Below are 53,770 nucleotides of genomic sequence, written 5' to 3'. Positions count from 1 at the left end.
CAGCGACAACATCCTCCACACGCTCACCCGCGAGCACCCGCTCGATCACACCAACCCGCTCAACCAACCCCACATGCCGCACAACACCCTCCAAAAGAACATGTTGCACTCACCACCTGAAACCGCCCGCTCTGAAGCACGCATTCTCGCAAACTCAATGCGCCATGCGTACAGATGTGCAATCTCAATGCGTCATGCGAACAGACGCGCAGTCACGGTCCGCAATGGGTTCAGAAGTGCAGTGTCAATTCACAATGTGCGCGCATGCGAGCACATGAGCAATCTCAACGCGCGAAACGCACCCGCGCACACAATCTCAACGCGCAGAACACCCGCACACAATCGCAATCTCGGCAGCTACCGCGCCCGCTCCTCGTCACGCCGAGAGAAGCCAGGCAGACCCACTCGCCCAGTCAGCTCTTGCCGATCAACGAGTTGATCTGGAACATCGGCAGGTACAGCGCGATGACCATGCCGCCGATCACCACGCCCATGACCACGATCAGCACAGGTTCCATGGCCTGGGTCAGACGCTCTGTCGCTGACTTGACCTCTTGGTCGTAATAGCCGGCGACGCGCTTGAGCATGTCATCGAGCGCGCCTGAAGTCTCGCCCGCCGCAACCATCTGCACCGCGGTCGGCGGAAAGACCTTCTCGCGCCCCATCGCCGACGACAGCGCCTCGCCCTCACGCACAGATGCCCCGATTCGCAAGACAGCGTCTTCGACGACCACATTGCCGGCGGTCTGCCCGACCGTGTCGAGTGCCTGGGTCAGCGGCACGCCAGCGCCTGTCAGCAGTGCCAGGTTGCGCACGAAACGCCCGACGGCGACCTTGCCCACCAGCGTGCCGATCACGGGAATGCGCAGCACGAACGGGTCGATCACATGCCGCAGACGCTTGTTGTCACGGTTGAGCCGGTAGGCGATGACCAACGCGAGCACTCCGGCGATCAGCACCGGCCCGAGCCAGGGCATCACATGACTCATCGACACGAGAATCTGCGTGGGCAGCGGCAGCTGACCGCCCAATTGCGAGAACATCTGCTGAAAGATCGGCACGATGAACCAGGTGATGCCGATGACGGCGAGAAAGGCGATGATCAGCACGATCACCGGGTAGGTCGAGGCCCCCCTGATGTCATCGTGCAGCTTGACCTCGTTCTCATAGGTCTCTGCGATGCCGTTGAGCGCCACGTCGAGCGAACCCGAGACCTCACCGGCTCGCACCAGGCTCACGAAGAGCTGAGGAAACACCTCTTTCTGCTGCTCCAGTGCATATGAGAGCCCGACGCCCTGTTCCACCTGCATGCGCACGGTGTCGAGGGCAGCGACGAGCGTCTTGTCGTCGAGCTGCTGACGCGTCGTGCTGAGCGCTGTGACCAGAGGCAGGCCCGCGCCCACGAGCGTCGCCATCTGCCGGGCGAACATCGCCAGCTCTTTGAGCTTGGGACGCGATTTCAGGCCCGGGATGTGCAGCTCGCGATTCAGCCCCTCAGCACTGACCTCGTCGATCTGGGTCGGCACGGCCCCGAGCGTCGCGATCTTGTGGGCAGCCGCACGCTGATTGGGCGCCGAGATGCGCCCGGTGACCCTCTTGCCGGTCTTCTGGTCGACGCCTTGATAGCGGTAGGTGGTGTCTTCTGCCATGTCTGCTCTGCCTGCTCGTGCCCTCAGCGGGCGGTGAACCCGCCGAAGTCGGTGAATCTGTTCTCAAGCGCTTTGAAGGCCGCAGGGTCGCGCGACAGCGACAGCGCGTCGTCACGCTGCACCTCGCCTCGACCCACCAGCTGGGCGAGATGCTGGTCGAGTGTGCGCATTCCCTGCTCACGACCGGCCTGCACGGCAGAGTAGAGCATGTGCGTCTTGCCCTCGCGAATCATGTTCGAGATGGCCGGAGTCTCGATCAGAATCTCGCTCGCGGCGACACGACCGCCGCCGACGCGGCGCATCAGCGTCTGCGAGACGACAGCCTTGAGCGTGCCGGCAAGCTGGGTGCGAATCTGAGCCTGCTGATCCGAGGCGAACACATCGATGATGCGGTCAACGGTCTGCACCGAGTCTTGGGTGTGCAGTGTCGAGAGCACGAGGTGCCCGGTCTCTGCCGCGGTCAGTGCGACCTGAATGGTCTCGTGGTCACGCAGCTCGCCGACCAGAATCACATCGGGGTCCTGACGCAGGGCCCGTCGCAGCGCCTGGCTGAACGACCTTGTGTCACGACCGACCTCACGCTGGTTCACCACCGACTCGATGTCGTGATGCACGAACTCGATCGGGTCTTCGACGGTGAGAATGTGACAGCGCCTGGTGCGGTTGACCCGGTCGAGCAGCGCGGCGAGAGTCGTCGACTTGCCCGAACCGGTCGGCCCGGTCACCAGCACGAGCCCACGCTGCAGCTGTGCAAGGCGCTCGACAGAATCGGGCATGCCCAGCTGGCTCAACGTGCGGATCTCGTTGGGAATCAGCCGGAAAGCGGCTGCAGCCCCGTGCCGGTCGAAGTACAGATTGACGCGGAACCGATAATCATCGCTCATGTCGATGGACAGATCGAGTTCGAGCTCGTCGTTGAAGCGCTCCCACTCGGCTTCAGTGATGATCGAGCGCACGGCAGAGCCGACTTTGGCCGCCGACCATGGCTCGTCGAAGTCTGGCATGTGCTGCAGGTCGCCATCGACGCGAATCGACGGTCGCTTCCCCGCTCCGATGTGCAGGTCTGACGCATCGCACTGCACCACGGTCTCGAGACAGCTCGACAGGTGAATGTCCATGGTGTGAAACAGCAGGGCGCGCACGCGTTCGTCGTCATGGCGACGGGGCAGCTCGCTCACCGGGCGTTCGACCGCCGACTGGTGCCGAACTTCTGGCCCGTCGCTCAGCTCGGAATGCCCGGTCACGGCACTCGCATGCGTCTTCAGGTCTTGGCTCACACCGTTCGAATCGCTGGAGCGACCAGCGGGCGTCATCACCGGATCTGTCGCCCGACGGGCGCGACGGCTTTCGTCAGGCAACGACACGGAGCACCTCTTCAATCGTCGTGCGCCCCTCACGCACTTTCTGCCAGCCGTCATCACGCATGAGCACGGTGCCCTGCTGCACCGCTGCGGCAGCGATCTCGTCGCTCTGCGCACCGTGCAGGGCGAGGCGCGCCAGCTCGGGAGTCATGCGCATGACTTCGCGCAGGCCGACGCGCGACTTGTAGCCGGTGTGCTGGCACTGGCTGCAGCCGACAGGCTCGTAGACCACGACGTCGTCAGCGGCGGCGGGCCCGGCCAATCCGAGCTTCTGCGCCTGTGTCACCGGAATCACATGCTCACGACGGCAGGTCGGGCACAGCTGACGTGCCAGCCGCTGCCCCACCACCGCGCTCAGAGCCGACGTGATCAGATATGGTTCGACGCCCATCTCCGAGAGTCGAGTGATCGCACTTGCGGCGTCGTTGGTGTGCAGCGTGGCCAGCACCAGGTGGCCGGTCAGCGACGCTTCGATGGCGATGCGCGCGGTCTCTTCATCACGAATCTCGCCGATCAGCACGATGTCGGGGTCGGCGCGCAGAATGGCGCGCAGCACTCGTGCGAAGGTGAGACCCGCCCGCGGGTTCACCTGAATCTGGTTGATGCCGGCATAGCGAAACTCGACCGGGTCTTCGACCGTGATCACATTGACCGCGTCGCTGGCCACGTCGCGCAGGGCGGCATACAGCGTCGTCGACTTGCCCGACCCGGTGGGCCCAGTCGCGAGCACCAGCCCGTGCGGGCTGTGAATGGCCGAGCGAAACTGCTGCAGCTGGTCGGGTTCGAAGCCGAGATCGTCGAGACGTTGGGGCGCGGCCTTGGCGTCGAGCAGTCGCATCACCACGGTCTCGCCCCAGACAGTGGGCAGGGTGGCGACGCGCAGATCGACCCGCCGCTCGCCGGTGGATGCTGTGAAGCGCCCGTCTTGCGGCACCCGTTTCTCGGCGATGTCCATGCCGGCCATGATCTTCAAGCGGGAGACGAGCCCGGAGTGGATCTCAGACGACGCGCGCTGCACCTCGCGCAGCACACCGTCGACGCGGTAGCGCACGACTGACTCTTTCTCACCTGGATCGATGTGGATGTCGCTCGCATGGTCGTGAATCGCCTGGCTGATCAGCAGATTCACGAGCCGAACGATCGGCGCGCTGTCATCGTCTTCATCGGCAGTCTGGGTCAGGTCAAGCTGACGCTGCTGAATCTCTTCACTGATTGCGGTGGTGAGGTCGCTGAGCTCTTTGTCAGAGCGGTGGTACTTGTTGATCGCCGCGCTCAGGTCGGCATCGGCGACGATGACCGGGGTGACCATGCGCCCTGATGACAGCTGAGCGTCGTCAATGGCCAGCACGTTCGAGGGATCGAGCATCGCGAGTCTGAGCGAGCCGTCGGGGCCGAAGCCGATCGGCAGCACCTCGTCACGACGGCAGACGTGCGCCGGCACCAGTTTGACGGCCTCAGGGTCGATGGCCTGATCGGCCAGAGACACGTATTCCAGATGCTCGTGCTCTGCAAGCTGTTTGGCCAGCACCGTGCCGTTGACCTTCGTGTGCTCGAGCAGCCAAGACGCCTCGCGCGAAGTGCCGAGCACCTCGGGCGGCACAGACTGCGCCTCTGTCGCAGACAGTGCGCCGTGCACGACGAGCGCGGGCACCAGAGATGCCATGGCCATTTGCCCCTTTCGCGCGGCTGAAGCAGCTCGTGCTGCTGACGCGGCTGGACTCGCCGCACCGTTCAGTTTAGTCGAGCCTGGTGCTGTCGAGCTCGAGCATGCCCGGCGCAGCGCTGTCACCGGTTTCCTCTTGCGCCTCGCAGCGGGCGCAGATGCGCGCTCCCCCACTCACGCGCGCACGCACTCACCCGCCCAAGCCGCTCCACCTGAGCGCGCCGTTTCGCCAGAGCGCACACCGTTTCGCTGAAATTCCTGCATTCGTGACGGAACGGTGCTCGGCACAGCGAAACGGTGCTCGGTGCAGCGAAACGATGCCCGCCTCCCACCCGCTACCCTCAGACCATGTGCGGACGCATCGTTCAGGCCAAGACCTCAGACTACGTCGCCCTGTTCGACGTCGAACAGGATGACACCGCCGGCTTCACCCCCACTTGGAATCTCAAGCCGACCCAGAGCGCACTGGTCGTCGCAGACGGAGACAAAGACGGCATCCGCCGGCTCACGCCGGCACGCTGGTCGTTGGTGCCGCCCTGGTCGAAGGAGCTCAAGCTCAGGTTTCCGACGTTCAACGCGCGCATCGAGACCGCCGTGCAGAAGCCGACCTTTCGTGCATCGATGAAGCGCCGCCGGTGCATCTTCCCAGTCGACGGGTACTACGAATGGGAGACCGTCGGCAGGGCGAAGAGACCGTATTTCGTGCATGCCGAGTCTGAGTCGACGCCGCTCGTACTGGCCGGGCTCTACAGCTGGTGGCGCGATCCGAGCGCCGGCGAGCTCTGCGCGTCCGTGGCAAGCGGTGCGCCAGATGCGGCGACGGATGCTGCAGTCGAACCCGGTGCACACGGTGACGGCTGGGTGCTCACCGCGACGGTGCTCACACAACCTGCTGCTCCTGGTCTCGCCTGGCTGCACGATCGCATGCCCGTCATGCTGGATTCCAGCGCGGGAGGCCGAGGGCTGCTCGACGCTTGGCTCGCCCCCGACATCGATGGCAGTTCACTCGCGCACGAGGTCGCGACCGCGAGCGCTGCCACCGCCGAGTCGCTCTCGTGGCACGAGGTCGCTGCGCTGCGCGGTGATGGCCCTGAGCTGACTGAGCCTGTCTGACCGGAGAGAAGCCCTGCACCCCAGCGCAGGAAGGCACCGCGCTGCCACCTGGAGCGCACTGCCGTGGCGAAACCCGACATTGGATCTCCGGTATTTGTGGTTATCGCCGACGTAAACCACGAAAAGTGCTCACCGGACTGGCGCGACGGTGCGCTGCGCGACCGACATGACAGCAGAGTGAGACTGCCCCCGCAAAACCCGCAACGCAACCCGCGGCGATTGCCTCTCAGCCCGCAAGTTCCGTGTATAGCGGCGTTCTCGCGCGGGTGCGTTAGATAGCTTCTGATTGAACCACCGGCTGAACTCGCTGCTCAGTGCACCGCCCCTTTGCCCTGTGCAGGAGTTCGGCCGGCGTTCAAATCACCCGAATCGCACCTGAATTCCACCGGCTATGGCATACCGGTACCGGCTGGCTCACTTCTCACACGCGATGCCGTCGCGATCACGATCGAGCTTGTACGAGTAACCGGGCTGCCCCTGGTACAGTGACGCCTCGCCTGCTCGGCGGGCCGCAGCGCCAGCTCAGCGCAGCAGGCCGCGTTCTGCAGCAACAGCAAGCAGCTCTTTCCTGTTGTGCACGTCAAGCGCTCGGTAGAGCCGTTGAATATTGCTTTTGACCGTGTTCGTCGACACGTGCAGCTCATTCGCGATCTCGCTGTTTGACCTCCCCTGAGAAATGAGCTGCACGAGATGCAGCAGAGTCGGAGGCAGCTTTGGCCGAGGGAGCACATCTGGCACCAGAGAGTGCGGAGCGGCAATCTCACACGCTGCATAGAGCGGTGCCATCAAATTGCCGGGAACGACTGCCAGCGAGCGTCGTCCGCCCTGGAGATCTGCGATAGCGGCAGCCTCCCGCAGCATAGACTGCGCCTCAGCGCTGCGCCCGGTGTGCCATGCGGCGCATGCGGCGAGCGTCATCGCTTCAGCTCGGGCGAGCGGGCCGAGCGAGTCGAATGACAATGCCTTCCCCGACAGATCAGAAGCTCCCAGAAAGTCTCCGGCATACAACGCCAGACGGGCGCGCGTCGGCAGCGCGATCGGAGTTGCCAGTGTAGAGAGACGGCCAGCCAGCGTGTGCGCCGCGCCCAGATGACGAGCAGAGATCATCGTCTCAACCTGACAGATCGTCACGATCTGTGCCGGCATCTCGTCTGCGGCCGGCACCATGGGGCGAATCTCTTCGAGAATCGCCGTCAGGAGGCTCGGCACACCGAGCACCTGTACCGCACGACGATAGGCCAACAGCAGAAAAGGCCAGAGCTCGTCATGCCAGTAGGCTGCAGCCTGAGTGAGGCCGATCAGCCGTTCGGCTTCGGCTCGGTCCAGGCGCTCAGCGGCGATGAAGAGCGCCGCCGTATATTCACCGCAGCACACCATCTCGCGAATGCGCCCGGTCGGCTTGGGCAGCGTGCGAAGATGACGCAGATGTCGGTCTGCAGCCACGATGTCTCCCATGAGCACACGCGTGACTGCGAGTTTGCTCTCGGCATCGCGGCACAGCATTCGGTCACCGTCGCGGGTGGCGATCTGCAGCGTCGCCTCGAAATCTCTGGCGGCCGTCGCGTAGCGCCCGGCGAGCAGGGCAGACAGACCGGTATGCAGCCGCGATACCGCGATCGTGCTGGTTCGCAGGGGTTCGGCGGCCCGGTCGCTCTCGGCGTAGCTTTGCCGCAGGCGCAGAATCAGGATGCTGCTGAGCAGACGAAGTTCGCGTGACGGCGAGCGAGTGCATTCTTCGAGTTCGAGTGCCCCGACCTTCGTTGAGTCCGTGACGGGCACTTTCGCCTGTGCAGCGAGAAATGCTCGACAGAACATCAGATCGGGGTGAGAGGTCTGCACCTCTGGCGGCAGTGCACGGAGGGCACGGTGCATCAGGTGGGGAACTTCGCTGGTCAGGGAATAGAGGTTCGGCCGCAGCACCTCGATCATGCTGGTGACGTCCTGGTCTTCGAAGGCCTGCTGCAGCCGTGCTGCGGGCGGCTGCTCCGTCTTCTTCATCGCCTCGCGAACGCGCTGCATGTTCTGTCTGTATGTGTCCGGGCGCCGTCGTCGGCACTCTTGTCGGACGACTCTTCGCAACGCCTCAGGCACCCGGCCGATTACAGTGACGTCGTCGTCAGCACGCGAGATCAGCCCGTTGGCCATCATGCCGTCGAGCAGATCAGAAAAATCACTGTCGGGCCAGAGTTCGACGGCGAGGCTGTGCGTTAACGCCACAGGCAGAGCCATGGCCGAGAAGAAGTCGACTTCGCGCTCAGAGAGATGCAGATTCGTGAGCACGCCGAGAGCCGCATCATCAACGTTACCGACAGCACGACCGCGGCCGAGCATGACATCGACGACCGGTTGCAGACGACCCGCCTCATGCGTCACACGCTTGGCGAGATCAGCGTCATTGTCCACAAGGGCCAGCAGCTCTGCAGCATCAATCAGGGGTGCTCTCGTGGAATCAGTGCTCGCCGAACTCGTCACGCAACCACCCATCCACATCACCTCAGGCCGAAGCAAATGCTCCGCGTCCTGACATCGTCGCCCGAGAACGACAAGCTCTGGCCGTACACACCATACTAACTGCCCGACAGGCACGGCCCAACGACGCACCCCCCTTCTCTGGTGGCGCACATTGATTCCAGGATTCGCGCGTGGTGACCGACCACCTCGACTGCGCGAAGCGAGTCGTGTGCCTGGTGGTCAAGCACACGACTCGCTTCGTGCGACGCCAGAGGCCGAAACCGCTGACGTCTGCCGCCTCAAGGGGCTGAAGAGGCTGGCTATTCAGTTGTCATCTTTCATTCAGCCCGCTGACGACGGCGTGTCATCAGCAGTGCTGCTCCGGCGGAGACGAGCGCTGCACCCGCAGCGATGCCACCCACCGTGAGACCAGTTCGAGCGAGGTCACCGCTGTTCGTCACCGGCGGCACAGGATCGGCAGCATTGGTGATCGCCCCGAGATCGATCGAGACGTGCTCGGCGTCGATCGTCACGGGGTGCGCGGTAGCGTCGAGCTGATACCCCTGCGGCGCCTTCGACTCGGTCAGCGTGTACTCACCCCAGGCGAGGCCGCTGACTTTGAGCGCGCCGATTTCGGGATCTTCATCGCCCGCGCCGTTGTCGACCACAGTCGTGGCCTTGCCGTCGGGGCCGACCAGAGACCATTCACTGCCCGCGAGCGCGTCGCCCGTGGTCGCATCGGTCTTCTGCCAGGTCAGCGAACCGGGGATGCGCTGGTTGGTGATCGCGTTGAGCGTCACGTTCACCGCGTTCTGGCCGATCGAGACCTTGAGGTTCTGCGTCGTGGGTAGGTAGCAGGTCGGGGCCTTGGTCTCGGTCAGTGCGTAGTCGCCCCAGGCCAGACCGCTGACTTTGAGCGCACCGATTTCGGGATCTTCATCGCCCGCGCCGTTGTCGACCACAGTCGTGACCTTGCCGTCGGGGCCGACCAGAGACCATTCGCTGCCCGCGAGCTTGGCGCCCGACGTCGCGTCGGTCTTCTGCCAGGTCACGGTGCCCGGGTCATGGTCGAGTGTGTTCGTGAAGGTGACCGCGACATTGGCGTTCTCTCCAACTGTGACCTCTTGGTCATCGGGAGTCTGCCAGGTCGCGCTGCCGACCCCTTGCGGGGCGGTCTCGTGCACAGTCACCACAGCACGCGCGGGTACCTGCGGCGACGTCCAGGTGGCGCTGGCCTTGACCGACCACTCCCCCTGGCCGGCGGCATAGACCCCTTCTTTGGCCGGGTACGACCACGTGCCGATGTAATCACGGTCTGCGTCGGCCAGCTCGGTGCCGGTGCCGTCCAGCTTCTTACTGACGCTGAAGGTGCCCTTGCGCAGACTCACGGTGTTCGTGACGGTGGCGTGGTCTGCGGCATCACCAGTGGCGGGCTTCAGCCTGCCGTCAGCCGTGATGGTGTACACATCGCCTGCAGAGGCAGGCGCGAACACGGGGTCTGCCCAGGTGATGTTCGCGGTGTCGCTCGGCTTCGCCTCTGAGAGCGTCACCGTCGCGCCGACGGGGATGTCATTCTCCGAATTGCCCGCGGTACCAGCAGGGTCGACGGTGATGTCGCCCCTGCCGCTCTTCTGGTAGCCCAGGGCGTCGGCGCCGTACGTGTACTCGTAGTGCACGCTGTAGTTGGCAGGCAGGCCGAGAGCTCCATCGGCGTTCGCCAGAGCCTTCGCAACCGAGAAGCCTGTGGTCGGCTTGAGATCAGCGACATTCTTGATCGTCAGATCGCTGAGACTCCCGATCGCGGCATGCCCCGATCCCGTCTGCCCGTCGATGTCGAAGGAGTAGGGCAGGTCGATCGGCGTGCTCTCATCGTCGCCGAGAAAGAGCTTCGGCGTGCCCCAGCCGATCGCGTCGGTGCCCGATGGAATGACTTCGTCGATGGTGACTCGTTCGCCCTGTTCGAAGTAGGGCGATGCGGTCTGGCTGCCGTCGGCATAGACCTTGAACGACCCTTTTCTGCCTTCGCTGAGATCAACGTTGCGCACCGAATAGTCAATCGTGTAAGCAAGGTCTTTCTTGACGTCGTCTGCGGCGGTGCCGCTGAGCTTCTTGGAGACCAGCAGGCCGCCCTGCTTGCTGCCGATGACCCAGGCCCCTGAGAAGTCGCTCACCGACTCGCTCCTGGCGGGGTTCGACGTGTCACCCTGCCCATCGACCATGACGGTGTAGGCGTTGCGGTATGCCGTGCCCACGGTGGGGGCTTTGACCGTCTCGTCGATCTTCATGCGCAGTGAGACTCGGTAGATCGCCTGCGGAGCGGCATCGCCGTTCAGAAACTTCTGCCCGTCTTTCAGCGTGTACTTGCCTGTGACATCACGTGCCGTGAACGAGATCTTGGTCGTTGTGACGCCGCCCGAAGTCGATGACGACACCTGAAGGCCGAGCATGGAGTCATCGGCAGCGGTGAGGTACTTCCACTGGTCGCCGGCCGGCCCTCACCAGCCCAGCCCGCCTTCGGCCTCGACGGCGTTCTCTTGCACACGTACCGAGCTCGGGTCGAACCCAGCGAGCAGCGACGGGTCGTCGGTCGTGTCCACGATTGCGATGCTGCTCCCCGGGGCCAACCCTGTGGCAGGGGCTGGCACACTCATCGTCCAGTTGACGTAGCTGCCGGAGTCATCTTTCGTGAGCCACTCTGACTTCCACCGATTCTCGCCGGTGTACTCGCAGTTCTCGGTGCAGTGCCCCGGCTCGACCTTGGGCAGCACGGTGATCTCGTTGGTCGTCGAGTCTCCGATCGGAAAGCTCTTGTGCTCTTCTTCGGTGTTCTTGACATCGAGCGTGCCTGCGATCTCGAGCCCGCCGTGCAGATTGTTCGGGTGCTCGGCGACATAGCTGTCGTCGATGGTGCAGAGCACGTGGGCCCCGCCCGCTGCGGCCGTGATCACACACTTTCCAGCGGGCCTTCCGTCAGACCCCATCAGATCAAAACCCGGGTCAGATGAGACATTCAGTTCAGCTGGCAGAGTCACATCGATCACGGCGGGCAGGTCTGTCGGGGTCTTGTCGAAAGCCCAGTCAATACTCAGCTTGAACTTGTCTCCGTCAGTGAACGCGGGCACATCGCCGGCATAGTCAGTGATCTTCGACTCAGTGATCGTCGCGTTCGTCGCCGCAGAGGCGCTCTGCACGCCGAACAGGTTCGAGCTGGCGGCGAATGCATCGCACGACAACCCGAATCTAGGCAGTCTGCTTGAGCGAGAGATCAGAAATCGAGGTATTTCACCCCCGTGTTCACCCCAAAACAGCCTGGAGGTGAGGAGAGGGCAGCAGCGTGTCAGATGGCGTCTGATCGAGCAGAGGTGCTGCTCTCCGCACCTCCCCGGTCAGCCTCAGAACGAGCTGAAATCGAGCTGCGGTGTGCCGTCGGCCCCGATCGACACCGGCACGACGGTCGTGTAGTCGAAGACCCCGCTGTTCACCCGGGAGTCGCTCACCCAGTCGTCTTGGTCGTCGTAGCGCCATTTGTAGTCGATGTGCATATCGCCGCCGGTGAGCACGACCGATCCAGCAGTCGAGCCTTTGGACTCCCCCGTGCCGCTCTGGCCGCTCTGACCGCTCTGACCTTGATTCGAATACGACGACCCACCCCAGCCGCCCGATCGGGACGACTGCTGCACGGTTTCGTCTTGGAACGTGATCGTGGGCTGCCCCGACCACGACCGATGTATGCCTGTGACGGCATACGAGCCGGGATCGTCCATCTTCAGATGCTTGCATCCCTCGGGCTCGAACTTGTCAGACTGCATGCACTCGGCGATGCGGCTCTTCACCTGGTTGACCGCATAGTCGCGCCCCAGCTGCGACCAGGACTCTGTGAACGCCACTGAGGCGGCATCCGCATCACCAGCGGTGAACGCTTTGACCGTCACCGGCTCGCCGAACGTCACGTACTGACTGTTCTGCTGTGGAGCGAACGTATACGCCCCGGGCAGCACCGAGATCTCTGTCGCACTGCCGAGCTGAACCTTCACGCCGTTGACCGTGTCGACGGCGTCGGGCGAACTCACCGTGATCTGCTCCAGGCCGCCACCGGTGAACGCCCAGTCGTCGAAGATGACGCTCTGCTGCCCGCGCTTCTGCAGCGCGATGGTGAGCGGGTAGCTCTTCGAGTCGATCGTGAAGGCTGCGTTGACCGTGGCAGTGTCGCCCGAGATCGTCGTGCTGTCGATCGTGAACGCCGTCGGCCTGGCCGAGGATGCTCCGAAGACCTCCGAGGTCAGCAGCGCACGCTGATCGGTGCTCAGGTTGGGACGGTACAGTTCGAGCGCGTGATCGACGTCGCCGTCGACCACGGCCTGCAGGTAGGCCTTGGCACGAGCCTCCGGGCCATAGGTCGAGCTGTTGCCGATCGCACGCGCGATGAAGCCGGCAGCGACCAGCAGACCGACGCAGACGATGGCCATGATGATGACGATCCACCGGTGCTTCTGCCTGCGACGCTGTTGCTGCAGCTCGTCGGCGCTCAGCGCGCCGACGAGCTCACCGCCGCCCCAGGCGGCGTTGCCGTTGCCGGCCCAGCCGGTGCCATCGTCGGGTCCCGGTGGCGGTGTCATGCCCCCCTGCTGGTATGCGGTGCTCTCATACGCTGCGGTCGTGCCGTAGCCGTCGGAGACAGCGCCAGTGCCGTAGCCGCCTGCGGCGGCGTTATAACCGCCCGCGGCCGTGCCCCCACCGGCGTACTCGGCAGCGCCAGACTGCCAGCCGCCGTAGTGCTGCGCAGTTGCCTCGCTGACGCCCTGCCCGACTTGCCCGACGATCTGCGTGGCTTCGGCATCGGTGCCAACGATGTGCGTGGTCTCAGAGAACTGTCGCTCGTCAGCAGGCCAGGCGGCCTGTGCCTTGACGGTCTCTTCTTCGAGATCTGCGTCACGGGGCGCCTGCGCAAGCCGTGGCGGCGGCGCGCCGTGCTGTCTGATCTTGTCAGGTCGTTCGTTCTCGGACGTCACGCGTCATTCCCCCTTGAGCAGAAAAAGCACACAGAATTCGACCGGCCTCGCTTGGCTGCCGAATCTCAACGTCCCAAGCCTACTCGGCGGGCGTCGTCGCCGAGCAGGCGATCCAAGGTCTCTGAATCGGCCGCGTCGCTCTCGTCACGGCAGTGGTCGCATGGAGCACCGACCGGGGCCCAGGCGAAGACTGGTCAGCCGTCGCGGCCGGCGACCACGACTGTGGCGTGGCCCTGTGCGGGGGCGACGAGGCGCAGTTCGCGGGCGTCGACCAGCACGGCCGCCTGCCCCTCGCCCACGGTCAGCCGAGAGCCGTCTGCGTCGTCGATGAGCAGACGCCCGTCTCCGTGGTGATGCATCACGTAGGCAATGTCACCGTCATGGAACGGCACACGGGCGCGCTGCCCGTCGCCCACATGCGCGAACGTGAGTCGCAGACCGGCACCCTCGGCCTGCACCTCGACCACATCGTTCTTGTGATACTCGTACAGGTGCTTCGGCGCTGACGGCTCGAAGTCGAGCACCTTCAGAAACTCGTGGTCGTCGACGTGCTTCGAGGTGAGCCCGGCACGCAGCACGTTGTCGCTCGGCCCCATCAGCTCGAGACCTGTGCCGTGCAGATAACAGTGCGGCGTGCGCGGGCGCAGGTAGATCGACTGGCCGCGCTGCAGCGTCTCGTGGCGCAGCAGCAGCCCGAACGGCACGCCGCGGTCGCCCGGGTAATACTGGTCGAGCCGGCGCAGCACGTCGTCGCGTTCGTTCGCACAGACGCCGAACCCGCCGATGAAGCGAATATGCATCTGATTGGCCAGCGCGCGGCCGAACACCGCGTCGTCTTGCAGCATCCACCGCACCGCAGCCTCGATCGGGTCGTCTTCGACCAGCGCGTGCAGCAGCTCGAGCCAGATGATCTCTTCGGTGCGCGACTGGCAGCTGCGCAGAATCAGCTCGACGTCGGCGATCACGTCTTCTGCATCGCGAAAGCCAGCGAGCAGGTCGAACGACTCGCTCAGCGCGTAGACCATCTCGGGCTTGGCGTTCGGGTCGCTATAGTTGCGCACGGCGGCCTTGAGCGGCACATTCATCGCATTCTCGAGCACAAAGCCCTCGTTCGCCTGATCGGCGTCTGGGTGCACCTGCACGCTCAGCGGTCGCTCGACCGAGAGCAGCTTGAAGAGATAGCCGATGTCGGCAGGGCGGTCGAGCTCCTGCAGCACCTCGGGCAGGGGTCTGCCCTCGTACGGGCCGGACACGACGACCGAAGGCCAGGTGGAGTGGGTGCCCAGCCAGAGTTCGGCTTCGGGTGTGGTGTCGGTCGGCGTCGACGCTGAAGCCGCAGCAGCGGGTGCGGTGGCCTCGCTCGCCACGAAGGCGCCGGCGGTGTGGAATCGCCGCGACGGAACACCGCGCAGCCGCGCCATGCCCCCGGGAGTGCCCCAGTCATAGTCGCGTGGTTCATTGTCGATCAGCAGTGACATCTCTGTCATCGTAGCGTCGCCGCACACGACATGTGCTGCTGAGGCGATACCTGCGGAAAACTCGGTGGACACGATCTGACGCGATATCGGGCGAATCCGAGGGTGAATTGCGGCGGATGAGTCGATGCGTCGCCGCAGCACGCAGCAACACTGCAACGGCACCACTGCTGAAAAGCGTATAAAGAAACCCGAGGATCCGGTCGGGGGGGGTGACTCAGATCCTCGGGCTAAGAAAGATACTATCTGTTTCTGCTCGATCTGTCTGGCGCTGCTCCAGATTTCTTAGAAATCTGACAGCAACTGTGCCAATTTGACCGATCGCTGCGCGCTTCGCGAGGTCAGAGCACTCGGCGAATGCCCCAGTTCGACCACCAGCCGCCGACGAGCGGTGAGATCTTGACCACGTCGCCGGGTTTCGGCGCGTGGATCACCTGGTTGCCACCGAGATAGATGCCGACGTGGCCGCCGCCGTTCATCCACACGAGGTCGCCGGGCTGCGCCTGATCGATCGAGACCGCCGTGCCGACGTTCATCTGCGCCTGCGAGACGCGCGGCAGCGAGACGCCGTTGCGTGCGAAGACCCACGAGGTGAAGCCGGAGCAGTCGAAGCCGGCTGGCGTGGTGCCTCCCCAGACATACGGCGTGCCGAGATACTGGCGTGCGGTGCCGACGACCGCCGCACCGCGACTGCCGGTGGAGGCCGGAGCAGCCGGCGTCGGAGTCGGCGTGGCCGCCGGCTTCGTCTGAGCGGCCGGCGTCGGAGTCGAGGTCTGAGCCGGGGCCGGCGTCGAGGTCGATGTCGAGGTGTGCTGCGGCGACGACGAGGTCTGGGCCGGAGAAGCTGCGGGGGCTGCCACCGCAGCAGGACGCTGCACCACGGCAGGAGCTGCCCCGGTGTTGAAGTTCGCTTCGTCGCCGGCTGAGACCGGTGCGATCTTCTGCGCCGCGGCGGTGCGCTCCGCCTGCGCCTGCTGTTTGGCCTGGTCGGCGTTCTGCCCCTGCAGCTGAGCAAGCTGGCCACGAAGCGTCACGACCTCGTCGGTCTGACCGTTGAACAGGTCGTAGGCCTGCTGCGCGGTCTGCTGGGCGGCCTGGGTGCGCTGGTCGTATTCGTCGGCGAGCTGCTCGAGCGCCTGCTGCTGCGACTGCGTCTGGTCACGCAGGGCCGAGAGGGTGTTCGCGTCGGCGAGCGCACCCTTGACCTTGCCGTCGACGTCGCCCCCGAGCTTGTCCAGAGCGGCCATGCGCTTCAGCGCGTCGTCGGCGTCGGCGACGCCGACGACCGTCGAGAGCTGGGAGTTCGCGACCGACCCCCCGCCACGTGCCAGCTGGGCCGTGACCTGACCGGCCTGACGCTTGGAGGCATCCGCCGTCTGCTGCGCGTTCTGCACCTGCACCTGCAGGTCGACGAACGAGCCGATCGCGTCAGACAGGCGCTGCTGCACCTGTGCACTCTGCGACTCGGCCTCAGAACGGGCCTGTGCGGCAGCGTTGTAATCGGCCTCGAGCTTGTCGAGGGTGCCCTGCACCTGCTTCACGAGACTGTCGCGCTTGCCAGGGTCGTTCGCTGCGGCGTTGACGTCATCTTGGCTGGGGGCTGTGACCGGATCTGCCACTGCGGGAACGCCCGACCAGACGCCGGCCCAGAGTGCGGTCGTGAGCGCGAGGCCAGCTGCGCTGGCCCCAGGAATGATGCGAGACTTCACCGATCCTCCTTGTTGCACGCGTGAGGTCGAACCCCTTGGCACAGACCTGCGCGAAAGACGATCCCTAGTCTAGGCACCCGCACAGGGCAAGCTCAAAGGCGGCGTGTCGAAAAAGTTTCACGTTCAGATTGAGGGTTAGGGGGTTTCTGTGTCTCGATGACATCTGCTGAGACGCTGGTGACTCTATGCGAGCAGAGCCACGATGTGCACGATGCCGACCACGACCGCGACAGCCGCAGTCGAGTAGCCGATGCACAGAGAGGTGAGCAGCGCGCGCGATGCCCCGCTGGCCACCTGCACATGCTGCGTGAGAGCGCCTTCCGATGTGGCTGCATCAGCCGACGCCACCCGCGCATCGTGGATCTTCTCGGCACGACGCAGCGCGAGATGCGAGACGACCAGCCCCGGAACCGCGGACAGCATCGCCGCCCACACGAACGTGCCGGTCAATCCGGCCGGAGTCAGCATCCCCGAGAACAGCCCCACGACGGTGACGAGCACGAGCGCAGCCGCGATCCAGGTGAGCACGGCGCCGGTTGCCGTGAGTGTGGTCGAGTTCGGCTGCTCACCGGAGGGCAGGGCCGAGGCGGGACTGAGCCGGGCATCCGCAGTGCGACGCAGCGAGCCGAGGCCGCCCTCGAGGCGCACGCGCGAGTTCTTGTAGCTGTAGCCGAAGTAGAATGCGAGCCCCACCAGCAGCCACACCACGAAGCGCAGCCAGGTCTCGACCGCGAGGTTCGTCATCAGCCAGATGCACAGCACGCCTGAGATGATCGGCAGGGCGGGTGACCAGGGCACGCGGAATCCTCGTGGCACCTCGGGGTAGCGCCTGCGCAGCACGGGCACGGCGAAGCTGACCAGCACGAAGGCGCTCAGGGTGCCGATGTTGATCATCTCGCTCAGCTCGTTCACGTCGCCGAGGCTGGCGATCACCGCGACGACGATTCCACAGACGATCTGCAGACGGGCAGGAGTGCCGCGCTTCGAGGTGTGCGAGATCGCACGAGGCAGCAGACCGTCGCGGCTCATCGCGAAGACGATGCGCGCCAGGCCGAGCAGCAGCACCATGATCACCGTGGTGAGCCCGACCAGAATGCCGATCGTGATGAAGGTGCCGACCCAGTTCGCGCCCACGATCTGAAACGCGGTCGCGAGACTCGGCTCGGGCTGCTCGGCCATCTCGCGAAAGCTGACCATGCCGGTGACGACGATGGTGACCGCGATGTAGAGCAGCGAGACCAGGGCGAGGCCCCCGAAGATACCGCGCGGCAGATTGCGCTGCGGGTCTTTGGTCTCTTCGGCCGTGGTCGCGACGATGTCGAACCCGATGAACGCGAAGAAGACCAGGGCGGCGGCGCCGAGCAGCCCGTAGGCCCCGTAGCGGGTGGGCTCGGCCCCGATCATGAAGCTGAAGAGCGTCTGGTGCATGACCCCTGCGGCCCCATCGCCACCAGCCGTGGGCTCGCTCGGCGGCAGGAACGGCACGAAGTTGCCGGCTTTGACGTAGAAGGCGCCCGCAAGCACGATGAAGATCGTGATGCCGACTTTGATGACGGTGAAGACGTTGTTCACGCGTGTGGTGAGCTTCGTGCCGAGCACGAGCAGCGTGGTGAAGATCGCGACGATGAGCACGGGCGGCCACGAGGCGGTGAGTGAGCCGATCTGCACGTCGGTGGGAATGTTCCAGCCGACGAACTCGAACACGTTGCGCACGTAGATGCCCCAGTACTTCGATATGACCGAGGCGGCCATGAGCATCTCGAGGATCAGGTCCCAGCCGATGATCCAGGCGATCAGCTCGCCCATGGTGAGGTACGAGAAGGTGTAGGCCGACCCCGAGACGGGCACGGCCGAGGCGAACTCGGCGTAGTTCATCACGGCCAGCCCGCAGATCGCGGCAGCGATCACGAACGAGATGATGACCGCAGGGCCCGCGTAATTGGCCGCCGCCTGCGCACCGACCGAGAAGATGCCCGCACCGACCGCGACCGCGACGCCCATGACCGCGATGTCCCAGGCGGTGAGCTCGCGTTTGAGCTGGCGTTCGGGATCTGCGAGATCATCGTTCACCTGTGTGATCGTCTTGCGCGCGAAAAGACTCATCGTCGAGTCACGTCCTCTCTGTGTGCCGGCACCGGGCTGGTGCCTGGTGCCGCTGCGCTGCTGGTCGGAGGGCAGATGCGTGCCGATGCCGCGAATAGTCTAGTCATGCTGTGGTTTTCGTGTGCAGATTGCAGCAGTTCAGGCGGCGCTGGGGCAGGCGGCTCTGAGTCTGGCAGCTCTGCAGCGCTGGGTCTGGCAGCTCTGCAGAGCTGGGTCTGGTAGCTCTGCAGCGCTGGGTCTGGTATGCGTTTTTTGTGGTTCTGTGCGTCGTTTGCCACATTAAATGCTGATCGTGTCGGGGTGCCTTCGGGGGCTCAGTCTGAGAGACCGAGGCTCGCGCGCCGAACCTGCTGCGCACAGCGCGCCAGCACCCGACTACTGTTAAGGCGATGAGACCCAAGAAGACCAGCGCTGCCGGAGAGAGCATCACGGTCTACACCGACGCCTCATTCGACCCGAACGAGAAGCGCGGAGTGTACGGCTGGGTTCGCCCCTGCCCCGACGGCCAGCAGCCCGATCACTGGGTGGGCATGCGCAAGGCTCCGTCGGTGAACCAGCTCGAAGTGCTCGCCGCGATCGCCGCCGTGATGGCGCACGCCGATGCGCACGACATCACCCTCTATACCGACAGCCACGCTGTGATCGTCGCGTTCGAGAAGGCCACCCGTTCTGAGGCGGTCAAGGGAGTGCCGTCTGCGCGCGTCGAAGCCCTGCACGAGGTGCTGCAGCACGTCAGCGTCGACGTGCGCAAAGTGGCCGCGCACACCACCGACTATTGGAACAACGTCGTCGACCGCGTCGTGCGCGCCGTGATGCGCCGGCTCGAGGTCGACGCCGATCAGGTGCACCTGCCCAAGCAGGATGTCGTACAGGCCGCGCTCGACGAAGCCCGCCGCACATCGAACGAGACCGCGCGCAAAGCCGAACGGGATGCCGCCGAACAGGCGGCGAAATCGGCCGCCGCCGAGGCCCAGCAGCATGAGCTCGAGAAGGCTGACCGTCTTGCGGGTCTGACGAGTTCGATGTCAGAGCCAGGGCGCACGTCTGAGCAGGCGTCGACGCTCGACCTGTCGCCGCACGGTGTTCGTGACGCGTCTCTCGCCGCCCTGCCTGCCGAGTTGCTCGCCGAGACCGCCGCCGAGCTCGAAGTGCCGGACTATCTCGCTCCCACCTCGGCCGGTGCGCTCAGCCCGCTGTTCGGCGCAGGTGCCGAAGTCGCGGCCGAACTCGCCGCTGCCGGTCTGGGCCCTGAAAGCGCCGGTGGCGCTGATGGCCACGCAGATGCGGCGGATGCAGCAGTCGAGCCCGAAGAGACCTGGGCAGATCCGTTCGCGGTTCCGGTTCGGGCCGAACACCCGGTCAGTGTGCGGTCTGCGCGCGCACAATCTGCCGGGCCACAGTCGACGCCCGCACCGGCCGCTTCGCAGCGAGCACCGATCTCTGCGGTGCCCGCGCCCGCTGCCTCGATCTTCGATCTGCTGGCTGACGCAGAGGTGACCGCCGACGCAGAGCTGACCTTCACACCTGTCGAGACCTCACTGCAGAACGCTGAAGAACCCGACGTCGCACTCTTCGACATCGCAGGTGCTGATGCGCCGTCGTTCGACCCAGACGAGTTCAGCCCAGACGAGTTCGAGGCAGAGCCTTCCACAGCCACGGATTTCAGCATCTTCTCATCCGAGACCTCGGCCGAGCAGACCGTGACCTACTCGAGTTCGGCTCCGGCGGGTCGAGAGAATGACCTGCTTCAGCATCCTGCGTCACCTCGATCGAACGAGCTCGGCCACCCGGCCGGGGCCGACGTCTTCAGCATGCCGAGGTCGAGCGACCCGTTCGTGCTGCTCGATCAGCTGCAGCTCGAGAATCAGCAGCTGAGGCACGAGCACGCGGTGCTGCGCGAGGCACTCGAGATCATGCTGCGCGATCGGCGCGGCTGAGACTCGTGACAAAAACGCTGCACGGCCAGACGAACAACTCGTTCAGCCGTGCAGCGCGGGGTCGAGGTCTGCGTTCAGTGCCCCGAACCGCCGAGAATCTCGTCTTCGATCTCTGCCAAGGGGCGCTTGGCCGTCTCGCGCCATGACAGCACCACGATGAGCGAAGCCACGCACAGCGCGATGAAGTAGAGGTTGAAGACCCATCCGAGCCCGAGCGACGTCAGCCAGGTGTTCAGGTACGGCGTCGTGCCGCCGAACACGGCGACCGACAACGACATCGAGATGCCGAGCACCTTCGTCCGGTATCGAGTCGGCACCTGCTCTGAGAGCACGCACGCGAAGATGGCCGTCGCACACGCGTTCAGGGTGAGTGCCACTGCCTGCGCGACCAGCAGCGTCCACGATTGCGTCGAGATGAGCCCCATCAGTGGCAGCGCCAGCACCGCGAACCCCGCCGCCCAGATGACGAGCATCGGTTTGCGTCCGATGCGGTCAGAGAGCATGCCGGCGAACGGCAGCGCGACGATGCCGATGATCTGGGCGATCAGACTCGCGGTGAATGCCGCCTGCGCGTCCATGCCGCGCTGGCTGATGGCCACCGTCGACGCGAATGAGTTCCACGTGTAGTAGACGACCGAGGTGCCACCGACGAAGATGAACATCTTCAGCCCGATCATGAACAGCGCACGCGGCGAGAGAGGCCTCCCGGCCCCGGTTTCGCTCGACTGCTCGGCCGGCTCCTCGTCGGGCAGCGACTCGACCATGCCGCGACGCATGAACAGCACTACCACGGCGAGCAGCGCGCCAGCGATGAACGGCACACGCCATCCCCATTCATGCATCTGCTCGCTGGTGGTGAAGCTGGTCAGCAGGCTGCCGAACAACGTCGCCAGCAGGGTGCCGGCGCCGATGCTCACGTAGACCGAGCTCGACCACAGACCGCGTCGCTTCGGCGGTGCGATCTCGGCCACATAGGCATACGAGGCAGTCGACTCTCCGCCATGCGCGAACCCTTGCGCGAGGCGTGCGATCAGCAGCACGAACGAGGCCCAGCCACCGACCGCTTCATACGAGGGCGCGATACCGATCAGCAGGCTGCCGCCCGCAGTCGTCAGCATCGTGGTCACGAGCACCACCTTGCGACCGTACCGGTCTGCGAGCGCACCGAACACCATGCCGCCCACCGGGCGCGCGATGAAGCCGACGGCGAAGACCAATAGGGTGCCGAGCAGTGCTGAAACGCTGTCTGACTGGTCGAACAGTGCTCCGGCGATGTACGTCGAGAAGATCGCGTAGACCGTCCAGTCGAACCATTCGAGCGCGTTGCCGACTGCGCTGGCCGCGAGTGAGCGGCGCAGGTGGCGATGCTCGGTGGCGCCTGCGGTGGATGCGGTGGCTGCGGATGTCTCTGAAGTCACGCTCATCACGGGCCTCAGATCGTCTCGCTGGGGCGCCGCTGCGCTGGCGCCTCGATGGCTTCGAGCACAACGGCAAATGTCGAATCGACCGCATCGAAGTACGCGAACGCTCCGTCGCCGTCGGCGCCGTAGCCGCTGCCGGTCTGCGCTGGGGCGGTGCCCAGTTCGGCGAAGGCGTCGACGACCTCGGCGGCTGAGTCGACGAAGAAGCCTACGTGGTGCAGGCCGTATCCGCGGCTCTCGACCCAGTCATGGTAGATGCTGGGGCCGTCCATCGGCTGAATCAGCTCGATCTGCGGCGAGCTGCCACTCAATGCGAGGCGCATCGAATAGGTGCCCGGCTGACCATGGTAGGTCAGCTCCGGCACTGTGTCGGGAGAATATGTGTAGATCTTCCACTCGTCGTAGCCGAGCTGTCTCCATGCCTCGATGGCCTGGGCCAGGTCAGGGACCAGAAAGGCCACTTGGTCGACGGGGTGCCCGCGCAGAACCTCTGGAAGCGTGAGCGATGTGGTGTCTGGGAGAGATGCCATGTGTTCCTCATTGAATCGAACATGTTGTGAACGCACCATGGTGCGAGTGGTCACACACTAAGAGATTGGATCCAACGATTGCAACTTAAGTCGTGAATCGTATTGATATGTCCGCATCCTGGCATTTTTGGATACATCTCAGATCTCGAGCAAGCCTATCGCGCATCGTCTCGCAGACCTGTGCGGGCCGAGGAGCCCAACGCGCCGGTCTCATGCCCGCTCACCTCAGAAAGGTCACTCGGCAGCGTCGCTCTTGCCCGCACACTCAACCGTCGAACAGGTGCACGGCGTGCTGAAGCGCAAGCCTCGTGCGACGTATGTGCATCTCCAGGACAGCCGCGGCGGCCACCGAGTCGCCCCGCATGAGGGCGTCGACGAGCAGCCCATGTTCGCTCGCGATCAGCGCCCGACCTCGGTCATCCTGCATCTCAGTGAACCGACGGCGATAGTACTGCGTCACGTCCCAGAGCTGACCGACCTCGTGTTTGATGTATCCGTCGGGGGCCGCCTGATAGGTCAGCGAATGAAAGTGTCGATCCAACGCGATGAACTCGCGCACGTCGCGACATTCGTCGACCGCTCGGCGAGCGGCATCGATCTCTTGCAGCTCGTCACGACCAAGCCCGGGCAGGCTCTGCTCGAGCAGCAGCGGCTCAAGCCGTTCTCGCACACGGTAGAGATCAACGCATTCGTCATGCGTCAGCGAAGAGACCCACGCACCGGTGTTCGCGACCAAGCGCACCAGGCCCTGCCCCGCCAGCACGCGCAGCGCTTCGCGAATCGGCACACGGCTCGCCCCCAGCCGATCGGCGAGCTCTTCTTGCCGCAGGCGTTCGCCGGGCAGCAGTTCACCGTCGAGAATCAACGCCCGCAGCTGCTCGACGACGCGCCCTGTCGAAGTCTCTTTCGTCTCCCCCATACCCGGTTCCTCCCGACCCTCGGCCCTGCGACGAGTCGATGTACCGACCTCGCACCTGACGCATGACCGGGCGGCTGCCGACTCGTCACCTCAGGATTCTGCGGCTTCGTGCCCTCATGCCGACAGATCGTCGATTTCACACACAAACCACAACGAGTGTACCAAGACGCGCCTGTCGTACCCGCAATCACCCAGCCATCATTGGATACATTGAGGGGCCATTCTCTCGCCTGATCGAATATGAATCCCTCACGGCACTTGCATTGGATCCAATCACCGGCATAAAGTAATCCGCAGTCGACGAGCGACAGACGGCTGATCACCTGTTCACAGCCGGTGCGCCTCGCACACACCACGCATGCACTGTCAAAGGAGAAAGTGACGATGCCCAAGACTGTCAACCTCAGACCCGCCGTTCCGTGGGTCGAGCTGCGCGCGACCGCGAAAGACTGGGACGAAGCCGACCCGCAGCTGCTGCGCGACATGCTCGCACAGATGCATCTGATTCGCGCGTTCGAAGAGAGCGTGCTCGACCTGGCCGGTCAGGGCCTCGTGCACGGCCCCGCGCACTCGAGCATCGGTCAGGAAGGCGGCGCCGTCGGCTCGATCATCGGTCTGCGCACCTCAGACGGCATCAACGGGTCGCACCGCGGCCATCACCAGTTCCTCGCCAAAGCGCTGCGCCACGTGCATCGCGGCGCGTACGACCTCGGGGCAGTCGTCGACGGTGCGACGCAAGACGTGCTGCAGCGCACACTCGCCGAGATCCTCGGCCTGGCCCAGGGCTACTGCAAGGGCCGCGGCGGCTCGATGCACCTGCAGTGGCACGAGGCCGGCGCGCTCGGCACCAACGCCATCGTCGGCGGCGGAGTGCCGCTCGGGGCGGGCAACGCCTGGGCACAGCGCCACGCGGGCACCGACGACGTGACCTTCACGTACTTCGGCGACGGAGCCACGAACATCGGCTCAGTTCTCGAGTCGATGAACCTCACGGCCGCCTGGGACATCCCCCTCGCCTTCTTCATCGAGAACAACGGCTACGCGGTGTCGACCAACGTCGACGAGGCCACCGGCGAGGCGCGGCTCAGCGGACGCGGCCCCGGCTTCGGCATTCCCTCATGGCGTGTCGACGGCATGGATCCACTCGCCGTGCACCTCGCCACCGAAGCCGCGCTCGACCACATGCGTGCAGGCAAGGGGCCGGTCGTCATCGAGGCGCTCGTCTACCGGTTCTTCCACCAGAACGGCCCCTACCCCGGCAGCGCGTTCGGCTACCGCACCAAGGCAGAAGAGGCCGAGTGGCGCGAGCGCGACCCGCTCGAGAAGGTCGCTGTCGAGGCGATCAAGCGCGGCGTCTTCAGCCGTGAGCAGGTCGACCAGGTGCGTGCGCAGGCGCAGGACGCAATGCGTGCGGCCGTCTCAGCCCTCACTGAGGCCGACCCCGAGTCGCAGACCGGCGCACTGCGGATTCGCCCTGAGCTCTGGCCCGAACCAGGCTTCGTCGACGTGGGCGTGCGCGGAGACCTCAGCGAGATCGCCGACGCACGCACTCTCGATCCGGTGGTGCTCGGCGTTGCCGGCCCGGGCATCCGCACACCGGCAGATGCTGACGCCGAAACCGCCAGCCGGGCCGAAGCGACGCAGCCTGCGACCAAGACGGTGAAGTTCGTCGACGCGGTGGCCAAGGTCATGGAGCGGCGCATGGAGACCGACGAGCGCATCATCGTGCTCGGCGAAGACGTGCACCGGCTCAACGGCGGCACCAACGGCGCCACCAAGGGGCTCACCAAGCGCTTCGAGGGCCGTGTGCTCGGCACGCCGATCTCTGAGAACGCGTTCGCCGGTCTCGCCGGCGGCGTCGCTCTCGACGGGCGCTTTCGACCGGTCGTCGAGTTCATGTACCCCGATTTCCTGTGGGTCGCGGCTGATCAGGTGTTCAACCAGATCGGCAAGGCACGACATATGTTCGGCGGGCGCAGCGCGGTTCCGCTCGTGCTGCGCACCAAGATCGCGATGGGGTCGGGCTACGGGTCGCAGCATCTGATGGATCCCGCAGGCATCTTCGCCACCGCGCCCGGCTGGCGCGTGGTCGCCGCATCGACACCCGCCGACTACGTGGGGCTGATGAACGCCGCCCTGGCGATCGACGACCCGGTCGTGGTGATCGAGCACGTCGATCTGTACGCGCAAAGGGGCGAGGTGTTCGTCGACGACTGGGACTACCAGCTGCCCTTCGGCAAGGCCGCCGTGCGCCGCGAGGGCGGCGAGGTCACGGTGCTGTCGTACCTGTCGATGGTGCAGCACTGCCTCGACGCGGTTGACGAGACCGGCGTCGACGGCGAGGTCATCGACCTGCGCTGGCTCGACCGTGCGAGCATCGACTGGTCGACCATCGAGGCCAGCGTGAAGAAGACCGGCGCCGTGCTGATCGTCGAGCAGGGTGCTCAGGGCACCTCGTACGGCGGCTGGCTGGCCGACGAGATTCAGCGCCGTCTGTTCGACTGGCTCGATCAGCCGGTGCAGCGCGTCACCGGCAGCGAGGCGAGCCCGAGCATCTCGAAGGTGTTGGAGCGCGCGGCGATCGCCGGGCCCGAAGAGGTCGTCGTCGGCCTCGAGCAGGTGCGCGCGCAGTTCGGAGGTCGATGATGCCGAAGACCATCAACATGCCCGAGGTGCTCGCAGGAGCCGCCGAGGCATCGATCAACGAATGGTTCACGCAGGTCGGCGAAACCATCGAGGTCGGGCAGCCGCTCGCCGAGATCGAGACGGAGAAGGCCGTCGTCGAGTACGAGGCCGAGGAGGCCGGCACAGTCGCTCGGCTGCTGGTCGAGCCTGGTGAGACGGTGACCGTGGGCACGCCCATGCTGCTGCTCGCGCTTGATGGTGAGGCCGTCGACGAGGTCGCGGGTGCTGGCACAGATGCAGATGCAGATGCAGATGCAGGCAGAGGAGCACCGCAGGCACCAGCAGCGCAGGCACCAGCGCCGCAGGCCGGTGGCAGCCACGAAGATTGCGCACTTTCGACCAAATCTCCGCAGAACTGGGCGGTCTCCGAGGGAATTGTGACGGAACCGAGGGATTTGCGGCACGGGTCAGGCTCAGACGAGCGCCGCTTCGCGAGCCCCCTTGCCCGCAGACTCGCCCGCGAGCGCGGCATCGACTTGAGCCTCGTCGAACCGACGGGCCCCGGTGGGCGCATCGTTCGTCGCGACATCGACCGGGCGCATGCGACGAGTTCTTCGGGCTCGGCCCCCACGTCGAGCTCAGACGTCGAGCCATCACCCGCCAACGCGTTCAGCGCAGATGCCACGTCACCGGTCCAGGCATCGGGCACGGGATCGAACGCCGCCGAGACGCCCGCGAGTGATGCTGCCGGCGCGATCCGGCATCCCCAAGCCGTGCCTGCACCACCGGTAGTCACACACCCGGTGCAGCGCACATCCCCGTCAGTCGACGAGGTGGCAGACGGCGCCACGGCCATTCCGCTCACCGGGATGCGCCGCGCCATCGCACGCCGCCTCACTGAGAGCAAGACGCAGGTGCCCCACTTCTACATCGATGTGGAATGCCGGGTCGACCGTCTGCTCGCGCTGCGCGCCGAACTCAATGAGACGATCGCAGGTGACGACCGGGCGCGACGCGTGTCGGTCAACGACTTGATCGTCAAGGCGGCGGCGCTTGCCCTGCGCGACGTTCCCGAGGCACACGTGCTGTGGGACGGCGACCGGCTGCTCACGTTCGATCAGGTGGATGTCGCGGTCGCGGTCGCGGTCGACGGCGGTCTGGTGACCCCGGTCGTTCGCGGCGTCGACCAGCTGAGCGTCGGGGCCGTGCACCAGCAGGTGCGCGACTTCGCCGAGCAAGCGCAAGCCGGCCGAACCGCACCGGCTGACCTGGTCGGCGGCACGCTGGCGGTGTCGAACCTCGGTATGTACGGCACCAAGCGGTTCAGTGCGATTCTGAACCCCCCGCAGTCGGCGATCATCGCGGTCGGCGCCGCCTACCGCAAGCCCCTGATCGTCGACGATCAGATCGAGATCGGCACCGTCATCGAGTGCACGTTCTCAATAGACCACCGCGCCATCGACGGCGCGGTTGCAGCCCAGCTGAGCGCCGCCTTCCAGCGGCGGATCGAATCCCCCCTATCGATTCTGGGCTGAAAGGTCGATGGCACCGAGCTGCTGATTCCCCTCCGGCTCGGTGCCGTCGGTCGACCCTGCTGTGCATGGTTTTGCCCAAATGTGCACGGTTCCGCCGAGATCACCTCGATCTGAGCAGAACCATGTACATCTGAGCGGAACCATGTACGTGGGCAGAACCGTGCACATCTGAGCGGAACTGCACCCCGCACTTCAGACAGTCGGCCTCAGCGGCCGAACTGTGCAAACCAGGCAGAACCGTAAACGCACCGTGCCGCCGTGCCGCCGCGCTGCCACCCTGCTGCCCCCCCCCGGACCGCCATGCTGTCGTGCTTCCGCTCCCCCCGCCCCACACACTCAGTCGTTCTGCGGGAACCCCAGGTTGATCCCGCCATGGCTCGGGTCGAGCCACCGCGACGTCACGGCCTTGGTCTGCGTGTAGAAGCGCACGCCCTCGGCGCCATGCGCCTTGGTGTCGCCGAAGAGCGACTGCTTCCAGCCGCCGAACGAGAACGTCGCCACCGGCACCGGAATCGGCACGTTGATGCCGATCATGCCGACGTGCACCTCGCGCTGAAAACGCCGAGCCGCACCGCCGTCATTGGTGAACACCGCCGTGCCGTTGCCGAAGGCACCCGAGTTGATCAGCTCGATGCCCTCGTCGAACGACGCCACGCGCACGATCGCGAGCACCGGGCCGAAGATCTCTTCGGTGTAGGCGCGCGAAGAGGTCGGCACCTTGTCGAGCAGGGTCGGCCCGAGCCAGAACCCGTTCGCATCGCCGTCGGGATTCACATCTCGACCATCGACCTCGACGACTGCGCCGTCGCCTGCTGCGATGTCGATGTACGAAGCCACCTTGTCGCGGTGCGCCCTGGTCACCAGTGGCCCCATGTCGCAGCCGCGTCGGCCGTCGCCGATGCGCAGCCTCGCGATGCGCTCTTTGATGCGACTCACCACGTCGTCGCCGACCGGATCGACGGCCACCAGCACCGAGATCGCCATGCACCGCTCGCCGGCCGAGCCGAACCCGGCGTTGATGGCGGCATCCGCGACCAGGTCGAGGTCGGCGTCGGGCAGCACCAGCATGTGGTTCTTGGCCCCGCCCAGCGCCTGCACGCGCTTGCCGTGCGCCGTGCCGGTCTCATAGACGTACTTCGCGATCGGGGTCGACCCCACGAACGAGATCGCCTGCACATCAGGGTGCGTGAGCAGCCCGTCGACCGACACCTTGTCGCCGTGCAGCACGTTGAACACGCCGTCGGGCAGGCCGGCCTCCTTCCACAGCTCGGCCATCCAGATCGACGCCGAGGGGTCTTTCTCGCTCGGCTTCACCACGACCGTGTTGCCGGCCGCGATCGCGATCGGAAAGAACCACGACGGCACCATCGCGGGAAAGTTGAACGGGCTGATGATGCCCACCACGCCGAGCGGCTCGCGAATCGAGTACACGTCGATGCCGGTCGACACCTGGTCAGAGAACTCGCCCTTCAGGTGATGCGCGAGGCCGGTGGCGAACTCCACGACCTCCTGCCCGCGGCTGATCTCGCCGAGGGCGTCGTCGATCACCTTGCCGTGCTCGCTCGTGATGATCTCGGCGAGCTCGCCCTTGCGCGCGTCCAGCAGCTCTCGAAAGCGAAAGAGCACGGCCTGACGACGTGCGAGCGACATCTGGCTCCATGCCGGAAAGGCGCGGGCGGCCGAAGCCACCGCAGCGTCGATCTCGGTCTGCGTGGCGAGCGGCACCTGCTTCGTGGCGACTCCCAGCGCGGGGTCGTAGACGGGAGACGTGCGCGCGCCCGGCTGCTCGACCGCGCGGCCGTCGTACCAGTGCGGCACGGTGGGCAGGTCGGTGTGGGTCTCGGTCTGTGCATTCATCGGTGGATGCCTTTCTCATTCAATCGTCGGGGTTCGGCTCGCGAGGACGAACCGTGTGAGGTCGCGTCACGAGAGTGTGATGGTCATTCGGTCGTCATGCGGTGGCCGCGCTGGTCATGCGGATGCTCCGTCGAGACTGCCCACGCGGCGCGGCAGACCGGCGCTGCGGTACGTCTCGTCGATCAGGCGCATCACCTCGCGCGAGCGGGCGAGTTCGTCGTCGTCACGTCGTGCTGCGACGAGCTCTGAGCGCACCGCGTCGAGCTGGTAGGTGTAGGTATGCCTCGTGCCCGCGTGCACGATCTGCTCACCGCTCTCGTCGGTGATGATCAGCCGGTCGTCGACCTCTGGCATCAGGTATCGGGGCACGCGCGCGGTGCCGAGCTCGCCGTGCACGGTGATGCCGAAGTCGAATCCGTCTCCGTGCTCGCCGCCCCCTGCATCGAGCACGTCGTCGGCCATGCTGGCCTCGATGTGCACGGGCAGATCGCCGAACGAGAGCTCTGCCGTCACTCGCTGATCGACTCTGGCGTCGAGTCTCCAGACATCGGCACTCGCCCGTCGAACCTGTCCATGCGCGATTCCGTCACTGTCGAGGCCGCGCCCGAGCGCCTCGGCCACACGCTGCGAGGCGTGCAGCGCGTAGCATCCGACGTCCATGAGCGCGCCGCCGGCGAGGTCGAAGCTCCACCGGGGGTCGTCTTCGGCCGGCTCGGGCATATGCATGTGCACGTCGACGCCCGTCACCCGACCGAGACGACCGGCAGAGACCTGGGCCAGCAGTTCGGCGAACAGCGGGTGAAACCGGTAGTGCCAGGCCTCCCAGAGCCACCCCGGCGAGTCTCTGAGCACCTCGGCCACCTGATCGAACTCTTCGAGGTTCGCGGCGAAGGGCTTCTCGAGCAGCACGCTCTTGCCGGCCCGCAGCGCACGTACCGCCCATCGGGCATGCAGCCCGTTCGGCAGGCCGATGTAGACGAGGTCGACGTCAGGCCGTGCGAGCAGCTCATCGTAGGTCGCAGCCGCAGACTGCCAGCCGTGCTGCGCAGCATAGGCCCGCGCACGCTCCGGGTCACGGGCGGCGACGGCGACCAATGCGTCCCCCGTCTCGTGCGCCGGGTCGCTCACGGCGGTCACCGTGATGCGAGCTGCACCGATCGACCCGATGTGCAGGGGCTTCGTGGTCATGATCGATCCAGGCTGCGCAGAAACTCGATGCTCTCGGCGACGTCGGCGACCGCTGCGTGCACGGCTGCGACATCGGGCAGCACGGTGTCCTGCTCCATCGTGTACCAGCCCTGATACCCTTGGTCTTCGAGTGTCTGCACGATGTCGCCGATGCGCGCGTCGCCCTGCCCGAGCGGCCGGTACATGCCCTGCACGACCGCCTGGTAGTAGGTCAGCTCGCCATCGCGCACACGCTGCGCCATCGCGTTGTCGACGTCTTTGAGGTGCGTGTGGCGAATGCGGTCGCCGTGCTCGCGCGCCAGCTGCAGCGGGTCGGTGCCGCCGATGAACAGGTGCCCGGTGTCGAGGGTGAGGCCGATGGTCGAACGCCCGAGGACACGCTCGACGTCGTCGCTGCTCTCGATGAGCGTGCCGACGTGCGGATGCAACGTCGCCGTGATGCCGCGCGACTCGGCGGCCGCACGGGCGCGGTCGAGGTTCGCGAAGAAGACGTCCCACTGGCCGTCGTCGAGCTGCACGCGCTCGTCGTAGCCGTCTTCGCCGCTCACCGCGCTGTAGATCACGGTGGTGGCACCGGCGGCGACGTATGCGTCGAGCTCTGCCTCGATCTCTGGCAGCGGGTCGTGGTCGGTCTTGTGCAGCACCAGCGGGAAGAACCCGCCGACGGCCTTGAGCCCGTAGTCGCGCAGCACCTGCGCCCGTTCGGCAGGGGCCTGCGGCAGAAAGCCCTCGGGGCCGAACTCGGTCGCGGCGACGCCCAGACGACGCATGTCGCCGAGTACCTGGTCGGGGTCGAGCTGGTACCCCCAATCGGGCACCTCGCACACGCCCCAAGAGATCGGTGCCGCAGCGATGCGGTCGGTGATGGTGGTGGTCATTCGTAGCCTCCTGTTTTCGGGGGATGTTCTGGTGACGTCTGCTGATGCCGTGCCGGCGGCCTACTGCGGATGCTCCTCGGCGACCGCCTGCCAGCCGCCGGTCTCGCGCGATCGCAGCACCGCTTCGGTGAGGCGAGCGGCCACGAGGCCGTCGTGACTGCCGGGGCCTGCGATGGGGTGATCTGGGGTGTCGCGAATCGCGTTCACCCAGTGCTGCAGCTCGATGCGGTAGGCCTCGGCGAAGCGCGGTCGCCAGTCGGCGGCGAGATCATGTCGCACTCCCCCGCCTCGGCGCTGCACTGCGGTGACCGGGGTCGTGAGCTCGAGCGTGCCGAGCTCGCCGACCGCTTCGCAGCGCACCTCATAGCCGTAGACGGCGTTGGCCGTCACTTCGACGGTCACGAGCGCACCGTTGCGCAGCCGCAGCAGGGTCACCTGCGGATCGGCGTAGTGCACACGAGTCGACTCGCGCGCCGCGAGCCAGAGCACCTCGGCCACGGGCGAGTCGAGCAGCCAGGGCATCACATCGAGCTCGTGCACCAGCGAGTTCACGATGGTCGCGGTGGCATCCCATCCGGCGGGCATCGAGACGTTGCGATGCACGGCGTGCGCCAGCAGTGCCCCACCGATCTCGCCGTCTGCGATGCGTCGGCGCAGATCGGTGTACGACGGGTCGAACCGTCGCATGAACCCCACCTGCACGAGCGACCTGCCGCTGGCCTGCTCTGCGGCGACGATGGTCTCGCATTCGGCGACCGTGGGAGCCAACGGCTTCTCACAGAGCACCGGCAGACCGGCGTCGACGGCTGCGAGCGTGAGCTCGGCGTGGGTGCGGTCGGCGGATGCGATGATCACGCCGTCAAGCGTCTCGCCGGCGATCAGGTCGAGCGCGTCGCCGCTCGCAACGGCTTCGATGGGCTCGGCCACCGCACGGGCGCGGTCGACGTCGATGTCGGCGACCGCGGCGATGCGGGCTCCCGACACCGATTCGGTGATCGTCTTCACATGGTCGGCACCCATGACTCCCGTGCCGATCACGCCGATGCGCAGCTGCTGATTGCTCATTCATAACCTCCAATGACGTTTTGATCCCAGTCGATGACCGAACCGGTCACGACCCCGCTGCGCTCGCTCAGCAGAAACACGATCGCGTCTGCGATCTCGTCGGGCTGGCCGAGACGCCCCATCGGCTGCGCGGCGGCGGCATTCTTCTGCCAGCCGTCTTCACCGCCGTGGAAGGCGCGCTGAATGGCGTCTTCTCCGGGTGTCTGCGCCCAGCCGATGTTCAGCCCGTTGATGCGGATGCGGTCGAAGCGATGCGCGAACGCAGCGTTCTTCGTCGCTGCTGCGAGACCGCCCTTCGAAGCCACGTACGGCGCGAGATAGGGTTGCCCGGCATGACTCGAGATCGAGATCACGTTCACGATCGTACCCGGCTCTCCGCGGCGACGCAGGTCGTCGATGGTGCGGGCCATCGCGAAGAACGGCGACGCGAGGTTGAGCTGCAGATGCTGCTGCAGCAGGTCGTGGCTGGTGTCGGTGATCGTGCCGCGAGTGGTGAGACCGGCGGCATTCACCAGGCTGTCGATGCGCCCCCAGCGCTCGACGGTCTCGGCGACGGCACGCTCTGCTTCACCGGGCTGCAGCAGATCGGCCACGATCATCAGCGCCTCGGCGCCATGCCGCTCGATCGCGTCGAGCACCGGTTGCGCCTTGGCCTCGTGACGGCCGACGATGGCCACTCCGCGAGCGCCCTCACGGGCTGCGGCGATGGCGGTCTCTCCGCCGATGCCCTGAGTGCCACCGGTGACGAGCACGATTCGGTCTTGCAGCAGATTCTTCATACGTGTGCCTCTCTGATGAGTGCGCCGTTCTGGGCAGAGACCGCGTCGACCTCTCTGAGCGGCACCACGCGCCCCTCTTCGCAGCTGCGCTGCGCGGCCACTGCGAGCGCAAGCGCCTGCCGGCCGTCGTCGAAGTCGGGCGAGAAGGGCACCCCCTCTCGCACGGCCGCGGCGAAGCTCTGCAGCTCGGCCCGGTAGGCTGCCTGGTACCTGGTCAGAAAGAACTCCTCCCACACCGCGCCTTGGTCGGTGGCCGACGCGGTGTCGAGCCTCACCCGCGAGACGCGATGATTCTCAACCCGCAGTGTGCCGTCTGATCCGAAGACCTCGATGCGCTGGTCGTACCCTGATGCGCTGCGCCGCGAGTTGACGATCAGCACCTGGACGCCGCTGGCTGCCGTCAGCGTGGTCATCGCACTGTCGAGGTCGCCGGCCGCACGGGCCCCGGGGTCGAACAGCGCACCGCCCGAGGCGCTGACCGAGACGATCTCGCCGACCAGGTTTCTGGCCATGTCGAAGTCGTGAATCGTCATGTCGCGAAAGATGCCTCCCGACACCTGCAGATACGCCTGCGGCGGCGGGGCCGGGTCGCGGCTGGTGATCACGACCTGTTCGATCGGGCCGATCTCGCCGACTGCGGCACCGCCCATGCGGCGCCGCAGCTCGACGAAATCGGGGTCGAAGCGCCGATTGAACCCGACCATCACACGAGCCGCATCGGGGCCCAGGCGGCGCGCGGCGGCATCCACCGACGCCAGATCGAGATGCAACGGCTTCTCGCAGAGCACGCGGCGACCGGTCGCCACCACGCGCTCGACGAACTCGAGGTGCGTGGGCGTCGGCGTGCCGACCACGACCGCATCGACGCCGTCGTCGGCCAGCACCTCGTCAAGGGTGCTCGCGGCGCGGGTGCCGTTCTCTGCGGCGACCCGCTCGGCGGCGGCGGGCACAGCATCCTGCACACACCGCAGCTCGATGTCGGGCAGTGCCGCCGCAGTCGCGGCATGCACCTGACCGATGCGGCCGGCCCCGAGCACGGCCAGGCCGAGCGGCCGTCCCGGCTCGATGGGCCGGGCCTCACTCATGGCGACCTCGCTCGACGCGCCTGGCCTCGGCCGCCTGCGTCTCGTCGATGACCGTCGTCGGGCGCGTCACCGTGAGGTGCGGCACGTCGACCGTCGAGTCTTCGTCGATGTCGTCGCGAATCGTGCGCAGCACACCGGTGTCGGTGTCGGTCTGCGCCAGCTCGTGCACCAGCTCTTCGAGCTCGGCACCGCCGGCCATCATGCTGGTCAGCTCGTCGAGGGTGACCTCGTTCTTGCGGTAGTAGCCGATGCTGCGACCGCGTTTGAGCAGCAGGAATCGATCGCCGACCGGGTAGGCGTGGTGCGGATTGTGCGTGATGAAGATCACGCCGAGTCCGCGCTCGCGCGCCTGGATGATGTAGCGAAGCACCACGCCTGACTGTTTGACGCCCAGAGCGGCAGTCGGTTCGTCGAGAATCAGCACCTTCGCACCGAAGTGCACGGCCCTGGCGATCGCGACGCACTGCCGCTCGCCGCCTGAGAGCGTGCCGATCGGCTGGTCGACGTCGCGCAGGTCGATGCCCATGTCGAGCAGTTCCTGCTTCGTCGTGCGCTTCATGTAGTCGACGTCGAGACGCCGGAACGGCCCCCACCCCTTCGTCACCTCAGACCCCAGGAAGAAGTTGCGCCACACCGGCATGAGCGGGGCGACGGCCAGATCTTGGTAGACCGTGGCGATGCCGAGGTCGAGCGCCTGACGTGGTGACGCCAGATGCACAGGCTCGCCCTCGACCGAGAAGACGCCGTCGTCGTGACGGTGCAGGCCGGCGATGATCTTGATCAGCGTCGACTTGCCCGCACCGTTGTCTCCCAGCACACAGGTGACCTCACCGGCGCCGACTTCGAGGTCGATGCCCTGCAGGGCGAGGATGTTGCCATAGCGCTTGCCGACGCCTTCGAGCTTGACGAGCGGTGTGTTCCCGCCCGGCTGGGCGTGCGCACCCTGGACGGATGCCGTGGTCGCCGCCGCCGGGGCTGTCGTGGTTGCTGTCGTGTTCATTTCTTTCCTCCGCCTTTCGCAGCCCGACGCTGCAGCATGAGATTCAGCACGGTGGCGCCGAGCAGCATGGCGCCGAGGAAGAACTTCAGCCAGTCAGGGTTCCATTCGGCATAGACGACGCCCTTGAGCGCCATGCCGTAGATCAGGGCGCCGATGGCACCGCCGATCGCGCTGCCGGCACCACCGGTCATCAGGCAGCCGCCGACGACGGCCGCGATGATGTAGAGAAACTCGTTGCCGATGCCCTCGCCCGACTGCACGGTCTTGAATGCGAAGAGCTGGTGCATGCCCAGCAGCCAGGCGCAGAAGCCGACACCCATGTAGAGGCCGATCTTCGTGCGCACGACCGGCACGCCGACTGCTCGTGACGACTCGGGCGCGCCGCCGCTCGAGAAGATCCAGTTGCCGCTCTTGGTGCGCTTCAGCAGCCAGGTCGCGACGAGCACGAGCAGAATCCAGTAGAAGACGGTGATCTTCACGTTCACTCCGAACACCGGGATGTCTGAGGCGAAGACCGCCTCGGCCGAGGCGAACCCGGGCAGACCCTGCACGCTCGGCGTCGCCACGCCGCCTGTGATGAGTCGGGTCACGCCCAGGTTCAGACCGGTCAGCATGAAGAACGTCGCCAACGTGATGATGAAGCTCGCGAGCTTCGTCTTGGTCAGCAGCCAGCCGTTGAGTGCGCCGATGCCCAGAGAGAAGATCAGACCGACGACGACACCGAGCCAGACGTTCGTGCCGAACCAGTAGGTGAACAGCGATGCGCTCAGCGCGCTGCTGATCACACCGACGCCCGCCGACAGATCGACCTCTCCGCCGATCATCAGCAACGACACACCGACGGCCATGATGCCGACGGTCGATGCGCCGTAGAGCACCGTCGCGATGGATGACGCCTGAGTGAACGTCGGTGCCACTGAGGCGAACAGAATGAACAGTACGACTGCTGCGGCACCTGCGCCGAACTCCGGCTTCGAGAAGATGCGCACGAAGACATTCGCCTTGGCCAGACGCTCGTCTGCTTTCGGTTTCGGCGTGGTCTGAGGAGACCTCGCCGAAGTCGTTGTCGTGGTCATGATTCAGCTCCTTTCAAGGGCTGTCACGCTCAGCGGGTGCCTTTGGCTGCGTAATCGGCAACCTTGTCGGCCTGCTCGGGAGTGATGATGCTGGGGCCGGTGAAGACGGGCTTGCCGCCACCGTAGGAGTTGCCGTTGGTGTTGTAGAGCCAGAGGTTGTCGACACCGCCATAGCCCTGCAGGTAGGGCTGCTGATCGACCAGGAACTGAATGCGACCGTCTTGCAGCGCCTTGATGGCGTCGGCGTTCATGTCAAAGGTGGCGATTTTGGTCTTGCTGTTCGCGCCCTGCACCGAGTCGATGGCGGTCATCGCAATCGGAGCGCCCAGCGTCACCAAATAGTCGATGTCTTGGTTGGTCTGCAGTTTCGAGGTGATCGTCGACGAGACGCTCGCCATATCAGCGATGTTCGTGTAAAGCAGTTCGAACTGTCCCGAGAACTTGCTCTTCACCCCGGCGCAGCGGTCTTCGAGCTGGGTCTGGCCCTGCGAGTGAATCACACAGACGATCTTCTTGGCGCCAACCTCGTTGAGCTTCTCGCCCACAGCCTCGCCGGCGAGGGTCTCGTTCTGGCCGAAACTCGCAATCGCGCCGAGACCGGGCGAACGGTCTTCGTTGCCGTTGATGGTGACGACCGGAATGCCGGCTGCCACGGCGCTCTTGATCGCATCGCCGACGGCATCAGGCTTCGAGAGCGTGACCACGATGCCATCAACCTTCTGGTCGACCGCCTGCAGAATGAGCTGCGCCTGCTTGCCACCATCAGGGTCTGACGAATAGAGCAGCTCAGTGTTGTCCTTGGCGGCTGCGGCTTCGGCACCCTTGCGCAGAATGTCGAACCAGGTGTCGCCCGGATCGGCATGAGTGATCAGTGCCACTTTGAGCCGAGGAGTGTCAGAGGAGGCGCTGTTTGCGCCGGCAGGCCCAGAACAGGCGGCCAGTGAGACGCCGGCTACGAGTGCGATCAGCAGAGCAAAGACTCTGCGCAGACCGCCATGGCGCTTTCGTGGTGTTGTCGAAGGCTTTTCTGAACGGCCCGGCTTCATTGTCGTGGTGTTCATGGTTTCCTCACTTCGTTGTGATTCGTTTCTGTGTGTTCAGTCAGTTGCTGCCACGGCCGAGGGGCCGTGAACGGTCAGGAGCGGATCTGTGCGGCGGGGCGACGCGCGATGCACGATGCATCCGACGCGTCGAACGAGCGGGGTCATCGGCTGGCTTCCTCCAGTTCTGCGGCGTTCACCGCGAACTCCGGGCGACCGCCGGCGAGCACGGCGGCGACGGCCTGTGCCGCCATGCGGAAGGTCGCCTCGCTGGCCGCGGCCGAGAGGCCGGTGACGTGCGGGCTGACCAGCACGTTGCCGCGGTCGAAGATGGCGTGATGTGCAGCCGGCTCGCTGGCGAACACGTCGAGACCGACTCCGCCGAGCACACCGGCTTCGAGCGCTTCGTCGAGCAGGTCGATGTCGACCAGCCCGGCGCGTGAGCAGTTGATCAGCACCTGGCCTGGCTTCGCGCTCCACAGCAGGTCGCGATCGAGCAGGGGCCGGTCGGTCTCGGGCACGTGGAGTGTGAGCACGTCGCTCTCTGCGACCAGCTCGGCGAGCGTTCGGTTGGGCAGGTCGTCGGCCTCGATGTACGGGTCGTGCACGCTCACCGCGAAGCCGAGCGCCTGACCGAGCTTCGCCACGATGCGGCCGATGCGCCCGTAGCCGACCACCCCGAGACGGCTGCCGAGCAGATCACCGGGAGTCGGAATGGGCGCGCTGCCCCACTGCCCTGTGGCCACCAGGCGGTGCTCCTGCGGTACCCGCTTGACGAGTGCTGCAGCGAGCGTGATCGCTCCCTCGGCGACCGCCCGGGCGTTGCTGCCCGGCGTGATCGCGACCGGGATGCCGCGCTCGGTGGCCGCCGCGACATCCACCCGATCGACGCCCACGCCGGTGCGCGCGATGACCTTGAGCGAGGGCATCGCATCCAGCGCCGCGCGGTCGACGACAGAGGCGGCACGCACGATGGCGCCCTGCGCCACGGCCAGGTCGTCGGCACCCGGATCGGTCACCAGACGCACGTCGTCGCCCAGCCACTCGCCCACCAGCGCCGGATCGACTGGGCCAAGGCCCACGACGACCGGCTGCCCGCCGCCCAGATCAGCCATGGTGCACCTGCTCTGCAGCATGCGCACGAACCGCGACGGTGGTGCTGCCGGCCTCGTCGGGAACCTGCTGCCAGCGGCCGTCGGCGGCGCTGCGCTCGGCAGCGGTGACGACTGCGTTGGCCGCGACCGCATCGTGGATGTTCGAGTTGGCCTGGCCGGTTCCGGTCACCGCTTCGAGAAACTTGCGCGCCTCGATCACCTTCAGGTCGTCGTAGCCCATGGCCGTTCCCGCGCCGGGCTGAAAGTGGCCGAAGTCGCCGTAGCCGTCACCGGCGTAGACGGTGGTGTAGCCGAACTCGGCGCTGCCGCGCCCCAAGGCCACCTCGAGCTCGTTCATGCGCTGGAAGTCCCAGCGCACCGACCCTTCGGTGCCATAGATCTCGAAGCCGTAGCTGGCACGGGGCCCCACTGCCACGCGCGAGGCCTCCAGAGTGCCCACCGCGTCGGCCCCGACCGCTGCCCCAGAGAGGCGCACCAGCATGCCCGCGTAGTCTTCGTTCTCGACCGGCTTGCGCACACCGTTCTCGATCACGGCGAAGTGTGTGGCGGCGCCCATCGGCAGCTCGGGACGATCGGTGTAGACCGTCTTGGTGACCGCGCTCACCTCGGCGATCGGGCCGACGGTGTAGTGAATGAGATCGATGAGATGCCCCATGAGGTCGCCGAGCACGCCAGAGCCTGCCAGGTCGCGGATGAACCGCCATGAGAGCGCGCCGTTGGGGTCGGCCGAGTAGTCGGCAAACATGCGGCCGCGCACGTTGGTGATGCGCCCGAGGGTGCCGTTGGCCACCAAATCGCGAATGTGCTCGACGACCGGCGCCTGTCGATAGTTGAATCCGATCGACGTCACCACGCCGGCCGCGTCTGCGGCTTCAGCCACGCTGCGCGTCTCGTCGACGCCGCGGCCGACCGGCTTCTCGATCCAGAACGGCTTGCCGGCCTTGGCCGCGGCGATGCCCATCTCGGCGTGCAGAAAGTTCGGCGCGCAGATCGAGACGACGTCGACCTCGGGGTCGTTGAGCACGTCGTGGTAGTCGGTGGTGAACTTCTCGTAGCCCAGCACGTCGTGCGCATAGGCGGCGCGGTCTGCGGCGGTGTCTGCAGCGTGCACGAGCCGCGGCGCGATGCCCAGCTCTGGGTAGACCAGCGGCAGGTTGCGGTAGGCGCGGCTGTGCAGCTTGCCCATCCAGCCCACTGAGATCAGGCCGACGCCGATCTGGCGTGGGGCCCTCTGCGGTGCGGAGTTGTCGGTCATGTGTGATCCTCGTCTTCGAGTAGTCGTCTTGGTGAGAAGTGCGGAGCGCTGCTGTCACCTCTGCGCTGCGGGATGCCCGTCTTGCGCTGATGGTCGCTGTGCCGGGGTGTGGTGGTTGCGGCCTGTCATGATCAGCCCTGCGCTTTCAGCCCGGTGACCGTGTCGTGCACGGCCTGCGCGAGCAGGGTCGAGTCTGAGCCGATGGTCAGAAACGTGAAGCCGCGCTTCTGGTAGGCCTTCGCCGCTTCGAGGTTCGCTGCCAGGATGCCCACCGAGACGCCGTGTCTTCGGCCGGCCTCGAGCACTCGGTCGAGCGCCTGCTGGAACACCGGGGCGTCGAACTGGCGCGGCACTCCGAGAGCGTAGCTGAGGTCGAGCGGCCCGACGAAGAGCACGTCGACGCCGGGCTGAGCGGCGATCTCGTCGACAGTGTCGAGTGCGGCGAGCGTCTCGATCTGCACCACGGTGATGGTGTCGCCATTGGCACGGTCGAGCGCCTCGCGATCCTGCCCCCACCGTGCGGCTCGGTTGTACGATGCCACACCGCGAATGCCCTGCGGCGGGTAGAGCTGGCCGCGCCGCGCTTCGGCGACCTGCTCGGCCGAGGTGATGCGCGGCAGCATCACGCCCGCTGCGCCCGAGTCGAGCACGCGACCGACGCGGATGCGCTCCGGCGTCTCGACGCGCACCAGGGTCGGCACGCCGTAGGCGGCCGCAGCAGTCACGATGTCGCCGATCTGCGACTCGTCGCCACCGCCGTGCTCGAGGTCGGCCAGCAGCCAGTCGGCTCCCGATGCGGCGACCACCTCGGCAGCCATCGTCGACCCCAGGCCGATGAACAGCCCGACGGTCGTCTCGCCGCGCGCGAAGCGCTGCTTGAGCTCTGCGTTCACAGTGAGGGGTGATACCCGTGCGGCGCTCATCCGTGCCACTTCTGATCTGCCCGCCCCGCGAGGTACTCATCGTAGAGCTCGTCGACCACCGGGTCGCCGCTCACTTCGGCCGGAGAGACATCCCACCAGACCTCGGCTCCCGGCAGGTCGACCTGCGGCACGGTGGCCACCACGATCACGACCGGGTGCGTGGCTCCACGAGTGCTGTCAAGCGCCGCGCGAAACTCGTCAGCAGTCTCGACATAGTGCGTCTCGGCGCCGAGGCCGTGCGCGATCTCGACGAGGTCGATCTTGAGGTAGTCGCCCTCGAGCCGTCCCGGCGTGGTCTCGCCGACCTCGGTGACGGCCTGGTGCAGCGGGGCGCCCGACTCGTCACGGTAGCGAAACTCGTTGGCGAAGTGCCGACCGGTCTTCCCCATCTGCAGACGGCGGATCACCTGGAAGCCGTGGTTCTCTGAGACCACCAGTGTGAAGCCGATGCCCTCGGCCGCCGCGGTCACGATCTCGGTGGGCTGCATCAAGAAGGTGCCGTCACCGATGAAGGCGGTGACCCTGTGCTCCGGGTTCGGATCGGCCAGACGCACGCCGATCGCCGCCGGCAGCTCGTAGCCCATGCACGAGAAGCCGAACTCGAGGTGAGCGTGACGGCCGTCGGTCGCATCCCACACCTTCTGCAGGTCGCCGGGAGGGCTGCCGGCTGCGGCGATGATCGTGTCGCCGCTGCGTGCGTGCTCCTGCAGCACGCCGATCAGCTGTCCCTGGGTGATCACGGCGTTCGTGACCGGCGCGTCTGGGTGGTCGGCGCGAACGAACGCACGGTCGGGGTCGAGAGCCGCTGCTCGTCTCGGTGCCCAGGCATCCTGCTCACGGGCGACCTCGTCACGCCATGCCGCGGGGATGCGATAGTCTCTCAGCTCGTCGGCCAGCGCCCGCAGCGCGAGCTGCGCGTCGGCGACAGTGGCGACCGCACCCTCTTTGATCGCGTCGAACTCGCTGATGTTCACCGAGGCGAAGCGAGCATCGGCCGCGAAGAGCGACTGCGACGCAGTGGCGAAGTCGGTGAGACGGGTGCCGACGTGCACGATCAGGTCGGCATGGCGGGCGAGGCGGTTCGTCGCCGGGGTGCCCTCGAGGCCGACGCCGCCGACCTGGAACGGGCCCGGCTCGAGCACGGCGCCCTTGCCGCCGAAGGTCTCAGAGATCGGCAGCTCGGTCGCGCGGCCGAGGTCGGTGATCTCGCGTTGCGCATCGGAGTAGATCACCCCTCCACCGGCGATGACCAACGGGCGCTCGGCCTGGCGAATCAGCTCGGCGACCGCGCTGATCTCGGCGGGGTCGGGCAGCGGGCGGCGGATCTTCCAGTCACGCGGCTCGAACATCTCGACCGGCCAGTCGTGTGCGTGCGACTGCACGTCCTGCGGCAGCGAGAGCACGACGGCGCCGGTCTCGACCGGGTTCGCCAGCACGCGGAAAGCCTGCGGCAGCGCCGTCATCAGGTGCTCGGGGCGGCTGATGCGGTCGAAGAAGCGCGACACGGGGCGAAAGGCGTCGTTCACCGTGGTGTCGGGCGCAGCCGGGTTCTCGAGCTGCTGCAGCACCGGCCCCTGACGACGGGTGGCATAGGTATCGCCGAGCAGCAGCAGCAACGGCAGCCGGTTGACCGTCGCGAGGCCCGCTGCGGTGAGCGTGTTGGTCGCCCCGGGCCCGATGGATGCGGTGACTGCGAGCGCCTGACGCCGCTTCGCCGCCTTCGCGTAGCCGACCGCGATGTGCCCGAGCGACTGCTCATTGCGTCCCTGAATGAAGGGCAGCTGATCGAGGTCTGCGGCGAAGGCCTGCCCCAGCCCGGCGACATTGCCGTGGCCGAAGATGCCCAGCGCCGCCGGAATGAAGCGCTGTCGCACGCCGTCGACCACGCTGTGCTGCGCGGTGATGTAGCGAACGATGGCCTGTGCGACGGTGAGCCGAACCGTCTTGCCGGATGCTCCGTGAACCATGTCGGGTTCCTCTCTGCGAATTTCGTGTTTCTGAAGTCGTCTCGCCTCGCGCGGTGTCGGCGCGTGACGCTGGCGTGTTGGTGTGTGCTGCACGTCGGCCGAGGTGTCGGCCGCTCGGCCTGGTCAGCCGTGCAGCACGATGGTCTTGACCTCGGTCATCTCGGCGACCGCCGCGCGTGGGCCCTCTTTGCCGATGCCGCTGGCTTTGAGCCCGCCATAGGGCATCAGGTCTGCGCGCCACAGCGGCGTCCAGTTGATGTGCACCGAACCGGCGTCGACCTCGCGGATGACCTTCGTGATCGTCGAGACGCTGCCGGTGAAGACGCCCGCGGCCAGGCCGTAGGGCGTGCCGTTCGCCACGGCGAGGGCGTCGTCGAGATCGGCGGCCTCCGTGATCGCGACGGCCGGGCCGAAGAGCTCCTGCTGCGAGAGCGGGTCTTCGAGCCGCACGCCGTCGACGATCGCGGGCTGCACGACCGCACCGTCTCGGTCGCCGCCGACGACCAGTCGTCCGCCACGCGAGACGGCGTCCTGAATACTGTCGTGCACGCGCTCGGCCTCGCCCTCGGTAATCAGCGTGCCGATGTCGGTCGACGCGCTCGACGGGTCGCCGGCGCGCAGCTGAGAGACCTTCGCAGCCAGCGCATCCACGAAATCGGCGTGCACGTCACGGTGCACGACGACGCGCTGCACCGAGATGCAGACCTGGCCGGCGTTCGCGTAACCGCCTTTGGCCACGGCTTCGGCGGCACGCTCGAGGTCGGCGTCGGGCAGCACCACCGTCGGCGATGACGCGCCGAGTTCGAGTGAGAGCTTCTTGACGCCGGCGAGCCGAGTGATGCGCTCGCCCACGCCGGTCGAGCCGGTGAAAGAAATCTTGCGGATGCGCGGGTCGCTCACCAGCAGGTCGCCGATCAGCGAGCCTGCGCCGGTGAGCACCGAGAGCACACCCTCGGGCAGACCGGCATCGACGAAGCACTGCGCCAGGGCGAGGGCCGTGAGCGGCGTGGTGCGGGCCGGTTTGAGAATCACCGCGTTGCCTGCCGCGAGCGCCGGAGCGATCTTGTGCAGCACCAGCAGCGACGGGTAGTTGAAGGGGGTGATCGCCGCGACGATGCCGACGGGCTGGCGCACGGTGAAGCCGACTTTGTCGAGACCGGTGCCGGGGTTCGCGTCGAGGGGCAGGGTCTCGCCGTAGAGCTGAGTGCCTTCGAAGGTGGCCAGACGGATCAAATCGCCGCTCCGCGAGCACTCGGCGCTGGCCTCGGCGAGCGTCTTGCCATTCTCGGCCGAGAGGATCGCCGCGATCTGGTCGAGGCGCTCATCGGCCAGCTCGGCCGCGCGCAGCAGGATGCTCGAGCGCTCGTGCGCGGGAGTGCGGCGCCACCTGGCGGCACCGGCATCGGCGCTGCGAACAGCGGCTTCGACGTCTTCGGCCGCAGCCGCGGTGATGTCGGCAACGGTCTCGCCGTTGTAGGGGTTCGTCACCGCTTCGACGGCGCTGCGGGCACTCGCCTGCTGCCATTGGCTGCCGATGAGCAGCTGCCCCGCGTGCGCGGTCTCTGCCACGCTCTGCGGGCTGTGTGCTGACACCATTGTCATGCTTCTTTCGCCTTGTCGGTCGTCTCGAGCGTGTCACCGCAGAAACCGGCGCCTCTTGGCCTCGTCCAGAGTCTCGACTGCTCGGCTCGAATCTGGGCCTGGAGCTCTCGGCGTCATGCGGTAGTACTCGCTTCGGATCCAACATCGGTGTTGGACCGGTCCAACTTTAGGCATAAGTCGCTCTGTGATGACAAGTGCTGCATCCGAAATATACGATCTGGGATACAGTCCGTGCACGGTTTCGCCCGCAGGTGCGCGGTTCTGCCCACAGATGCGCGGTTCTGCCCACAGATGCGCGGTTCTGCCCGCAGGTGCGCGGTTCTTCCGCAGGTGCGCGATTTTGTCGGCCGGTGCACGGTTTCGCTGAGAGGTGCACGGTTTCGCTGAGATCTCCCCGAACTCGACAAAACCGCGTACGTCTCAGCGGAACCGTGTACATCTGTCTCTAGCGGACTCTGTCCGAAGGCAGCGCAGACTCCCTGCGCACCGAGTTCGCCTGCTTCACCGCAGCCGGGCGAAGCTCACACCGCAGTCGACCCGCGCACGACCAGCCGCGGAATCACCAACCGCTCGCGATGCCCTTCGAACGGCCCGTCGGCATCGAGCAGCAGACGCACGGTCTCACGCGCGATCTCGGCGTTGCGCGGGTCGACAGTGGTGAGTGAGATGCGGTCGATGCCTGAGAGTGCCGTGTCGTCATAGCCGGTGACGGCGACGTCCCCAGGCACGCGCAGCCCGAGCTGCTCGGCCGCAGTGATCACCCCCAGAGCCGCCAAGTCGTTCACGGCCACGATCGCCGTGGGGCGTTCTCCAACGGGACGCAGCGCCCGGGTCTCGATCGCCGCGGGGTGTCCGTCATCAGGATGCAGCACCTGGGTCTTGATCGCTGCTCCCGTCGTACTCCCCCCTGGGCGCATCAGCAGCCGGCGCGTCGCCTCGATCGCGCGCTCCGTCGTGTAGTCCGAGAGCTCGACCTCGATGTGCTCGGCCAGTCGATGACGGCGCATCGCGCTCTCGTACGCATCACGACGGTTGACGGCTGCACCACCGCCGGAGCCTCCGACGTGCGCGATGCGACGGTGCCCGCGCTCGACAAGGTGATCGACGATCAGGTCGATGCCGATGACGTCGTCGTTGCGCACCACGCAGACGTGGTCGAGGTCATCAGCCGTGCCGCTGGCGACCACCGTCGGCACACGTTGCATCAAGGGCTGCACGACGTCGAGCGAGGGCACCGACCCGATGACCACCAGGCTGCTCGGGCGCATGTCACGCAGCACGGTCAGCACACGATCGTCGAACTCCCGGTTGCCCCCGGCATCGGTGAACAGCGCACTCGACACCAGTGTGCGCTGCCCGGCGTCACGGAGCTCGGTGCGAATCCCCTCCAGAATCTCGGCGAAGATCGGGTTCGCGAGGTCGGGCACCATGACTCCGACGAAGTCTCCGTCGCCGGCCGCCAGCGAACGCGCCATCCAGTTCGGCGAGAAGCCGAGACGCTGGGCCGCGTCGAGCACGAGCCTTCGACGCACGTCGCTGACCCGGGGATCTTCGTTGAACACCATAGAGACGAGAGACTTCGAGACGCCGGCTTCGGCCGCCACGTCTCTGATCGTCGGCCCGTGTCTTCGACCCTGCCCCATGATGCCCCCTTTGGTACCACATCCATCATCGCAGCATTCGCGATGCGGTGCCCCGCTGCACCTGCTCGACTCACTCGCCAGCCCCGTCTCGACCGCCCCACCGGCCCGATGCACTCCCCGCACCTGGCCCCACCGTGAGCCCCCAGTCTGTACTGGCCAGCCCGCGCGCGGCATTCCCTCACCCGCCGAAGGGCAGCCTCGGATCGACCGGCTCGGCATCCCACGTCTCGCGCAGCCAGCCGTGCGCCGGGTCGTCCTGGATCAGCCACTCCCGGTCGCCCGGCCCGGCCATCACATTCAGGTAGTACGCGTCGTAACCGGGTGCGGCGGCGACTGGCCCGTGGTATCCGTACGGCACCAGGGCGATGTCACCAGTGCGCACCATCGCGCTGATCTCGATCGGCCGGCGATCAGACGGGTACGTCGCGAACAGGGCGAACGGATCGACCTCATGCGGCGGCGCACTGCCCCGCGCTGCCTCGGCGTCTCTGCTCAGCCCGCGCTCGACCTCCACCTCGAAGTAGTAGATCTCTTCGAGCGCCGTCTCGACGCCGGGCACGTCGCGGTCGTGCTTGTGCGTCGGGTATGACGACCAGCATCCGCCGGGGGTGAGCACCTCGCACGCGATGATCGCGCCTGCACGCAGCCGCGCCGGCGTGCCGAAATTGTGCACCTGCCGACTCATGCTGCCGCTGCCGCGCAGCTCGACCGGCACCGTCTCACGGCGAATCACCTCGACCGGCAGCCGCAGGTCGGTGTATGCCTGCGACACCGACACCCGACCGCTCCCGGTGAGCGTGTACTCGGCGTCGATCGGCAGATAGAGCGCATCGGCCGGCCCGTCGAACACCGATGCTCGCCCGCGCAGCTCGACTGCCGCATCCGGCGCCGCGCCGGGCACGCGATAACGCACCTCGCACTCGCCCGTCAGCGGCAGAATGATCGACTCGCGCCCGCTCGCCCGATCGCTGACCGGCCCGAGATCGAGGTCGGCGACGCGCAGCCCGGTGTGACGCCAGCCCGGCACGGCGCGGTCGACCACGTCGCCCCAGCCGTCACGGGCGAGCTCGCCGGGTCGATACGTCCATTTTCGCGTCATGTGGATGCTCCCCTCACGCCCGCCCCGCCCGTCGCCTCGGCAGGTTCGGCGCCTGCACGGCCCCGTGCACCAGCTCGACGGCCCGAGCGACCGCGCCCTCGACATCCCCGTCTGGCGGATAGAGCAGCGAGCGCCCCACGACCAGGCCGCGAACGCCCGGCAGCACAAGTGCATCGGCCCAGCGCCGGAACGCCCCCTCGGGATCGGCGCTGGTGTCACCGCCGAGCAGCAGCATCGGCAGCGTCGTCGCCGCCGCGACCGCGGCCATGTCGTCGACCACCGGCACTTTGAGCCAGGTGCTGCGCGACGAACCGCCGAGCCCCGAGGCGATCGCCACTGAGCGCACGACGGCTTCTGTGCTGAGATCGTTGACGATGCGAGTGGCCTGCCCGTGCGGCACGCGTCGGCTGATGAACGGCTCCAGCAGAATCGGCACATCGGCCTGAGCGAAGGCGCTCACCTCAGCCGCGACAGTCTCGAGCGTGCGCACAGTCGCCGGGTCGTCGAGGTCGATGCGCACCAGCGCTTTGCCCATGTCGAGGCGGTCGCGCAGCACGTCGGTCAGGCGGTGCGCCGTGAGTCGGTCGTCCATTTCGAAGGATGCTCCGGCAAGCCCGCCTCGATTCAGCGACGCGATCGCGACCCGGCCGTCGAGCAGCCCGAGCAGCGCCAAGTCGTCGAGCACGTCGGGGGTGCCGAGCACCCCGTCGACCTCCTCGTTCTCGAGGGCCGCGGCCAGGCGATGCAGCAGGTCGTCTCTGCTGGCCATCGCCATCGGATCGTCACCGATGCCGAGCGCCCCGCGCGCGGGGTGATCTGCGGCCACGATGAGCAGACGGCCGTCGTGCTGCAGCAGCGGCCGGCGCACCCGGTCGGCGTGCGCCATGTCGATGCGGTGCGGCTCGCAGGCGCGCACCTCGCGCAGCTCGGCGAGCACGGCGGCGAAGTCGTCTTCGGGTGTCGAGTTCATGATCGCACCTCGACGTCTGAGTCGTGGACGGAGTTCGGGTCGTGGGCGTCGTCTGGGGTGCGAGATGTGTTCTCTTTCTGTGTCGGGTTTGAGGCGTATGCTTGGCTGCACGAGGCGAGCAGCTCATTCACTTCACTCTCGGTCGGCATCGCGGTCGAGCACTCGCGCCGCGAGGCCACGATCGCGCCGGCCGCGTTCGCGAAGCGCAGGGTGCGCTCGAGAGGCCAATCGTGGAGCAGCCCGTGGATGAGGGCTCCCCCGAACGCGTCGCCGGCGCCGAGACCGTTCACCACGTCGACCGGGGTCGGCGGCACCTCGACACGTTCGTTCGCCGTGCGTGCGAGCACTCCTTTGGGCCCCTGCTTCACGATCGCGAGCCGCACGCCGGTGGCCAGCAGCGCCTCTGCCGCGAGGTCGGGGTCGGTCTCGCCGACGGCCACCTCGCATTCTTCGCGGTTGCCCACGGCGACGGTGACCTGGGGCAGCACCTGCGCGATGCGTTCGTTCCCTGCGGCCCGGCTCGGCCAGAACTGCGCACGGTAGTCGAGGTCGAGCACGATCATCGGCTCGGTCTCACCCCCGGTTCGCGCCCGTCGCAGCGCCTCGAGATGCGTGTCGAAGCTCGGCTGCGCGCTGAGACCCGTCGCGGTCAGCCAGATCAGACGCGGCCTCGTCACCGTGCCCGACGTCGACGCTGCCGCGTCGGGCAGCACCGCATCGAGCTGCTCGGCCAGCAGGCAGAGGTCCGGAGCCTTGGGCTCTCGGTAGAAGTAGAGCGGAAAGTCGTCGGGCGGAAAGATCTCGCAGAACGTGACCGGCGTCTGATACTCGGCCACGGTGCGCACCCCGGTCGGGTCGACGCCCAGACGTCGCAGCTCGTGCAGCAGGTATCGGCCGAAGGGGTCGTCGCCGACCCCCGAGACCAGCAGCGGGCGATGGCCGTATCTCGCCGCAGCCACGGTCACGTTCGCGGCCGAGCCTCCGAGGTACTTGCCGAAGCTGGTGACGTCTTCGAGTCCGACGCCGTCTTGCAGTGGATAGACGTCGACGCCGAGTCTCCCGAGCGCGACGACGTCGGGCGCCGGCGAGCCTGCGCGAGCCGGGTTCGCTGTGCTGGTGCCTGTCTGTGGGCTCATGGCGAGGGCCGATTCATCAGCCACACTATTGGACCGCTCCAATTTTGTCTCCTTCATTGCGCCTTTGCAGTGAGAAAGGGGTATGAAGAGACTAGCCGACAGAGACGATCGGCGTCGAACACGGCGTGTCAGCCGATGAGCGGGGCAGCGCTACGCAGCGACGGCGGGCAGCTGTTCACGCACGACGGAGGCAAGCTTCTCAGCCCACTCGCACGCGACATCCTCAGAGGTCGCCTCGACCATCACACGAACGAGCGGCTCGGTGCCACTCGGCCGCAGCAGCACGCGACCTTCATCGCCGAGCGTCGCCTCGACATCCGCCACCGCGTCTTTGATCACGCCGCTCGACGCCAGTGCGGTCTTGTCGACACCGCGCACGTTGATCAGGGTCTGCGGGTAGACGGTCATCGCCTCGTCAGCGAGCACAGAGAGCGGCTTGCCCGTCTCAGCCATGACCGAGAGCAGCTGCAGACCGGTCAGCAGGCCGTCGCCTGTGGTGGCGTAGCGACGGAAGATGACGTGACCCGACTGCTCTCCGCCAAGGCCGAGGTTCGAGCGGTTGAGCTCTTCGAGCACGTACCGGTCACCCACCGAGGTCTGACGCACCTCGATGCCCGCCTTCTGCATGGCGAGGTGCAGACCGAGGTTGCTCATCACGGTGCAGACGAGGGTGTTGCCCGGCAGCTGGCCGCGGCGGTGCAGCGATGTCGCGAGGATGGCCATGATCTGATCGCCGTCGATGATGCGGCCGTTCTCGTCGACGGCCAGGCAGCGGTCTGCGTCACCGTCGTGAGCGATGCCGACTTGGGCGCGGTCTGCGATGACCGCGTCTTTCAGCTTCTCAAGGTGCGTCGAGCCGACGCCGTCGTTGATGTTGAGACCGTTGGGGTCGGTGCCGATGAGCCGGACGAGTTTTGCGCCGGCGTCGGCGAATGCCTGAGGCGAGACCCCGGCTGCGGCGCCGTTCGCGCAGTCCAGTGCGAGGCGGATGCCGCCGAGAGAGTTCGGCACGGTGCCGAGCAGGTGCAGCAGATAGCGGTCTTCTGCGTCGGCGAACGTAGAGATGCGCCCCACTTCTGCACCGGTGGGGGCGAGCTTCGGCTGATCGAGTTCGACCTCGATCTTGTCTTCGACCTCGTCGGGGAGCTTGAGGCCGCCCTTGGCGAAGAACTTGATGCCGTTATCTGGTGCAGGGTTGTGCGATGCAGAGATCATCACGCCGAAGTCGGCGTGCAGGTCTTGTACGAGGAACGCCGTCGCCGGGGTGGGAAGAACGCCCGCGTCATGCACGTCGACTCCACCGCTGGCCAGACCCGCCGCGACCGCAGCGCCGATGAACTCTCCAGAGATGCGGGGGTCGCGGCCGAGCACGGCCATGGGTCGACGACCCGCCACCCGCGCCTCAGCGCCGAGCACCCGCGCAGCGGCCTGAGCCAGCTGCAGCGAGAGTTCGACGGTGAGGTCGCGGTTGGCGAGCCCTCGCACCCCATCGGTGCCGAAAAGTCGAGGCATGGTGTTCCCAGCTCGAGCGGTTTAGCGCTTCGAGTACTGAGGAGCCTTGCGGGCCTTCTTGAGACCGGCCTTCTTGCGCTCTTTGATGCGGGCGTCGCGGCTCAGGAAGCCGGCCTTCTTGAGCTCGGGACGGTTGTTGTCAGCGTCGATGCCGTTGAGAGCACGAGCGATGGCCAGCCGCAGCGCACCGGCCTGACCCGAGGGGCCACCGCCGTTGATGGTGGCGGTGATGTCATAGGCGCTCTCGAGACCGAGCAGCGTGAGCGGATCCTTGATCAGCTGCTGGTGCAGCTTGTTCGGGAAGTAGACGTCGAGCGTGCGGCCGTTGACCGTGATCTCGCCGCTGCCCGGAACCAGACGCACGCGCGCGATGGCCTCCTTGCGACGGCCGACTGCCGCGCCCGGCACGCTGAGGTTGCGCGGTGCGCGCTCTTCGACGGCCTCTGCACCCTCAGGCGTCGAGGTGCTGTATGAAGTGAGGTTTTCTGTGTTCTCTGCCACGGTGTTCTCCTGTGAAAGTCTCTCGGCGCCGGTCACTGGGCGATCTGGCTGAAGGTGTACGGCACCGGCTTCTGCGCGGCGTGAGGGTGCTCGGCACCCTGGTAGACCTTGAGCTTCGTCAGCTGCTCACGGCCCAACGTGTTCTTGGGAAGCATGCCGCGGACGGCCTTCTCGATGGCGCGCTCGGGGTTCTCGCGCAGCAGGTCGCTGTACTTGACGCCCTTGATGCCGCCCGGGTAGTTCGAGTGGCGCCAGGCGATCTTCTTATCGGCCTTGCCGTTGCTCAGCACGACCTTCTCGGCGTTGATGATGATGACGTAGTCGCCCGTGTCCAGGTGAGGAACGAAGGTGGGCTTGTTCTTGCCGCGCAGAATCGCGGCAGTGTGGCTGGCCAGTCGCCCGAGCACCACGTCGGTGGCGTCGATGATGACCCAGTTGCGCTTGATTTCGCCGGCTTTCGGCGAGTATGTGCGTGTCACTAGCTTCTCTCTCTCGATTTGAGGTGTTCGTGAATCCCACTCCGATGCGATTCTCACTGCGTCGAACGCTCGTTCGCGCCCGGCACCCGAAGTCGGCCACCGCGATGCGGGGCCCTTCAGGCCAGACGTTCGGAGCATCCTCAGTCGCGTGAATACAGACGGTGGAGGGCTCAAGTCGGGCAGTGGCGCGACAGCCGGTTTTCCGGCAGACACACGCACTTGCCAGCTAACGAGCTTAGCGCCTTCTGACCCTGCAGGTCAATCCTGAGCTCCTTGCCGCGCCCACCGCACTCCCCAAACCCACTCACAGAACTCGCCCAGCCCATCCACCTAACCCACTCACCCAGCCCACTCACCCAGCCCATTCACCCAACCACTCGCCCAACTCGCCCCACCGTGATCTTCGCGCATGCCACCAAATCTCCGCATTATCACCCAGTTTGCGAGGAAGTTGCGGTGCAGCCGAGGCGTTTGTGGTGCCGCCGAAGAGACCCCGGCCCTGTTATGACGAAGAGCAGCCAAAACTGAGCTCACGCCTGCTGCACCCATGACGGCGGAGTCTGGTGAGCGCAAGCGGCGGGCTCTCGGCGGGCTCACAGCGGGCTGATGCTCCTGCTGTTCCAATCTGGCACAAGGGTATGCACCGCGAGCACTTCTGGTTACACTTGCCGACACCGGACAGCACAGCCATTCAAAGGAGAATGCCGCTCATGTCGACGACCACACCCTCTGATCATCCCCGCGAGCGAGAGACGGGCCTGCCCGCAGCATCCGTCTCGGCGCCGCCCCCGCCGGAATGGGACGAGTCGACGCTCGTCTCGGATCCGGCGTTGCCGCCCACCGCAGTAGACCCCGAGCTGCTCGACAAACCGAAATGGACTGCGGGCAAAGTCATCACCTGGATCCTGATTGCCGCGGTCGGCGCCATCGGCTGGACGATTCTGGCGGTCAGCCGCGGCGAGACCATCAACGGCATCTGGTTCGTCTTCGCCGGCGTGGCCTCGTACCTGATCGCCTACCGCTTCTACAGCAAGTACATCGAGCGCAAGCTGCTGCGACCAGACGACCGCCGCGCGACGCCGGCCGAGTACTCGGCGAACGGCAAAGACTACGTCGCGACCGACCGCCGCGTGCTCTTCGGCCACCACTTCGCCGCGATCGCCGGCGCCGGGCCACTGGTCGGCCCGGTGCTCGCCGCACAGATGGGCTACCTGCCCGGCACACTCTGGATCATCATCGGCGTCATCTTCGCCGGCGCGGTGCAGGACTACGTCGTGCTCTTCATCTCGACCCGCCGCAACGGCCGCTCACTCGGGCAGATGGCCCGCGAAGACCTCGGCCGCATCGGCGGCACGGCGGCCATCATCGCCACACTGACCATCATGATCATCATCGTGGCCATTCTCGCGCTCGTCGTGGTCAACGCCCTCGGCGAGAGCGCCTGGGGCGTGTTCAGCGTCGGCATGACGGTGCCGATCGCTCTGTTCATGGGCGTCTACCTGCGCTACCTGCGCCCGGGCAAGATCATGGAGGTGTCGGTCATCGGCATCATCCTGCTGCTCGCCGCGATCATCGGCGGAGGCTGGGTCTCGAACACCGAGTGGGGCCAGGCCGTCTTCCACATGGATCGCATCGCAATCGCCTGGGCGATCATCATCTACGGGTTCATCGCGGCGATCCTGCCGGTCTGGCTGCTGCTGACCCCGCGCGACTACCTCTCGACCTTCATGAAGATCGGCGTGATTCTGCTGCTCGCCGTCTCGATCATCGTGGTGCGACCAGAGCTGAACGTCCCGGCCTTCAGCGAATACGCCTCGCGCTCCGACGGCCCGGTGTTCAGCGGCCCGCTCTTCCCCTTCCTGTTCGTGACCATCGCCTGTGGCGCCCTCTCCGGGTTCCACGCACTGATCGCCTCGGGCACCACGCCGAAGATGGTGCACAAAGAGCGGCAGACCCGCTTCATCGGCTACGGCGGCATGCTCATGGAGTCGCTCGTCGCACTGATGGCCTTCGTCGCCGCGCTGTCGATCGACCGCGGCATCTACTTCGCGATGAACTCCTCGGCCGCGGCCACCGGAGGCACCGTCGAAGGCGCCGCCA

The 53,770-nt window shown here is 66.3% G+C and carries 39 protein-coding genes and 1 pseudogene (1 of these 40 only partly in view); 5 read left to right on the top strand and 35 right to left on the bottom strand.

What is annotated here, in order from left to right; translation table 11 throughout:
• Positions 1-413: 413 nt before the first annotated feature.
• Genes LRX77_RS06045 through LRX77_RS06035 form a run of 3 tightly spaced genes read right to left on the bottom strand, consistent with a single transcriptional unit; the run spans position 414 to position 4,679 of the window.
• Positions 414-1,649: a type II secretion system F family protein gene (locus LRX77_RS06045; RefSeq protein ID WP_231831993.1), complete on the bottom strand. Its 1,236-nt coding sequence runs from the start codon at positions 1,647-1,649 to the stop codon at positions 414-416.
• A 23-nt stretch (positions 1,650-1,672) separates the two neighbouring features.
• The gene (locus LRX77_RS06040; protein ID WP_269453700.1) at positions 1,673-2,962 is read right to left on the bottom strand and encodes a type IV pilus twitching motility protein PilT; all 1,290 of its coding nucleotides are present in this window, start codon (positions 2,960-2,962) and stop codon (positions 1,673-1,675) included.
• A 37-nt stretch (positions 2,963-2,999) separates the two neighbouring features.
• Positions 3,000-4,679 carry a GspE/PulE family protein gene (locus tag LRX77_RS06035; RefSeq protein ID WP_231831992.1) on the bottom strand — a complete coding sequence of 560 codons (1,680 nt, stop codon included), beginning with the start codon at positions 4,677-4,679 and terminating at the stop codon, positions 3,000-3,002.
• Positions 4,680-5,021: 342 nt separating this feature from the next.
• On the opposite strand from LRX77_RS06035, the gene LRX77_RS06030 reads away from it, so the two are divergent.
• The gene (locus LRX77_RS06030) at positions 5,022-5,786 is read left to right on the top strand and encodes an SOS response-associated peptidase (RefSeq protein WP_231831991.1); all 765 of its coding nucleotides are present in this window, start codon (positions 5,022-5,024) and stop codon (positions 5,784-5,786) included.
• 414 nt (positions 5,787-6,200) lie between these two features.
• On the opposite strand, the pseudogene LRX77_RS06025 reads toward LRX77_RS06030, so the two are convergent.
• The 8 genes and pseudogenes from LRX77_RS06025 to LRX77_RS05990 all read right to left on the bottom strand — a co-directional run.
• Positions 6,201-6,290: pseudogene (locus tag LRX77_RS06025) on the bottom strand (excalibur calcium-binding domain-containing protein); the annotation flags it as partial.
• 18 nt (positions 6,291-6,308) lie between these two features.
• Positions 6,309-8,258: a LuxR C-terminal-related transcriptional regulator gene (locus LRX77_RS10510; protein WP_231831990.1), complete on the bottom strand. Its 1,950-nt coding sequence runs from the start codon at positions 8,256-8,258 to the stop codon at positions 6,309-6,311.
• Between the two features lie 317 nt (positions 8,259-8,575).
• The gene (locus tag LRX77_RS06015) at positions 8,576-10,684 is read right to left on the bottom strand and encodes an MSCRAMM family protein (protein WP_231831989.1); all 2,109 of its coding nucleotides are present in this window, start codon (positions 10,682-10,684) and stop codon (positions 8,576-8,578) included.
• Between the two features lie 48 nt (positions 10,685-10,732).
• Complete coding sequence (locus tag LRX77_RS06010; protein WP_231831988.1) at positions 10,733-11,470, bottom strand: hypothetical protein; 738 nt, start codon at positions 11,468-11,470, stop codon at positions 10,733-10,735.
• Between the two features lie 159 nt (positions 11,471-11,629).
• Positions 11,630-13,246: a hypothetical protein gene (locus tag LRX77_RS06005; protein ID WP_231831987.1), complete on the bottom strand. Its 1,617-nt coding sequence runs from the start codon at positions 13,244-13,246 to the stop codon at positions 11,630-11,632.
• A 194-nt stretch (positions 13,247-13,440) separates the two neighbouring features.
• Entirely contained in the window at positions 13,441-14,724 is a 1,284-nt protein-coding gene (gene manA / locus LRX77_RS06000; protein ID WP_231831986.1) for a mannose-6-phosphate isomerase, class I, read from the bottom strand.
• Positions 14,725-15,062: 338 nt separating this feature from the next.
• Complete coding sequence (locus tag LRX77_RS05995) at positions 15,063-16,430, bottom strand: C40 family peptidase (protein WP_231831985.1); 1,368 nt, start codon at positions 16,428-16,430, stop codon at positions 15,063-15,065.
• A 183-nt stretch (positions 16,431-16,613) separates the two neighbouring features.
• Positions 16,614-18,533 carry an amino acid permease gene (locus tag LRX77_RS05990; protein WP_231831984.1) on the bottom strand — a complete coding sequence of 640 codons (1,920 nt, stop codon included), beginning with the start codon at positions 18,531-18,533 and terminating at the stop codon, positions 16,614-16,616.
• 389 nt (positions 18,534-18,922) lie between these two features.
• Between LRX77_RS05990 and LRX77_RS05985 the strand changes: the two genes are divergently transcribed.
• Positions 18,923-20,470 carry an RNase H family protein gene (locus tag LRX77_RS05985; RefSeq protein WP_231831983.1) on the top strand — a complete coding sequence of 516 codons (1,548 nt, stop codon included), beginning with the start codon at positions 18,923-18,925 and terminating at the stop codon, positions 20,468-20,470.
• A 74-nt stretch (positions 20,471-20,544) separates the two neighbouring features.
• Here LRX77_RS05985 and LRX77_RS05980 read toward each other — a convergent pair whose 3' ends face one another.
• The 3 genes from LRX77_RS05980 to LRX77_RS05970 all read right to left on the bottom strand — a co-directional run bounded on the left by LRX77_RS05980 (position 20,545) and on the right by LRX77_RS05970 (position 23,340).
• Positions 20,545-21,894 carry an MFS transporter gene (locus LRX77_RS05980; protein WP_442961610.1) on the bottom strand — a complete coding sequence of 450 codons (1,350 nt, stop codon included), beginning with the start codon at positions 21,892-21,894 and terminating at the stop codon, positions 20,545-20,547.
• 8 nt (positions 21,895-21,902) lie between these two features.
• Positions 21,903-22,421: a VOC family protein gene (locus LRX77_RS05975; RefSeq protein WP_231831981.1), complete on the bottom strand. Its 519-nt coding sequence runs from the start codon at positions 22,419-22,421 to the stop codon at positions 21,903-21,905.
• A 265-nt stretch (positions 22,422-22,686) separates the two neighbouring features.
• Positions 22,687-23,340, bottom strand: a complete 654-nt coding sequence (locus tag LRX77_RS05970; RefSeq protein WP_231831980.1) for a GntR family transcriptional regulator — start codon at positions 23,338-23,340, stop codon at positions 22,687-22,689.
• 384 nt (positions 23,341-23,724) lie between these two features.
• On the opposite strand from LRX77_RS05970, the gene LRX77_RS05965 reads away from it, so the two are divergent.
• Together LRX77_RS05965 and LRX77_RS05960 are read left to right on the top strand one after the other, a co-directional pair.
• Positions 23,725-25,986: an alpha-ketoacid dehydrogenase subunit alpha/beta gene (locus LRX77_RS05965; RefSeq protein WP_231831979.1), complete on the top strand. Its 2,262-nt coding sequence runs from the start codon at positions 23,725-23,727 to the stop codon at positions 25,984-25,986.
• A complete protein-coding gene (locus LRX77_RS05960; protein WP_231831978.1) occupies positions 25,983-27,500 on the top strand; it encodes a dihydrolipoamide acetyltransferase family protein in 1,518 nt (505 codons plus the stop codon). The genes LRX77_RS05965 and LRX77_RS05960 overlap by 4 nt, the downstream gene beginning before the upstream one ends.
• 336 nt (positions 27,501-27,836) lie before the next feature.
• On the opposite strand, the gene LRX77_RS05955 is transcribed toward LRX77_RS05960, so the two are convergent.
• From LRX77_RS05955 to rplM, 21 genes are all read right to left on the bottom strand, one after another.
• On the bottom strand, positions 27,837-29,357 hold the full coding sequence (locus tag LRX77_RS05955) for a CoA-acylating methylmalonate-semialdehyde dehydrogenase (RefSeq protein ID WP_231831977.1): 1,521 nt from the start codon (positions 29,355-29,357) through the stop codon (positions 27,837-27,839).
• A gap of 114 nt (positions 29,358-29,471) precedes the next feature.
• A complete protein-coding gene (locus tag LRX77_RS05950) occupies positions 29,472-30,545 on the bottom strand; it encodes a Gfo/Idh/MocA family protein (protein WP_231831976.1) in 1,074 nt (357 codons plus the stop codon).
• Positions 30,542-31,423 (bottom strand): sugar phosphate isomerase/epimerase family protein, encoded by an 882-nt coding sequence (locus LRX77_RS05945; RefSeq protein ID WP_231831975.1) that lies wholly within the window; start codon positions 31,421-31,423, stop codon positions 30,542-30,544. Before LRX77_RS05945 ends, LRX77_RS05950 begins: the two co-directional genes overlap by 4 nt.
• 60 nt (positions 31,424-31,483) lie before the next feature.
• Positions 31,484-32,488, bottom strand: coding sequence for a Gfo/Idh/MocA family oxidoreductase (locus LRX77_RS05940; protein WP_231831974.1), 1,005 nt, complete (start codon positions 32,486-32,488; stop codon positions 31,484-31,486).
• The gene (locus LRX77_RS05935) at positions 32,485-33,267 is read right to left on the bottom strand and encodes an SDR family oxidoreductase (RefSeq protein WP_231831973.1); all 783 of its coding nucleotides are present in this window, start codon (positions 33,265-33,267) and stop codon (positions 32,485-32,487) included. Before LRX77_RS05935 ends, LRX77_RS05940 begins: the two co-directional genes overlap by 4 nt.
• Positions 33,264-34,352, bottom strand: a complete 1,089-nt coding sequence (locus LRX77_RS05930) for a Gfo/Idh/MocA family protein (protein ID WP_231831972.1) — start codon at positions 34,350-34,352, stop codon at positions 33,264-33,266. The genes LRX77_RS05935 and LRX77_RS05930 overlap by 4 nt, the downstream gene beginning before the upstream one ends.
• Complete coding sequence (locus tag LRX77_RS05925) at positions 34,345-35,352, bottom strand: ATP-binding cassette domain-containing protein (RefSeq protein WP_231831971.1); 1,008 nt, start codon at positions 35,350-35,352, stop codon at positions 34,345-34,347. The genes LRX77_RS05930 and LRX77_RS05925 overlap by 8 nt, the downstream gene beginning before the upstream one ends.
• On the bottom strand, positions 35,349-36,428 hold the full coding sequence (locus LRX77_RS05920; protein ID WP_231831970.1) for an ABC transporter permease: 1,080 nt from the start codon (positions 36,426-36,428) through the stop codon (positions 35,349-35,351). Before LRX77_RS05920 ends, LRX77_RS05925 begins: the two co-directional genes overlap by 4 nt.
• Positions 36,429-36,457: 29 nt before the next feature.
• On the bottom strand, positions 36,458-37,489 hold the full coding sequence (locus LRX77_RS05915; protein WP_231831969.1) for a substrate-binding domain-containing protein: 1,032 nt from the start codon (positions 37,487-37,489) through the stop codon (positions 36,458-36,460).
• 143 nt (positions 37,490-37,632) lie between these two features.
• On the bottom strand, positions 37,633-38,583 hold the full coding sequence (locus LRX77_RS05910; RefSeq protein WP_231831968.1) for an NAD(P)-dependent oxidoreductase: 951 nt from the start codon (positions 38,581-38,583) through the stop codon (positions 37,633-37,635).
• On the bottom strand, positions 38,576-39,838 hold the full coding sequence (locus LRX77_RS05905; RefSeq protein ID WP_231831967.1) for a Gfo/Idh/MocA family protein: 1,263 nt from the start codon (positions 39,836-39,838) through the stop codon (positions 38,576-38,578). Before LRX77_RS05905 ends, LRX77_RS05910 begins: the two co-directional genes overlap by 8 nt.
• Positions 39,839-39,969: 131 nt before the next feature.
• Positions 39,970-40,731 carry an HpcH/HpaI aldolase family protein gene (locus tag LRX77_RS05900; RefSeq protein ID WP_231831966.1) on the bottom strand — a complete coding sequence of 254 codons (762 nt, stop codon included), beginning with the start codon at positions 40,729-40,731 and terminating at the stop codon, positions 39,970-39,972.
• Between the two features lie 26 nt (positions 40,732-40,757).
• Positions 40,758-42,728: a 3D-(3,5/4)-trihydroxycyclohexane-1,2-dione acylhydrolase (decyclizing) gene (gene iolD / locus LRX77_RS05895; protein WP_231831965.1), complete on the bottom strand. Its 1,971-nt coding sequence runs from the start codon at positions 42,726-42,728 to the stop codon at positions 40,758-40,760.
• A 123-nt stretch (positions 42,729-42,851) separates the two neighbouring features.
• On the bottom strand, positions 42,852-44,330 hold the full coding sequence (locus tag LRX77_RS05890) for an aldehyde dehydrogenase family protein (protein ID WP_231831964.1): 1,479 nt from the start codon (positions 44,328-44,330) through the stop codon (positions 42,852-42,854).
• A gap of 521 nt (positions 44,331-44,851) precedes the next feature.
• Entirely contained in the window at positions 44,852-45,973 is a 1,122-nt protein-coding gene (locus LRX77_RS05885; protein WP_231831963.1) for a LacI family DNA-binding transcriptional regulator, read from the bottom strand.
• A gap of 178 nt (positions 45,974-46,151) precedes the next feature.
• Positions 46,152-47,072 carry a 5-deoxy-glucuronate isomerase gene (iolB, locus tag LRX77_RS05880; RefSeq protein WP_231831962.1) on the bottom strand — a complete coding sequence of 307 codons (921 nt, stop codon included), beginning with the start codon at positions 47,070-47,072 and terminating at the stop codon, positions 46,152-46,154.
• Between the two features lie 13 nt (positions 47,073-47,085).
• Positions 47,086-48,042, bottom strand: a complete 957-nt coding sequence (locus LRX77_RS05875; protein ID WP_231831961.1) for a Cgl0159 family (beta/alpha)8-fold protein — start codon at positions 48,040-48,042, stop codon at positions 47,086-47,088.
• Positions 48,039-49,178: a 5-dehydro-2-deoxygluconokinase gene (gene iolC, locus LRX77_RS05870; protein ID WP_231831960.1), complete on the bottom strand. Its 1,140-nt coding sequence runs from the start codon at positions 49,176-49,178 to the stop codon at positions 48,039-48,041. The genes LRX77_RS05875 and iolC overlap by 4 nt, the downstream gene beginning before the upstream one ends.
• Before the next feature lie 150 nt (positions 49,179-49,328).
• Positions 49,329-50,690, bottom strand: a complete 1,362-nt coding sequence (gene glmM / locus LRX77_RS05865) for a phosphoglucosamine mutase (RefSeq protein ID WP_231831959.1) — start codon at positions 50,688-50,690, stop codon at positions 49,329-49,331.
• Positions 50,691-50,711: 21 nt separating this feature from the next.
• Positions 50,712-51,191: a 30S ribosomal protein S9 gene (gene rpsI, locus LRX77_RS05860; RefSeq protein WP_158030769.1), complete on the bottom strand. Its 480-nt coding sequence runs from the start codon at positions 51,189-51,191 to the stop codon at positions 50,712-50,714.
• A gap of 32 nt (positions 51,192-51,223) precedes the next feature.
• Positions 51,224-51,670, bottom strand: a complete 447-nt coding sequence (gene rplM / locus LRX77_RS05855; protein WP_231831958.1) for a 50S ribosomal protein L13 — start codon at positions 51,668-51,670, stop codon at positions 51,224-51,226.
• Positions 51,671-52,380: 710 nt separating this feature from the next.
• On the opposite strand from rplM, the gene LRX77_RS05850 reads away from it, so the two are divergent.
• A protein-coding gene (locus tag LRX77_RS05850; protein ID WP_231831957.1) for a carbon starvation CstA family protein crosses the window boundary here: on the top strand, positions 52,381-53,770 show its 5' portion. The gene runs 971 nt beyond the window's last position; 1,390 of the gene's 2,361 nt are visible here — the first part of the coding sequence; its start codon is at positions 52,381-52,383; its stop codon lies off the right edge, out of view.

The sequence above is a fragment of the Pseudoclavibacter sp. 13-3 genome, assembly GCF_021168475.1.
Lineage (GTDB): Bacteria > Actinomycetota > Actinomycetes > Actinomycetales > Microbacteriaceae > Pseudoclavibacter_A.
Note: the sequence above shows the minus strand (reverse complement) of the source record. Positions and strands in the feature narration are given on the sequence as shown.

Excerpts from the sequence above, each read along its gene's own strand:
- LRX77_RS06045 (WP_231831993.1), bottom strand. The coding sequence starts at position 1,649 with ATGGCAGAAGACACCACCTACCGCTATCAAGGCGTCGACCAGAAGACC.
- LRX77_RS06040 (WP_269453700.1), bottom strand. The coding sequence starts at position 2,962 with ATGACGCCCGCTGGTCGCTCCAGCGATTCGAACGGTGTGAGCCAAGAC.
- LRX77_RS06035 (WP_231831992.1), bottom strand. The coding sequence starts at position 4,679 with ATGGCCATGGCATCTCTGGTGCCCGCGCTCGTCGTGCACGGCGCACTG.
- LRX77_RS06030 (WP_231831991.1), top strand. The coding sequence starts at position 5,022 with ATGTGCGGACGCATCGTTCAGGCCAAGACCTCAGACTACGTCGCCCTG.
- LRX77_RS06015 (WP_231831989.1), bottom strand. The coding sequence starts at position 10,684 with ATGCTCGGCCTTCAGGTGTCGTCATCGACTTCGGGCGGCGTCACAACG.
- manA (WP_231831986.1), bottom strand. The coding sequence starts at position 14,724 with ATGTCACTGCTGATCGACAATGAACCACGCGACTATGACTGGGGCACT.
- LRX77_RS05990 (WP_231831984.1), bottom strand. The coding sequence starts at position 18,533 with ATGAGTCTTTTCGCGCGCAAGACGATCACACAGGTGAACGATGATCTC.
- LRX77_RS05985 (WP_231831983.1), top strand. The coding sequence starts at position 18,923 with ATGAGACCCAAGAAGACCAGCGCTGCCGGAGAGAGCATCACGGTCTAC.
- LRX77_RS05980 (WP_442961610.1), bottom strand. The coding sequence starts at position 21,894 with ATGAGCGTGACTTCAGAGACATCCGCAGCCACCGCATCCACCGCAGGC.
- LRX77_RS05975 (WP_231831981.1), bottom strand. The coding sequence starts at position 22,421 with ATGGCATCTCTCCCAGACACCACATCGCTCACGCTTCCAGAGGTTCTG.
- LRX77_RS05970 (WP_231831980.1), bottom strand. The coding sequence starts at position 23,340 with ATGGGGGAGACGAAAGAGACTTCGACAGGGCGCGTCGTCGAGCAGCTG.
- LRX77_RS05965 (WP_231831979.1), top strand. The coding sequence starts at position 23,725 with ATGCCCAAGACTGTCAACCTCAGACCCGCCGTTCCGTGGGTCGAGCTG.
- LRX77_RS05960 (WP_231831978.1), top strand. The coding sequence starts at position 25,983 with ATGATGCCGAAGACCATCAACATGCCCGAGGTGCTCGCAGGAGCCGCC.
- LRX77_RS05955 (WP_231831977.1), bottom strand. The coding sequence starts at position 29,357 with ATGAATGCACAGACCGAGACCCACACCGACCTGCCCACCGTGCCGCAC.
- LRX77_RS05950 (WP_231831976.1), bottom strand. The coding sequence starts at position 30,545 with ATGACCACGAAGCCCCTGCACATCGGGTCGATCGGTGCAGCTCGCATC.
- LRX77_RS05945 (WP_231831975.1), bottom strand. The coding sequence starts at position 31,423 with ATGACCACCACCATCACCGACCGCATCGCTGCGGCACCGATCTCTTGG.
- LRX77_RS05940 (WP_231831974.1), bottom strand. The coding sequence starts at position 32,488 with ATGAGCAATCAGCAGCTGCGCATCGGCGTGATCGGCACGGGAGTCATG.
- LRX77_RS05935 (WP_231831973.1), bottom strand. The coding sequence starts at position 33,267 with ATGAAGAATCTGCTGCAAGACCGAATCGTGCTCGTCACCGGTGGCACT.
- LRX77_RS05930 (WP_231831972.1), bottom strand. The coding sequence starts at position 34,352 with ATGAGTGAGGCCCGGCCCATCGAGCCGGGACGGCCGCTCGGCCTGGCC.
- LRX77_RS05925 (WP_231831971.1), bottom strand. The coding sequence starts at position 35,352 with ATGAACACGACAGCAACCACGACAGCCCCGGCGGCGGCGACCACGGCA.
- LRX77_RS05920 (WP_231831970.1), bottom strand. The coding sequence starts at position 36,428 with ATGACCACGACAACGACTTCGGCGAGGTCTCCTCAGACCACGCCGAAA.
- LRX77_RS05915 (WP_231831969.1), bottom strand. The coding sequence starts at position 37,489 with ATGAACACCACGACAATGAAGCCGGGCCGTTCAGAAAAGCCTTCGACA.
- LRX77_RS05910 (WP_231831968.1), bottom strand. The coding sequence starts at position 38,583 with ATGGCTGATCTGGGCGGCGGGCAGCCGGTCGTCGTGGGCCTTGGCCCA.
- LRX77_RS05905 (WP_231831967.1), bottom strand. The coding sequence starts at position 39,838 with ATGACCGACAACTCCGCACCGCAGAGGGCCCCACGCCAGATCGGCGTC.
- iolD (WP_231831965.1), bottom strand. The coding sequence starts at position 42,728 with ATGGTTCACGGAGCATCCGGCAAGACGGTTCGGCTCACCGTCGCACAG.
- LRX77_RS05890 (WP_231831964.1), bottom strand. The coding sequence starts at position 44,330 with ATGACAATGGTGTCAGCACACAGCCCGCAGAGCGTGGCAGAGACCGCG.
- LRX77_RS05885 (WP_231831963.1), bottom strand. The coding sequence starts at position 45,973 with ATGGGGCAGGGTCGAAGACACGGGCCGACGATCAGAGACGTGGCGGCC.
- iolB (WP_231831962.1), bottom strand. The coding sequence starts at position 47,072 with ATGACGCGAAAATGGACGTATCGACCCGGCGAGCTCGCCCGTGACGGC.
- LRX77_RS05875 (WP_231831961.1), bottom strand. The coding sequence starts at position 48,042 with ATGAACTCGACACCCGAAGACGACTTCGCCGCCGTGCTCGCCGAGCTG.
- iolC (WP_231831960.1), bottom strand. The coding sequence starts at position 49,178 with ATGAGCCCACAGACAGGCACCAGCACAGCGAACCCGGCTCGCGCAGGC.
- glmM (WP_231831959.1), bottom strand. The coding sequence starts at position 50,690 with ATGCCTCGACTTTTCGGCACCGATGGGGTGCGAGGGCTCGCCAACCGC.